The organism is Collinsella sp. CLA-ER-H7 (assembly GCF_040092345.1).
GTDB lineage: Bacteria > Actinomycetota > Coriobacteriia > Coriobacteriales > Coriobacteriaceae > Collinsella.
In genome coordinates, this window is the sequence record NZ_JBBNLT010000003.1 from 1 (window position 1) to 57671 (window position 57671).

Below are 57671 nucleotides of genomic sequence, written 5' to 3' on the forward strand. Positions count from 1 at the left end.
CCGTTCGATTCATATGGTTTTAGTATAGGAAAAGGAATTTCTCGGGGCCGCCTCTCGGCGGCCTTGCGAAAAACAAATCCAAGTTAGACCATTTCAAATGGTTCGATGTCTGCCCGGATGCGACACATCTGGTGTGTCCATCCTCGCAGTATCCGGTTCTCAAGGTGCACGCCCCGCGGCTGATCCGGTTCGACCGGGCCGCGCGGCAAGGAGATATATTGCCAGACCGGAGGGGCGCCGTGGGCGGGAATCGCGCACTCCATATTTTGTTCACAAATGAATAGGCCCCTCAGTCGCATCACTGAGGTTAAAACTGAAGCATTGGCTTCTGATATTGGCGATGACCAGCTGTTTTATGAGTATTGAGACATCGGTCATCTCTGGAGCGCTACTTTACTCCAAAGGCATCAGCCATTTGTTTCCCATCGGTAAAAGGCAGGTTTTGTTCGCCAAGCGTTCTTATATATAGACAGATACGGGTTCGAACCCATGAAAGGGCGACAAAAAAGACGGCCAACCGAAGTTGACCGTCTCGGCAATCTTTGGGTGGGCCGTCAGGGGTTCAGCCTGCTTCGCAGGCGGCCGCTGCGGCGCTTTCTCGCCTTGCGCGCTGCGCTGGCAAACGCTCACGCGTTTACTCAGCTCCGCGCCCCGACGGGTTTGAACCCATGTCGCGGCAACAAAAAAGCGACCAACCGGAGTCGATCGCTTTCTTTTCTATGGTGGGCCGTCAGGGGTTCGAACCCTGGACCTTGGGATTAAAAGTCCCCTGCTCTGCCAGCTGAGCTAACGGCCCGCGGGTGGCATTGTACCACGGTCTGGGACTATTCCCAACTCCATTGGCCGTTCTGGAAAATCACAACTTCACGTCCATCAGGCGTAATGCCCGTAATATCGATGTCGTCCGTGCCGATCATAAAATCGACGTGCGTGCTCGAGACGTTAACGCCATGCTCCAGGAGCTCCTCCTTGGACATGTCATACCCACCCTCGATGCATTCGGGGAAACCGACACCTAGCGCGAGATGGCAGCTAGCGTTCTCGTCATAGAGCGTATCGTAGAACAGAACACCACTTTCGCGGATCGGCGTGTTCTTGGAAATGAGCGCGACCTCTCCCAGGTGAGCAGCGCCCTCGTCAGTATCGATGATACTTGCGAGCGTTGCCTTGCCCACGCGGGCGTCGTAGTCCACCACGCGGCCGCCCTCGAACTTAATCCAAAAATCTTCGACCTTATTGCCGTGATGGATGAGCGGCATGGCCGAGTACACGATACCGTCGGCGCGCATGCGATCGGGCGAAGTGAAGACTTCCTCGGTGGGAATGTTGGGGAAGAAGGGGTGCCCATCGGGCGTCTTGCCCTTGCCGCCGGCCCACTCGTGACCTTTCGTCATGCCAATCGTCAGATCGGTTCCATTTGCCGCGTTGTAATGCAGGTAGTCGAAACGATTGTCGTTCAGGAAACGCAGGTTCTTTTCGAATGCGGCGTCATGGAGTTCCCAGTCGCTCTCTGGGTCCTGGCCATCGGCGCGCGCGGTGTGCAGAATCGCATTCCACAGCTTATAGATTGCAACCTCATCGGCGTCTCCCGGGAACACCTCGTGCGCCCAAGCCACGACCGGAGCGCCGGCGATGCACCACGGATTGATGTTGTAATCCAGTCCACGGCGGAAAACTTTGCACTGCGTATTCCTCGCCTTTGATGCCGCGGCCGGCTTGGCTGGATCGATGCCCTTGAGGGCCGCAGGATCCGCACCCTCGATAAAGACAAAGCAGGCACCATCCTGGGCCAAGGAATCCAGCTGCATGCGCTTCCACTCGGGCGTCTGCTCAAAATAGCTTTTCTCGACATGCTCGTACGTGAGCCTCGTCACGGCATCATCGGCCCAAATGACCGTCACGTGGCCGGCGCCGGCAGCATAGGCCTCCGCGACCACCACGCGCGCAAACGGCGCGCACTCGACCGGAGACTGAACGACGACCTCCTGGCCGGGCTTGACGTTTACGCCCTTGCGGACGACCAGACGCGCGTAGTTTTTAATCTTGGGCTCCAGGGCCTTCATGCCCTCCAGAGCCTCTTCGACCGTCAGGGCAGCTCGAATCATGTGCCACTCCATCTATCTATAGAACAGTAAAAAGGCGCGCCGCAAAAACGACGCGCCTTATATCTTAGCGATAAGTATGTATGCAAACGCTACTTCTTCTTGGAGTCCTTCTTGTCCTCCTCGGCAGCCGCGCGCTCAATAAGAGCGTTGAGCTTGTTCTCGGACATGCCCTCGGCCTGCGCGCGGTACATGTTGCGCAAGGGACGAATACGAGCGAAGTCATAGATAAAGTCGCCCAAAATGATGACGTAGGACAAAACAATGCCGACCATCTGGACAGGGCTGGACACCATGCCAGCGGGAGCGAAGTACAGCGAGGCCCAAATTGCCACGACGAGCACCATGCCAATGGCGAGCACAATCCACCAGATGCGACGGCGCTTGGTGTAGTCCTCGTCCTGCTTGAGGAGGATATTCGACACCGTATAGATGCGGTCCTCCTTGGCGCGCTGCTTAGCCTTGCGGGCGCGCTTCTCCTCTTTAGAGAGGCCCTCGAGGTTCTCGCCCTTCTCGAGCTCTTTGCGGCGTGCCTTAGACGAAGCCGGCACGACGCGAACGGAGCTCGCTGCTTGGCGGGCGGGCTTAGCAGATGCGGCAGACTTGCGCGCAACCCCGGTAACTTCGTGGGATTGCGTGCGCTTGTTCGTGGCGCTACGGGTACTCACTTATGCGTTCTCCTTCATGCTTGTGAACTGGGAGCCCGTGATGATCTGGAAGGCCTCGCGATAGCGCTCGGACGTGCCATCGATGACCTCGGCGGGCAGGTGCGGGGTCTCCCCCGTCATATCCCAGTTGGCCTTGAGCCAATTGCGGACGAATTGCTTGTCGTAGCTAGGCTGGATCTTGCCCTCCTCGTAGCTGGCAGCAGGCCAGAAACGGCTGGAGTCGGGCGTGAGGCACTCGTCGATCAGCGTGACCTTGCCATCAATAACACCAAACTCGAACTTGGTGTCGGCAATGATGATGCCACGGGTCGCGGCGTACTCGGCGGCAGCCTTGTAGATCTTGAGGGAAAGGTCGCGAATCTGCGTGGCGATGTCCTCGCCCACGATCTCGCAGCAACGCTCGAACGAGATGTTCTCGTCGTGGTCACCGATCTCGGCCTTCGTGGACGGCGTGAACAGCGGCTCAGGAAGCTTGGAAGCCTCGGTCAGGCCCTCAGGCAGCTGGATGCCGCAGACGGTGCCGTTCTCGTCGTAGGTCTTCTTGCCCGAACCGGTCAGATAGCCGCGGACGATGCACTCGATAGGAATCGTCTGGGCCTTCTTAACCAGCATGGCGCGGCCAGCGAGGTAGTCACGATACTCAGCAAACTCCTCGGGGAAATCCGCCGGGTCGATGGAAACGAGATGGTTGGGGACGATGTCGGCAAACTTATCGAACCAGAATGCCGAGATGCGATTGAGTACCTCTCCCTTAAACGGAATCTCGTCGGGAAGAATGAAGTCGAACGCAGAAATGCGGTCGGTGGCGACCATCAGCAGGTTTTCACCGGCATCGTAAATATCACGAACCTTGCCACGGGAATCCGGACGACGCTCCATCGTTGTCACGTGAGTCACTCCTTACCTAAATACGACAGAAATGCGGGTTCTTTCCCGCATGTTTTCGCAAACTCGGAGCGGCAGGGACGCGGCCCCTCCTTCACCGAATAGCGAAAAGCTAGTGCTCCATTGTAGTAGATGCCGCGTCTGCCGTGTGCTCGCGGGGCAGATGAATTGTAAAAGTCGTACCCTTTCCAAGCTCCGACTCCACGGATATGTAGCCATGGTGACGCTCGACGATCTGCTTGGTCACGGCGAGGCCAACGCCCAGGCCGCCAGCTTCGCGGGCGCGGCTGGCATCGGCGCGCCAAAATCGTCCGAAGATACGCGACAGATCGTCCTTGGCAATACCGATACCGGTATCAGAAACGGCAATGCTGACGTGCTTGCGGTCACTGAGCACCGACACCACGACCCAACCGCCCTCGGGGGTGTAGCGCATGGCGTTGCTCATGAGGTTGATAACACATTGCGTGATCATGTCGGGATCGGCCTCGACGACATCGTCGTGACCCTGGGTCTCGTCCGCAAAACGCAGGCGCAGATCGCGGTCGACAAACAGGCGCTCCTGGGCATTGACGATGGAACGCACGAAAGGAACCATGTCCACCGGCTCAAGGTTGAGCGGAGCCGCGCTGTTTTCCATGCGCGACAGGTCGAGCATCTGCTGCACCAGACGAGCCAAGCGACGCGTCTCGGAAGCAACGGTCTCCAAATGCTCATCGTCGGTGGGATACACGCCATCCTGCATGGCCTCGACCGTTGCGAGCATGGCCATAAGCGGCGTGCGAAGCTCGTGTGCAACGTCTGAGGTCAGGCGCTTCTCGTGTTTCATATCCTTCTCGAGCGAAGTGGCCATCTCATCGAAGGTCTCACCCAGCTGATCGATCTCGTCATCACCGCGCAGTCCCGTGCGAGCCGACAGGTCGCCGTCACGGATTTGCTTTGCGGTACTGGTGATGCGATGAATCGGCTTGGTGAGCATGCGCGACACGAGCGATCCGATAACGACCGAAATGCAGATTGCAACAACCGCGGCGAGGGCCATGGCGTTAAAGGTCTTCTCCCTAAACGCAGAGTCCGCCTTGGTGAGCAGAGCGTCGGAGCCGATGGCCCACAGCTTTACCTGACCGACATGCTCGCCGGAAGACGTTACAATCTCGACGTCAGCAACGCTATCGGAGTCGGTTGGAGCAGACGAAACCGGGCTATGCGATGCCCTCTTGCCGCTCGTGTCGTCGGTCGTAGCCTGGTTTTCGCGTACATCGGCGGTGGCGCTTGCCGAGGGCCAGGAATCGTCATAAACGATCACGCCCTTTTTATTGACGACCTGCATGCCCAGATCGTCGGAAACCAAACTCGACGTTGCGACCGTGCGCAGTTCTCCCGCGGTCCAAGAGCCGTTTTCCTCATATGAGGTTGCCAACTTCTCGGCAGCGGAATTTGCGATTTCGACGATATTGGAGCGTGTGTAATCCGAAAAGACCGTGCCCCACACAACAGAGACAACGCCCACCAGCACCAATACCGTCATGAGCGATGTCAGAGCAAAAGCAAGTGCCATGCGCGAGGGATAGCTCATCGTTGGCCGTGAATCGGAACGAGGCGTGTTCCAACTAGCCTTGGAACCCGCCTCGCTCTCCTGCTTGTGCTTTTGTCCGATTTCAAAGCGCGCAGGTGTCATATGTGATTTCCCTATTTCTCGTCCGACTTATCGGTCTTGGCCGGAGCCTCGAAGCGATAGCCGACACCATGGACGGTGTAGAGCCACTTGGGCTTCTTGGGATCATCGCCCAGCTTGGCGCGAAGATTCTTCACGTGGCTATCGATGGTGCGCTCATAGCCCTCAAAGTCATACCCGAGCACTTTCTCGACCAGCTCCATGCGGTTATACACACGGCCGGGATGGCGGGCAAGCGTGGTGAGCAGCTTGAACTCGGAAGCCGTCAGGTCGACTTCCTTGCCCTCGACCAAGATCTTGTGGCCCGAGATATCGATGACCAGATCGCCGAAGTCGAGTACCTCGACGGCGGGCTCGTCGGCCTGATGGGCACGGCGGAACAGAGCGCGAACGCGGGCGACGAGCTCGCGCGGCGAGAACGGCTTAATCAGATAGTCGTCGGCGCCGAGCTCAAGACCGATAATACGGTCCTCGATCTCACCCTTGGCAGTCAGCATGATGATGGGAACATCCGAGGTATCGCGAATGGTGCGGCAAACGCGCTCGCCGGGGATCTTGGGGAGCATAAGGTCGAGCACGACCAGGTCGAACTGATGCTTCTCGAACTCCTCGATCGCGGACTGGCCGTCGCCGACGCCCACAACCCAGTAGCCTTCGCGCTCGAGATAGGCAGCGACGGCGTCACGGATTGCCTTCTCATCCTCGACCAGCAGAATCTTTTTTGCATCTGAAGCCATAACACGGCCCCCCTGTCTCAATTAGCTAAGAACAAGCCCATTTTAACGCACCTGAGCCCGCCGGATGCCGCTATGACGCGGCAGCTCGGCGGGCGGTACTCACAATTACAACGCGTTTATTCCCCTGTTGGCGCCTTTTTAACCCCTCTAAGCTTAAAGAGAGAATAGGCGTGCAGTGACCGTCTCGGGTATACCCTGGCTGTTGCGTACCGTGGCGTACGTAAGAAATGAGTCCGACTTTCCCGCCGTAGCTGGATAATCGCCATACTCTAAAGCGCGGTCGGGCGACAGCAGCGAGCCATAGGTCTTGGCAGAGGTGTCGATCAGGAAATGCGACGCCTGTACCTTAACAAGGTATTTATTCTTCTTGCCAGCTGCACATGCGAGCGGCTCGCGGGACAGGAAGAGATACGGCCCTCCCTCATTACCGATATACGTGCCCATGTTGCCCAGGCTGCCCACGCCACTATAGGTCGCCTCGATAGAAAACACGAAGGTATCGCCCATGTATACGGCCTCGAAAGGCGAGACTGACGAGGGAAGAACTAGCTGGGCACGTTTGGTGTTGTTGCCGTCGGTCAGATCGATTGCCGTTATGCCGTAGTAGACGCCTTCGTCGTTGCGGACACGCGGCGAGATGGTCAAAATGCCGTCGCACGCGCGCGGGGCCGATGCAAAGCGGCCCGTCGATTTCCAAATTACCCCGGCCTTGGATTCATCAAGCGAGCGACGATAGCAAAACGAATCGCTACTCGTTTTATTGCCGCCTGCCGAAGGCATTTTATACCAGATGACCGATGACCCGAACGCCGTAAACAGGGGCGGATCATAGTCCTTGCCACCTCGATCGAGCTCAACCACGTCGCCAGAGAGCGAAGCGCCCGACAGATTTTGAGCGTAGAGCTTCCACGATGAATTGGCAAAGTTCATCTCAACCCACGCGAATACGCCGTCACCGGCACGGACATCGTAGAATGCATATCCCGTGCCCTCGATAGGATCCTCGATTAATGTGGTAAGCGAGCCATCGCCCAGGTTGAGCACACCGAGTGTGTTGGCGTGCAGTGCCGATGCGGGCGCCATCATCGCCGCGGCGTAATCGCCGTCGCAGTAGTACAGCAGCGTACCCAGAGGCAGCGTCCATGACGCCGCCGGCTCAAGATCGATGTCGACTGCCTCGTACTCATCCGTAATCGAGATGATTTTGGAATCATCCTTGATAACCTGCGGCTCGCCGGCGGCATCATCGCTGGTGCCCGTTTTTTTCGAGCATCCGGCAAGCACCGTGGCAGCGCCCGCGGCAGCCCCACCGAGTACAAAGCCGCGACGCGATATTCCGTTCTTGATGTGATCGGCGATACCCATTAGGCGATCTCGGTGCGAGCGGCCTCGATAGCGCGTGTAAGCTGGTCGGCGCAGGAGGTCTTTTTCATACCGCAGGTATTACCGGCGAGAACCTCGATTACGCGATCGGCAGGAGCGCCCTCGACCAGCTTGGAGATAGCCTTGAGATTGCCGTCGCAGCCGCCGGTAAACCCAACGCCCATCACCTTGTTGCCGTCATCGGAAAGATCAAGGTGAATATTGCGAGCACACACGCCCTGAGGCTTGTAATCAAACGAAATCATGCGATCCCCTCTCAGAATGTTATTCGAGACGACTATTATCCCCGTCTTTCCCTAAATGCAACGAGGCGCTTTGCCGGCAACACACATTACCAGCAAAGCGCCCTAAAAAGCTAACGTTATGCCCGAACCTACTCGAAGCTCAGCTGCTCCAGGCGATCGAAGACCGTGTCGATACGGGTGAGGAAGTCCCACGGATCAAAGATCTCGTCGAGTTTCTCCTGGCTGACGGTGCAGCGCGGATCGGCCTCGAGACGCTCCTTAAAGGTAGGGCCGGAGACACAATCCTGTACCTCGTGCCAGGTTGCCATGGCGTTCTCCTGCACAATGGCGTACGCGTCCTCGCGGGTGATGCCCGTGTCGACGAGGGCGAGCAGGACCTTGGAGGAGAAGATGAGGCCGCGTGTCTTGTTGAGGTTGGCCATCATGCGAGCGGGATACAGCTGCAGGCCGTCGATAACGCGGATGAGGCACTGGAACATGTGGTCGAGGGCGATGAAGCTGTCGGCCTGGGCGACGCGCTCGGCAGAGGAGTGCGAAATGTCACGCTCGTGCCACAGGGCGACGTTGTCGAAGGCAACCTGCGCGTTGGCCTTCACGACGCGCGACAGGCCGCAGACCTTCTCCATGGTGATGGGGTTGCGCTTGTGCGGCATGGCGGAGCTGCCCTTTTGACCCTTACGGAACGGTTCCTCGGCCTCGAGTGTATCGGTCTTCTGCAGATTGCGAACCTCGGTAGCGATGCGCTCACAGGTGGCCGCGGTGGTGGCAAGAACGCCGGCGAGGTAGGCGTGATGATCGCGGCTAATAACCTGCGTGGACAGCGGGTCGTGAACCAGGCCCAGGTGCTCGCAGACATATTCCTCGACAAACGGCTCGATGGAGCTGTACGTGCCGACAGCGCCCGAGATGGCACCAAAGGCAACGTTCTTGCGGGCATCCTCAAGACGGTCCAGATCGCGCTTGAGCTCCCAGGCCCAAGAGCCAAACTTCATGCCGAAGGTCATCGGCTCGGCATGGATGCCATGAGTACGGCCGGCGCAGAGCGTGTTGCGCTCCTCAAAGGCGCGACGCTTGCAGATCTCGCCGAGTTTTTTGACGTCCTCGATGATCAGGTCGCAGGCCTGGGTGAGCTGGTAGCACAGGGCCGTGTCGCCCAGATCGGAGCTGGTCATGCCATAGTGAACCCAGCGGCTGGGCTTGGGGTCGCCCTCGGGAACATCGGCATCGATGTACTCCTTCATGTTGGTCAGGAAGGCAATGACGTCGTGGCGCGTGACTTCCTCGATCTCATCGACCTTCGCCTTCTCAAAGTTGGCATGGTCGCGGATCCACTGGGCCTCGTCTTTGGAAATACCGATCTTGCCGAGCTCCGCCTGGGCCTCGCAGGCCAGAACCTCGATCTCCTGCCAAATGGCGTACTTGTTCTCGAGGGAGAAGATGTGTCCCATCTCCGGGCGGGTATAGCGATCGATCATAGCGGCTCCTTTTTGGTTATTGGCACGTTGGTCGTAACCCAACCATTGTACCGTGCGCAGGTGCAAGTATGGGCAGTAGGCATTAACCTAACATTTTGGAATTGGAGCGAGCAACGGGACGTCCGCGCATTTGCTTCGCAAATCCGCACCGGCTGCGGTCGGCAGACCCGGTCCGTGCACACGCACGGGCACAGCGGGTTGGACCCGACGTTCCCGAGGTCCCCCGTACTCGATGGAGCGGGCAACGGGACATCCGCGTATTTGCTTCGCAAATACGCACCGGCTTCAGGCGCCTGTCGGCGCCTTCGCCTGCTCGCTACAAACGCTTCGCGTTTGCTTAACGCTCGCACCCTGGCGGGTTCGAGTCCCGGCGCTTGGTAGTAAAAAGCACGGCAACGTAACGCTGCCGTGCTTGTGCTTTTTACTGGAGCGGGCAACGGGACTCGAACCCGCGAGTGTCAGCTTGGGAAGCTGATGCCTTACCACTTGGCGATGCCCGCATATGTGGGGGATAGTATAACGCGGTTGTCTTGTTCGATACAAGGGTGGCGATGCTTGTTTTAGCTGTGGAGATTCGTTTGAAAATCGCGTCAATTGTGGAGACGAGGACCTTTGTCTTTCTTTTCTTACCATCTTCTACCTGCACTTTTATCTGATTGTTGTATTTGAGCTCGATTTGTCAGAAATCGGGCAAGCTTTTGGTCAGGCTCCGGTACTTACCCGCATGAGCCTCGGGGGTAGCCTCATCCTACGCGTCGCAACCTCCCCATGCGGCGCACGAGGGATAAGGAGCAGCCATGTCCAACGCACCCACGCACTCTGTCCACAGCGCAATCGCAACAGGTCCGCTGCTCCTGCTCCTCTTCCTGCTTTTCGGCTGCCTGACACCGGGAGCCGCATTTGCCGTCGATGGCTACGATCAGCTCGGCTTCCGCACTATTAGCGATGATTGTGGGCCCTTCTTCATCGGCAAGTATGAAGCTCAAGACGCCTCGGTTGCCTACTGCATGAACCAGGAGCGCCCCGGCCCCACCAAGCCGGGCGGCCCATGGCTCAACTTTGATCAAGGCTGGGTGTGGCTCGACGACGAGTTCGCGGCAATCGTTTGTCACGGATATCCTACCGCCACGTCGTTTGGCGGTTACCATCTTTCACCCGATCGCGCCCGCGCCGCGACCCAGCTTGCCGTATGGATGCTCAACGGCACTACCCATGTCGACGGTACTTACTCTTACACGACCGCTCAGGGCAAAACCAAGAGTGGGCACTTTACCACTGACAATGAAGTCGTGGCGGCGGCGCGGTGGCTCCACGACAGCGCAAAATCAGGAAGCATCAAAGCCGCTCCGCACCGCGCGCGACGCTATCTAGGAGCCGTATCGGGCGGCAGCAAACGTCAGGACATGCTCTATGTACTGCCGGCGGTCTCTGCTTCCTTCAAAAAACAGTCTGCAAACGCCGCCATTACCAGCGGAAACAATACTTATCAGTTTGACGGGGCAACATTCGATATTTTTGAGAGCGCCAGCGGCGCGCATGTCGGCACCATCCAGATGGACAGCAACGGTCGGGCGCAAGCAACACTTCTGCCCAACACGGCATACTACCTAGTTGAAACGAAGGCACCGGCCGGCTATGTCCCCCGTCGTGATCACATCGCCTTTACCACGGGGAATGACGGTGGACAGGTCGCCATTGATGAACAGCCCGGCACCATCAACCTGCGTATCGTAAAACTCGATGCCGCGACGAATGCCGGCCCCCAGGTGGGATCTTCACTCGCAGGAGCAGAGTTCACGTGTGTGTCGCAATCAACCCCTGGATGGGCGCAAATCCTCACGACCGACGAAAGCGGTCGGGCTACCCTCGTCGATGTCCCCTTAGGAACCTTTACCATCTACGAATCAAAAGCCCCCGAGGGCTACCTGCCATCCAACGACAGCTGGACCTATACCGTTGGAGCCGACCAGCTCGGCGATTCAGGCGTAGTCGAGATCGAATCTCGCATTTCCGATATCCCCATTGCGTTTGACCTTGAGATTTCCAAATTCAAGGATTACGGCAATAGCGACCAATCCGGCCTGGAGCAACCGGCGGGTGGTGTTGTCTTTGAGGTTGTCAGCAACAGTTCTCAGCAGGTTGTTGGCACACTGACCACAAACATCTATGGCTTTGCCTCCACCAAAGATCAGCCCGAAGCATGGTTCGGCACAGGCAAGCGACCCGCCGGTGTCCACGGAGCTGTCCCATACGACCGTGCCGGCTACACGATTCGCGAGGTTCCGGAAACCGTCCCCGAGGGTTTTAAGCGTGCAGGGGAATGGACCGTCGGGGCCAATCAGATTTCCAACGGCGCCGAGCTTCAATATATCGTGGACAACCACGCGCTGTCGACGCATCTCCAGATTGTAAAACGCGATGCCCAAACAGGCGCTTCTGTTCCACTAGCCGGATTCACCTTCCAACTCCTAGACAGCAATCACGAACCTGTCTCACAAACTTGCTGGTATCCAGCACATAACGTAATGGACACCTTTACGACTGACGCGACCGGGACCGTCACACTGCCCGAATCGCTCGTGCCGGGCACCTATTATGCACGCGAGACCTCGGCCAAAGAGCCCTATCTTGTCGGCAAAGAGATCGAGGTAAACATACCCGCTGACATGAACCTAACGCCCGTTGCAATCGCCTCGTATTATGACCACGCCGCGACGGGAAGCATCAGGATCGTTAAAACCGATGCCGTAGACGGCAGCAGCCTCGCGGGCGCCGTCTTTGAGATCCGTGCCTCGGGTGATATCGTGCGCCCCGACGGTAGCATTGCCGCGCTCGACGGTGAGACTGTCGCTGCCGTCACGACGGATGAAACTGGAGAAGCACGCGCGGACGACCTCCCGCTGGGATCTGGCACCGCACGCTACGAGGTTGTCGAGACTCAAGCGCCGGCAGGCTTCTTACTCGATCGGACATCCCATATTGTCGACCTTACTTATGCCGACCAGAAAACACCCGTTGTAGAAGCGCGGCTTAACGTATCCGACGATTACACCAAGGTAGATATCTCCAAGGTCGATGCAAGCGGCGAGCAGGAAGTGGAAGGCGCACAGCTCACCTTATATGGTCCCGATAAAACCGAAATAGACTCCTGGACCTCATCCGACAAGCCGCACCGCGTCGAACATCTTGTACCCGGCACCTACTCGTTGCGCGAAATGATGTCTCCGCGGACCTATGACCTTGCCGAGGAGATAACGTTTGAAATAAAGGATACGGGAGAAGTGCAACCCGTCGCGATGAAGGATGCGCCCATCGAGATCAAGGGACAGGTCGACAAGTGTCAGGAACTTGTCCAACCTATCGAAAAGGGCCTGTTGGCTAACGGCGATGGTAAAAACCGCGCCACGACGCAAACCAATAGTGATGGGCTTTTCTCCTATACCATCGATGCTCGAAACGATTCCGCTACTTGGGTTGATGAGTTTACGATTACCGATGATCTTGAGTGCGCCAAAGACGGCACAGCGAGATTCATCTCAATCGAAACCCCCGTCGCCATCGGCGACCTCAATGGTCTGTGCAACGTATGGTATCGCACGACGCCGTTGGACTCGACAGACGTCGATGAGCCGGCAAACGCGACACTTGACGATGGGCACGAAAACCCTTGGCTTGAGTCCGACGAAGTAAGGGAGAGTCTGGGTGAGGATTGCCGCCTCGTCGATTACGACGGCTGGCACCTCTGGAAGGCGGATGTCTCGACCACGGAATCCACCACACTCGAGGCGAAAGAACTCGACCTTGCGTCCAATACCGTCGTAACGGGCATTCGAATTGAATACGGTGCGGTAGCCGCCAACTTTACGACTCGAAGCGATGCGGATTCTTGGACCCGCGATGATCTCAAAGATGAGCACGACGACCTTGACGATGCCAAAGCAATCCTTGGTGCAGACGCTCGGGGCGCAGTCGTACATATGCAGGCAACGTCGGCTTATACGCCCCAAACCGCACTCACCAACAGCGCGCGCGTCGATCTTTGCCGCAACGGTGGCGGCGATAAACTTGAGTCACATGACGAGGACAGCGTCATTCAACGCTGTACCCTACCGCAGGACCTACCGGCAACAGGATCAGTTCCCATCGCCGCTTGCATCACCGCGCTCCTGACCTCGGGTGCCGCAGCCCTATGGTTCGCTCGCCTTAGGTCGATCCCAAAGAACCGCTAGCACGATGAAAAAGCGGGCGAGCCAGTCCCCCGGCTCGCCCGCTTTCAATCATTTAAATCGCCGTATCTACTCTGCAGACGAAGATCCACCATCAACGATTGCCTGCTCGGACTCAGGAATCCCATCGGCACCCGTGCTCTGTTCTTGCTCCACCTCTTCGCTGATTGCGGAGGCGGGGGTCGAGCCCTTCGCACCCACGATGTAGGCAGCCCCAAATCCTAACGCAATGGCAATCAAGGTCAAAATCACGTAGACAGGCCAATGGCGCTTAATATACGAAAACACGTTGACTCCTTAGAGCTCCGTCTACGAACGGCGGATAACCTCGGTCACGACCTCGGATACCGTAGCAATGTTCGTCGGGTTGACATTGTGGGGCAGGTCGTCCTCGGTACGAGCGCAAGCCAGACGCGTGCCGTCCACGCCGGCGATGGTGAGGGCTCGGCGGCTCGCCTCGAGCGCGGCATAGGCATCGGTCTTGGCATAGGGCATCTCGAGCGCGCCACAATCGACATGGAACGACTTGCAGACCTTGCTGACCAGGTTCATGATGCGGCGATCGCCCTTGAGCAGTTGTTGTTCGCCCTCGACCGTCACAACCGAAAGCCTACCGGCGCCGACGGATTCAAGATTGATAAAGAATACGCCGCGGAGCTTATCGCGATGCGAAGCCAAGAAGGCCTTCATGCCGGCGCCATCACAATCCGAGGCACCCGTTGCCACAAACCAGATATCGTGACCGAGCAGCTCATCATCGCCCATAGAGGCGACAGCCGAGAGCATATCTTCGGAAGAAGCGCCATCGGAAGACGTAGCGCCGCCCTTCCAGCCATCGTTATCGTCCTCGAAGTTATCCCACGAACCGATACCGCGACCGGATTTCTTGGCATCGTAATCGTCTTCGACGCCCAGCCAGTCACTCATGCTGTCCTGCTCGTTTTTCTTTTTACGACCGAACAGGCCACCCAGGCCGCGCTTACGAGACTTGGGTGCCGCCGGGGCGGGAGCCGAAATGGTCTCGATCGGCTGCGCGCCCGACGCAACGGGCATAGGAGGCGCAACGGGTGCCGATGTGGCTTCGGGACCTTGGGCGGTAGCAAAGGGGTCGTTGACCTGGGCAGAGGGATCGGGAAGGTCGAACAGCGACGTGCGAGACGCAACGTTTGCCTGCTTCATAGACGGCAGCGACGGATCGGGGACCGAAGCCAGCGGAGACGAGGAAGGTGCAGGCGACGGTGCCGACGCTGGATCGGGAACATTCATCTGCGGACGCGGCGATGCCTGGGAGGAAATCTGGGCCATAAGGGAATCGACCGTTTCGTCCTGGGTGGGAGCGACATTGGCAACCGTGGCACCGGAACCACTCGGGGTCGGCATGGTGAAAATCTGCGTGGAATAAGGCCTCGACTCATCCGTCTCGGGAGTCTCGGAAACCGCAGGCACTTCCTCCTGCTCGGCCTCGGTCGAATCATCTTGCTCGGCTGCCGCGTATTGCTCTTCGTCAGAGTTGGCCTCGACGGGCTCGTCCTCGGTGGCATCTTGGATTTCGGCAGCATCAATAGGCTCGTCATCGTCCACCGCGTCGCCCTGTTCATCGGAAGCAGGAAGGGGCTCGGCAATCGCGGTGCCTTGCTTTTCAAACGTTATCGTGGAATCGAACTTCGCGGCATCAAACGACATGGTGCTATCGACGTGCTGCTGAGCCTCGAAAGACGTCGTCGCCTCAACAACATCCGCGGACGTCGGTTGCTGGGCCTCGAAAGACGTTGTAGCTTCGGCGGCGTCGACGGGCACGGACTGCATAGCCTCGTTCTGCTCGAACTCTTGCGCCGCGAGCTCACGTGCCGCCTCGGCTGCCTGCTGCTGAGCGATAGCCTCCTGCTCGGCAGCCTCGCGTGCGGCAGCGCGCTTCTCCTCGAAATCGTCGACAAATTTCTTGCCCTTTGCAAGCGCACCCTTAAAGAAGTTGGAAGCGCTGGCGCCAATCGACGAGAACGCGGATGCAATATCGGCATGGGGCGTTGCCGCGGGAATCTCGGCCGAGAAATCAGTATCGCTCTCGTAAGACACGCGCCTCGGCTGTTCAACGTAATCGTCGTCAGACTCGTCCGCAACGTCTTGCGCCGGCGCGGCGGGAGCCAAAATGTCCAGTCCTGCCGCAGGATCGATCGCGGACACCGCCTCGGACTCGGCAACGGCAGCGGTAACCGCGGCAGACTCATCATCCACGGTGACAGCGGGCGCAGGTGCAGTCACGACGGGGGCAGGCTCGGGCTCAAACGTCGGCTCCTCGCCCTCCTCGTAATCGAGCGTGCAGGACTCGGGAAGCATTCCGAGCGCACGGATGGCATCCGAACCAAAGCGGATGTTGCCGGCGGCATTGCGATAGAGCTTGGGCTCGGGCTCGGCCGCGACAGGCTCCTCCACCGGCTCGGCAGCGGAAACCTCGTCATTGAACTCTTCAGCCTGGACAGCCTGATTCTGATCCTCGGGCACGATGGCGCCGATCAGCGTCTCGTCGGCAGACGCACCCTCAAAGCCCTCGATCTGCTCGTCGAAAGCCTCACCCTGTTCGGGCTCGGTCTGAGTGTCGGGAGCAATCGGCTGACCGAACTCGTCCTCGGCGTAGGTAGGCTCTTCGTACTCGATGGTGTTGCCGTAGTCGTTTTGCTGCTGGGCCGCGGCATATTCCGCCGCTGCACGCGCCATTTCCTCGGCACGGCGCTTTTGCTCCCCAAAATAGGTATCGAACGGAACATCGTCGGGAAACTCGTTTTCGCCCTGGAAGGGAGCAACGTTGTCCATAACGCCGAGCATAGCGGCGACAGAAGACTTGTTGCACACCGCGCCGGACGTATAGGGAAGAATGTGGCGGTTAGAGATGATGTTTGCCGCGTTGGCGAGCGCAACGAGGGAAGCGAGGATCGCGACAATCCACAGCAGAACCTTGAGCGCGCCGGGGAGCGGCAGGATGCGCAGGATGGCAACGGCAGCGGGGGCAACCGTGGCAACGGGCAACAGCTTGGCGATGAGCGCACGATACGAAGCATAGGGCTCGCGGGCGAGCAGCTCAGCACGGGGAGAGTCGTAGTGTGCGACAACGACCACCGGGCGGTTGCGCGGGGACGCGAGCGGGCCCGAGGCCTTGTGGTAGGCGATGACATTTTGGCTCAAGCCCGTCTTGCCCAGGCGCGAAACCACGGGATGCCCTGTGCGCTCGAGCACGTAGAGCACGGCACCGACAATGGCCAGCAAGGTGCCGACCAAGCCGATACCGCCGCCGATGCCCATCAGCAGGGCGCCGGCAAACGCAAGAATACCGGTAACGGCAAATGCCAACCTACTGGGCGCCGGGGCATTGAACTCCTGAACCTCGGGGTCAAAGCCGTGGTTGCGGAAGATCTGAGCGATATCCTCGGCAGCCAAGCGCTCTTCTTCGCTGCATGCCGGCGTAATGCCGGTGTTCTGCAGCAGGTGGTTAATATAGTTCTGGGTGTTCGCCATGTGCGCTCCACATCCATAATCCGACAAATAGGCCCAATGCATGCACATTAGAACCGTATATAGTCGAAAGTATACCCCGAGCGAGCGCAAACGACCGAATTCGGGCCATCTTAACGCCCCGAGCGGACAAGGATATAGCCTAATCTCCATATCGGACTAAAATCATGGCAGCAAACCACCTTCTCATGCGAGGACTCTATGACGGCAAGCGACACGACCGAGACAATTAAAAAGGGAAATTCGGAGCCCAGTTTCGATAAAACGGCTCAGCGCATCCTCAATCTTTTCTTTGTGCTCAATAGCTCCCCCGAACCGCTGACGACCGAGCAGATCGTCTTGGATTCTGACCTGGGATATGGCTCGGGCAATATCGACTCGGATAAGCGCAAGTTTCGACGCGATCGTGACAAACTGCTCGAACGCGGCATCTTAATCAAGGAGGTTCGCCCCACCGGCGCGCAGGAGACCGAGGAAAGCTCGTGGACAATCGACCGCGAGCACACGTTTGCGGCAGGCGGCCTCATTACCGCAGACGACGCCGATATCCTGCTCAACGCCATCGACCAGACACTAGCGGCCGGCTCATCCACTTTTGCCGCACCGCTTGCCGATATTCGCTCCAAGATTGCCTATCTCACCGGCAGGACGACGGTAGACGAGGCGCCGATCAGCCGCTCTCCCACCGTCGATGCGGTTTGGAGCGCCTTTGCCGAGCGATGCGCGCTGCGATTTTTATATCAGAACGGACGCGGTGAGCAGAAAGAACGTACCGTCTGCGTCTACGGCATGTTCGAGCGCGAGGGCGTGGCGTACTTCTGCGGCCTCGACAACGTCACCGGCGACATCAGGACATTCCGCTGCGACCGTATCGTTCGCGCTTGGCGTCCTTCGAAGGCCTACGTCATCCCCGCGGACTTCAATCTCAACGACTATCTGTTCTTTGAATTCGATTTTGCCGACCGGCCGCCCGTTGCAGCCACGTTCTCGTTCGCCCCTCAGACGCAGATCGATATGATCAACGGCCTCACGCGCGGGCGAGGTGAGCTCGCACACACCGATGTGGGATGGGCCTGGACCGTTGACGTGCGCGATCTTGAAGCCGCCGCCTCATTTTGCATGGCCCACGCCATGGACGGCATGAGGCCCATGGCCCCCAAATCGCTCAAGCAGGCGTGGAACCACCTCATCGAAAGGACGGTGCACGAGTATGCCCGTGCGTAAACTCACCAGCGAGCAGAGACTCTCGCGCGCCATCGACATCATGGAGGCCCTCTACGCCGCCGGCGAGAGCGGCATGACACGAACCGAGATTTGCAGTCGCTTTGACATCACAGGGGTATCGCTCGACGAGATTCTCGAGATCGTCTCGACGCTCGCGGACCGAGAATCGGGCGCGCGCATCATCTGCGAATACCGCGGCGAGCGTGTGGTCCTCACCGGTGACGCCGGGCGTGTGCTACCGCTGCGCTTGAGTGCCGCCGAGGGCGCTGTGCTCAACCATGAACTTGAATCGTTGGGGATCGAGCCGCATACGGCAGCTCGGATTCGACATGCCCTTCTACCCGAAGAGCTCGGCTATAACCAGCGCGTCTTTGACACCGTCAACCACGGGTCGCACTGGCAGCAGCTGAGCTGCGCCATTCAGGACGGCGTTCGCTGCCGCATCTCGTATCGCTCGATGGACGATGCACGGCCACGTGAGCGTCTGGTCGACCCCTTGCGCATTACGGCAAACGGCGACCAAACATACCTGATTGCCTGGGACATCGCAGTCGATGAGCAGCGCACCTATCGCATGGATAAAATCGAGGGACTCGCCTTGACGGAAGACTCCGTCGTGCCTCACGCATCGGACGTCGCATCCCTCCACGATTCCCTTGCCCGGACGCAGCGTAGTGCAAAGCTCTTGATGCCATTCGATATGGCGGAGCATCTGGACTGGGCCGGCATCACCCTAATCGAGCGCAGCGGAGCAGACATGGCAACGGTAACCGTGCATTACGGCTCCGAGCGTTGGCTACTGAGCCAGATAATTGCAGCGGGCGGAGCCATCCACATCTTGGATGACCCCGCCCTGTCAAAGCGTCTGTGCGATATGGCAAAAACCCTCGTCTGTCCGCTTTAGCGCCGCCGCTCGTGGCGTGCGCGCCACAGTTGCAGATAGTGCCCGATCTGCGCCGATTCGATGCGCTGGTAGGAGCTCGTGGGCAGCGACGTTAAGAACTTCTTTCCGTAGCCCTTCGTCACCAGGCGCGGGTCGGCCAGAATCAGCACGCCGCAATCGGTCGACGAGCGGATAAGGCGGCCGGCCGCCTGCTTGACCTCGAGCACCGCCTCGGGCAGCGAATAGCGCGCCCAAGCGCGGTCTTCGCGCAGGTTGCGCTCGCACGAGAGCGGGTCCGTGGGGCTCGAGAACGGCAGCTTGGGAATGATGACGCAGCGCAGCGTCTCGCCGCTGGCGTCGAATCCCTCCCAAAAGGCCTTAAGAGCAAAAAGCGACGAGGTCGGCTCGTTGATAAACCGGTCGCGCAGGCGACGAGGAGATGAGTTGCGCTGCTGGCAGTTGAGCTCCAGGCCCGCACGGGCCATCTTGGGCTCAACGCGGGCGTACAGGTCTTCCATGTCGCGCCGATTGGTGAACAGTGTGAGCACCGATCCGCCCATGGCAAGATGGGCGTCGACCAGCACGCGCTCGAGCGCCGTAAGATAGCTCTCACGATCGCGCGGATCGGGAATATCGCCCGCAACGACTACAGCCATGTTCGAATCGAAGTCGTAGCTCGAGTCCAAGTGCAACGATGAGGATGTTGAAGCACCGATGCGATCGAGGCCGACCGCGTGGTTAAAGTGTTCAAAGCTTTTGGACACCGTCATGGTCGCCGAGGCAAAGATAGCCGTGTGAACCTCGGGCAGCCACTCCGTTGCCAAGGCCTCGCCAATGTCGATGCGCTCTGCGGTCATTGACTCTCCGCCGGCGCGCAACCTGCGATTGACCTGCAGCGAATACACGTAGTGTTCATCGGTGCCATCAATGATGAGTTTGAGGTTCTCGGCCAGCTCGTGTAGGCGGCGCGAGATATCACCCAGGTCGACAACAACCTCGGGCTTGTCGGCGGCGACGGCTTGCACCAGCGCGTCGACGCTCTTGTCAGCTTGTTCCAATGCGTCGATGGCAGTGTAGGCCGACGGTAAGAAATCATGCCAGTCGTCAGATTCGCGCAGCTCGGGGCCAATCCATAGATTGGCATTGTCATAACCCCCACGGGCACGGCGGCCGAGCTCGCGAACGCCATCGAACACGTCGGCGATTGCCATGCTCGCGCGCGCAACCGTCGACGTCGCCTTGGCAGTAAGGCCCAGATAGAGCGTAGAGCCCTCGGAGGTTGCCAAATCACGGGAAACCTGGCTTAGCGCGCCGGTGCTCGAGCCACCCAGGCGCTCAAACAGAACGCGTGATTCGTCCGCCGACACCACGCGCGCCCACTGACGGCGCGCCTCGCGCTCGATAGAATGGGCCTCGTCGATTACCCAATGACGAATCGGAGGCAAAATCCTGCCCTCGGCCGCAACATTGCGGAACAGCAGGGAATGGTTGGTGACCACCACATCGGCATGCGCCGCACGACGGCGAGCGCCGTGGACCAAACATTTATCAGGGAAAAACGGGCAGAGGCGACGAGCACACTCGCGCGAGGCCGTCGTAAAGTCGGGGCGGTTGACGCTGCGCCACCGAATGCCAAGTGAGTCGAGGTCGCCATCGGCTGATTGGCAAACGTACGCCATAATGACCGCGACCGCCGTGAGCGTGTCCGCCGGATCGCGCTTGGTGGTAATCTCGACCTGGCCGCGGCTCATGCGCTCAAGTTTGCGCAGGCACGGATAGTGGTCATACCCCTTGAGAGCGCAAAATGACAGACCACCTTCCAGTTGCTCGGCAAGTTTTGGCAGCTCATGGTACATGAGCTGGTCGGCAAGATTGTTCGATTTGGTCGCAATACCAACCGTGATGCTGTTACGGCGTGCTGCCTCGGCAAAAGGCACCAGATAGGCCATCGATTTGCCGACGCCTGTGCCCGCCTCAATTACACGATGAGTGCCCGTGACCAGCGCATCGCGGACCTCGAGCGCCATCGCGATCTGCTCATCACGCGGCTCGTAAGTGGGATACATGCGATTGACCAGGCCACCCGGCGCATAGTCTGCCTCAATCTCCTCACGACTCGGCATCTTGAGGACCGGTAGTTCGTCGGCGTCCACCCGATCGTCGGCGCGATCGGCCTTGAGAACGTCAGCACGAGCGGCGCTGAGAGAGAAGATAGAACCAGGGTTCTGCCCTGCCAAGAACGAGAAGATAGGACGATAGGACCAAGGCACGTCCTGATGCATGTCGGCTAGGCGCGCCATGAGGCCCTGGGGCAAGTCGGTGAGCGCCACGAGCAACACGCGCCATACGCCGCACAGGGCGTCGACGTCGGCATTGGCACGGTGTGATACCGAGTCACAGCCAAACAGATCGGCCATAAAAGACAGCTTGTGCGAGGCCAGGCGCGGAAGCGCGATGCGCGACAGCGCCAGCGAATCGATCCAAATATCGCTCACGTTGACGCCGCCTTTGACCGACTCGATAAACGAGCGGTCGAACGTGGCGTTATGTGCGATCACCGGGCAACCACCGACAAAATCGGCGAGAGCGGCGACGGCCTCAACGGCCGACGGGGCATCTGCCACATCGGCATTTGTAATGCTCGTGAGCTCGGCAATCTCGGCGGGAATCAGCTGCTTGGGATGCACGAAGGTATCGAAACGGCCGACGATCTCGCGGCCCGAAAGACGGGCCGCCGAGATCTCGATCAGTTCATTGTCCTGCACCGAAAGACCTGTGGTCTCGGTATCGAGGACAATCACATCTTCCTCGATGAGGCCGAAGGACTGCGTTTTGGCGCGTTCGGCAAGCGTGGCATAGGAGTCGATGACAAACTGCGGCGTTCCTGACGAAACCGCGTCCTCGATTAGCATGCAATGCCCGCTCGACGAAGACCCATACGGATCAGGCTGTCACAGACCTGCGGGAACGTCATGTCGTCGGTATGGCGGATCTCATCCGGATACAGCGACGTATCGGTCATGCCGGGAATGGTATTGGTCTCGAGGATAACGGGGCCGTCCTCGCTCACGATAAAATCGCTGCGCGAGATGCCCAGGCAACCGAGCGCCTTGTGAGCGGCACAGGCAAGCTCCTGGGCACGAGCGTAGTTCTCGGGTGAAATCTGCGCCGGAATGCGATGGATGTCCGTAGGGTCGACATATTTCACGTCCAGATCGTAGAACTCGCAGTCCTCGGGCTTACGAATCTCGACAATCGGCAGGGCGCGCACGTCATCTTCACCGTATACACCGACGGTGATCTCGGTACCCTCGATGCACTTCTCGACCAGCACTTTGTCGCCGTACTCAAACGCCTTGGCGATTGCCGCGGGCAGCTCGGAGGGCTCATGGACCAGGGAAATGCCATAGCTGGAACCGTTGACGGCCGGCTTCACAAAGCAGCGCTCGCCACAAACCTCGACGATATGATCGATATCGACTTCATCGCCCACCTCGAGCGCAAGGCCGGGGGCAATGGGAATGCCCGCCTTGGCGTACAGGAGCTTAGAGACCTCCTTGTCGGCACCGCAGGCGCTGGCAAGCACGCCCGAGGCCGTGTAGGGGATACCCAGGGTCTCCATGGCGCCCTGCATGGCGCCATCCTCGCCGCCGGCACCGTGCATGGCGATAAACGCCACGTCAAAGCCGCCGGTCGCCATGGTTACCATAAAATCATCAGCGGCCGTGTCGAGCAGCTCCACCGAAGTATAGCCGGCCTCCTTCAAGGCAACCACGACGTTCTTTCCCGAATTGAGCGAGATCTCGCGCTCAGCGGAATGACCGCCCGCCAAGACCGCTACGTGCATGTTCTCTAGGCTTTTACCCGGCATGGGCAGACTCCTCCTCTATAATTTCTGCAGCTGATACCATATTGTAGCGATACCCTCTACGTTTCCCCAAAATCGAAAGGCTTCCATGAATCCCAGGACTAAATCTCAGGACATTCGCGACTTGAGCCAAAACGATATTCGCGAGCTCGTGGCCGAACTTGGCCAACCCGCCTTCCGCGCGAAGCAGCTCATCGAATGGGTCTTCGAGAAGAACGTTTGTTCGTTTGACGATATGACCAACCTTCCCAAGGCTTTCCGCGAGCAGCTTAAAGAGGCTTTTGCCTTTGACACGCCGACTGAACTAACCAAGCAGGTTTCCAAAGATGGCTCTCGCAAGTATCTGCTCGAGTACCACGACGGCGTTTCCGTCGAGACTGTCGGTATGCCCCGTCGTAACAAGCTTTCCGTCTGCGTTTCCACCCAGGCTGGCTGTGGCATGGGCTGCGCCTTTTGCGCTACCGGTCTCAACGGCCTCAAGCGCTCTCTGACCGCTCAAGAGATCGTCGACCAGGTACTTCATGTATCCAACGACTTTGGCGAGCGCGTCACGAGCGTTGTCTTCATGGGCCAGGGCGAGCCGTTTGTCAACTACGACGAGGTTCTCAAGGCGTTGCGAATCCTCAACGACCCCGATGGCATCGGTATCGGTGCTCGTCACCTCACCGTCTCTACCAGCGGCGTTATTCCCGGTATTCGCAAATTTGCCGACATCCCTGAACAGTTCACGCTTGCCGTTTCCCTGCATTCCGCCATCCAGTCGACACGCAATAAGCTTATGCCCGGTGTTAAGAAGTACACGCTACTTCGCCTTCACGAGGCGCTTCAACTCTACACCGAGAAGACTGGCCGCCGCCCGACCTATGAGTATGCCATGATCGAAGGCGTCAACGATACGAATCCCGAGATGCAGGCGCTCTGCGACTTCTGCGAGGGAACGCTGTGCCACGTTAACCTCATTCAGCTTAACGACATCGAGGGTAGCCCGCTCAAGCCGTCACCGATTCATAAGGTTGAGGATCTTCAGCGTCGTCTTGAGTCCCGTGGCATCGAGACCACGATTCGTAACTCCCGTGGTAACGATATTGACGCCGCTTGCGGACAGCTGAAGCAGCGCTTCAAAGTTCAGAAGAACGCATAGGGGAGTCGCATCCCAAAACGTTTCATGTGAAACATCGAACGACCCCGGTTACAGAATATGCAACCGGGGTCGTTTTATTTATTAACCTTAATTTTGAATCAGCTGCTACCTGTCCCATTTTTTACGGCCAAAATAAGGGGTCCTTGTCTCGTGAATCAGACAAGGACCCCTCAAAATATGCTAAGTAATTGTTAGGTACCTAATAGCCTACATTTTCCCATTGGTTGGTAACCCAACCTTGATTAATCTTGGGATTCTTCGTTACCTGAACCGTACGCATGGCAACATCTTCTGTCATAACATCCATTTTCTTCTTGTATGTATCGACAATATCTTGCGCACTACGAAGCAAACGACCTCGAAGTTCATCGTCTGTCGCGATCTTATAGCCAGCAAAGGCACCAGCGGCGACAGTCGTCGCCAATGCAATCGCAGTTAAAATCCTATTCCTCATCTTGGCCTCCTTGATCAAACTGAATCATTTCGCCAAGAATACGAGAGAGCTCTTCCTCGTCTTTAAACTCAATCTCAATCTTATTCTTTCCACGCGAGCTCTTCACACGCACGTTGGTATTAAAAACCTGACGAAGCACGCGGGCAGCTTTTTTAAAAGACTGAGGCGTTGCAGGCCTCGGCGTCTTAGGTGTCTCTCCGGCAGAAAACAACGGAGCAAGATTTTCTGTCGCTCTTACGGAAAGGCCCTCTGCAATAACCTTCTCTGCAAGTCGAATTCGAGCGTCCTCATAGGGAACTGCAAGAATCGCACGTGCATGACCAGCAGTAAGTTTGCCCTCAAAAATCATCTGCTGAACAACTTCAGGGAGATCGAGAAGGCGCAGCGAGTTTGTAATTGCAGAGCGTGACTTGCTGACCGCCTTCGACAATGCCTCCTGGGTCATACCGCTGGCATCGATAAGCTGGCGATAGCCCTTAGCCTCTTCGACGGGATTCAGATCAGAACGCTGAAGGTTTTCGATCAGAGCAAGAGCCAGCATCTCTTCATCATTAACATCTTTAATGATGACAGGCAGCTCCTCAAGACCAGCAAGCTTTGACGCTTGGTAACGACGCTCACCAGCGATGATCTCATAGCCGTTTCCATGCTTGCGTACCAAAAGCGGCTGCAAGACGCCATGTTCTTGGATTGATTCGCTCAACTCACGAAGTTCAGTTTCGTTAAAGTGAATTCGCGGCTGATTAGGGTTGGGAACGATATCCTCAATAGGTAGTTTTGTTTCAGATGCGGCATTCGAAGCCGATGCAGCCGAACCACCGGTCTCATACTCGGCCTCTGAGACCAAAGCATTGAGTCCACGTCCCAATCCGCCACGTTTCTTTACACTAGGCACGCTTGATCACCTCTTTTGCAAGGTTCATATATGCTTTTGCACCCTTATTTTGAGGTGCATAGGTAATTACCGGTTCTCCAAAAGACGGAGCTTCAGAGATTTTAACCGTACGGGGGATCAACGTCTTAAACGCCTTATCACCAAAGTACGATTGAACCTCCTCAACAACCTGATTCGATAGAGAAGTACGCGAGTCATACATGGTCATAAGCACACCGTAGGTGTCTAAGCCCTTGTTCAGACGAGATTTGACCATCTTCATTGACTCAAGCAGCTTCGTAACGCCCTCGAGTGCGTAATACTCGCACTGGATCGGAATCAAAACGCTGTCTGCTGCGGTCAAAGCGTTGATAGTAAGCAGGCCGAGCGAAGGAGGGCAGTCAATGAAAATAAAATCGAACTCGTCCTGAATCGGCTCAAGCAAATCTTTGAGACGGGTTTCACGAGCAATTGCGCTTACGAGTTCAATTTCCGCGCCTGCAAGCTGAATTGTAGCCGGAATTACGAATACCTTTTTGCAATTTGTATCAAGAACAAGCGATTCTGCCGGCACATCATTCAACAATGCATCATAGATGCAGTGATCAAGGTCTTCTTTTTCAATTCCGAATCCACTGGTGCTGTTTCCCTGCGGATCAAAATCGACAATCAGTGTCTTACGACCCTGCTCACCCAGTGCTGCTGCAAGGTTTACAGCCGTCGTTGACTTACCGACGCCGCCTTTTTGATTGATGATTGCGATGATACGCGTGTCTTTTGCGCTCTTAGAACGCTTAACGTCGCGAAATCCCACGGTCCCTCCTGGTGTGTATTAAAGCTGTCAAACGGAGGATGTTTCACGTGAAACATTCCGAATCGATAGCAACCGCCATGTTTCACGTGAAACACTGCAAGTTGTTAGTATCCATTATGTTTCACGTGAAACATCTAGGCAAGCGGATTCTTCTTTGCCACGCCATTTGCACGAGGCAATGAAACGGATGCTGAATGACTCTTCTTAAGAACAATGAACTCCCTGTGACCCAAGCCTTCAGGCAAATCAATTGCGTCATTCAGAAGCAAAGTGAAGCCGCAAATCTTAGCTGCTGACATGCCGGAAGCAAGCTCCTCATCCGAAGGATTGCCCTTGGTGATAACAAATAGCCCTCCATCCTTCAGGTACGGAGCCGCATACTCAACAAGAATCGGTAGAGGGGCCAGTGCGCGGGCGGTTACAACGGAGAACTGCTTCTTATGGCTTCGAGCATATTCTTCAAGACGATCATGAACCGCATGAGCATGTTTCAATCCAAGAGCATGGACAAAGGAATTAACCGCATCAACCTTCTTGCCAACAGAGTCAATATAAGTAGCTTTACGATGCGTGGTTATGGTTAATGGAATACCAGGGAAGCCCGCACCTGTTCCCATATCGAGCAAAGCTCCCTCAGGAGCCTTATTGATATAGGGGAGCAAAACAAGTGAGTCGAGGATATGAAGTACGGCAGCATCTTCTACGTTAAGAATACGGGTGAGATTGGTTGTCTTATTTGTTTCTAGAACCAAATCCAAATGCTGAATACATTTCCTCAGCTCAATATCAGTTACGCTCAAGGAATATTCTTTGCAATAGGAAGTTAGGCGACTCAACATCTCGTCAGCCTGCTGATCGGTAAGTACTAACAACGAAAGCTCCTTTCTGACAAAAATCAGCGTATCGAGAACTTTTGACAAAAAAAGGGGACGTGGAAACCACGTCCCCCTAGCATAAGCTCGAGTAGATTATCGAGCAACAATCACCACATGGCGATCAGGGTCAGAACCCTCAGAATGAGTATCGACTGCATCGTTGCCACGAAGTGCAATGTGAACCAGTCGGCGCTCGTAGGCATTCATGGGCGGAAGCGAAACACTCTTATGAGTGCGGATGGCACGCTCGGCAGCAGACTGAGCCATGGAGGCGACCTTATCCTGACGGCGACTCTTGTATCCCTCGACGTCCACTACAACCGGATACCTAAAACCAAGCTTGCGGCTCACCAGCAAAGAGAACATAACCTGAAGAGCATCAAGAGTGCGACCATGACGGCCAATGAGAACAGCAAGGTCGGGAGCCGTTATATCCAAAATCAGCTCACCCTCGTCGCCCTCATACTCATCGATAGGAGAGTTGGCGGCATCGAAGTGCGAAAGGATGGGACGCAGGATGGAAATCGCAACATCGGCAATGGTGTCGAGCTCCTCATCGGTCAGCTCTTCACCAGCCTTGTAGCGCTGTGCAATCTCGGGATAATCGCCCGCGACCTGCGGGGCAACCTCCTCAAGCATATCCTCGATGATCTCTTCAGACATAACGTACTCCAAAAGTTAGGTACCTAAATAAGATTGATATCCCACTACTTCTTCTTGTGCGGGCGCGGCTTCTTCTCGCGACGAGTGACCTCAACCTGCAGCGGAGCGTTCTTAAGACGCTCCTCCTCATCGGCCTTCGCCTTGTCGATGACCTTCTGCGTCACAAAAATCTGCTGGATAACCTGCCAAGCAGACGAGACGTCGTAGTACAGCAGAACACCAACGGGAAAGCTCCAGCCCATCCAAAGCATCATGACCGTCATGACAACGGCCATCATACGCATGCTCTGAGCCTGCTGGCCGGTCTGGTTGCGCGACATATAGAGCTGCGGAATCAGGGTCAGGACGGCAAACAGGATCAGGCAAACCAGCGCAGGCAGTGCAACCATAAAGCCATCGGCAAAGGAAGCGCTCGGCGTGGTGGTCAGGTCGGGCAGGATGTTGAAGAACGAGAACGTGCCGTCGTTAAAGTACTGCGGCAGGTTGCGCAGCAATGTAAACAGGGCGAACAGGATAGGCATCTGAATCAGCAGCGGCAGACAGCCAGCCATGGGGTTGAACTTGTTCTCGCTGTAGAACTTCTGCATCTCCTCGGCCTGACGCTGGGGATCGTCGGCATAGCGCTCCTGGATCTCGAGCATCTTGGGCTGCAGCACCTGCATGCGAGCCGTCGACTTGGTCGACTTGAGCATAAGCGGCGTCAGCAGCAGACGGATGATGACCACCAGAATGATGATGGACAGGCCCCAGTCGACCGCAAAGGTCTGGATGAGCTTGAGCAGCTCGAAAAGGATGTTAACGATCCAATCCCACATGTAAGTTTTCCTCCGATAGCGAGTGCCCGCTAGGGCACAGGGTCATAACCGCCGACGTGCAGGGGATTGCAGCGAGCGATGCGCCTCACGGCAAGCCAGCAGCCTCTCAAAACACCGTGCTTCTCAATCGCCTGGATGGCGTATTGCGAGCACGTTGGGTAATAAATGCAGGCGTCAGGCAATAAGGGCGAAATAACCTGTTGATATATGCGAATAGGAGCGATGGCAACACGTCGCAAAACGTGATTGCTCATCGCTCCTCCCCGGCAACGCCGGCGCGCTTCATAAGCGAACGCAACGCCTTGTCCATCTCCTGCGGCGAGGAAACCCTCGTCTTGGGAGTTGCAAACAAGATGATGTCATAACCCGCAACGGGAAATCCGCAGCTGCGGGCGGCCTCGCGCATCACACGCTTAGATCGGTTGCGCACGACGGCACAACCGAGTCGCTTAGCACCAACGAAGGCGACCCTTCCGGAGTCGCCTTCGCCAACCGATTCACATATGGTCATTCGAATCAGAGGGTGATTGAAACGACGCCCCTGACTGAACACATGCTCGAAATCTTGCCGAGACTTAATAGTCTTCATGCGAGATGTGTGTATCGCTGCTAGACAGTGAGACGCTTGCGGCCCTTGGCGCGACGACGGGCGAGCACGGCACGACCACCCTTAGTGGCCATACGGGCACGGAAGCCATGGGTCTTGGCACGCTTACGCTTATTAGGCTGATACGTACGCTTCATCTTAAGTTCCTCCTGCTGCATTTCGAGTGTCCGCGGGAGCGCGGACGCAGATATAGACACGTGAGCTTGAAGATTGTAGGGAAATCAATGTTCAAATGTCAAGAAATCAAAGGTAAAAGGTCGCGCAGTTCACACGGTTCCCCCATAAGCCGAGTTCGATTTAGCGGTGCATGGCAACTTTTCACGATATTTCATCGAGTTTTCAACAGGTCATGTTGGCAATGTTGAGAACTTTTCGCCCGTTTTCCAGAGTTTTCAACAGGTTTTGAAAAGTTGTCGAAAGATGAGAAACATTGCACAGTGAGCTACTATTTGTTCGAAACCTTTTGGAAGATTGCGAGCGGCATGTCTGACGACTTTTACACCATGGTCGATTCCGGAGACCCGGCACCCGATAACGAGCACATCACCGGCGTGCGCGAAGAGCGTGCGGAAGGCGAGCAGACGACCACGCAGGCGCCAAAAGCCATGTACGCCGCGCGCATCGCCGTCTATGACGACATGCTGTCGACACCGCGTGTGATCGTCATTGATCCGCAAGATGTCCGCACGTATTTGGAAGAGACTACCAACACCGTCTACCAGTGCATGAAAGAACAAGGTGGCCATATCTCACTCATGGTCATCCGCGAGATTGTCGAAAACTTTATCCACGCACACTTTGCCGAGCCCATCATCTCGATTCTGGACGGCGGAGACACCATCCGCTTTGCTGATCAAGGACCCGGCATCGACGACAAGGAACGCGCTTTCGACTTTGGCGTTACCAGCGCAAACAGCAAGATGAAGCGCTATATCCGTGGAACCGGAGCAGGGTTTCCCATGGTGCAGGAGTATTTGGAAAACGCCGGCGGTGCCGTATCCATCGAGGACAACATGGGTAGCGGTACCGTGGTTACGGTAAGCCTGGACCCTAAACGCGTGCAGGAAATCGAGCGCGCCGGTGGACGAGGTGCTGCCGTGCGGCCCGAGACGGAGCAGCCCACATATCCCCTGCCGGGAGCTTTTGCGCAGCAGCCCATGGCAACGCAGCAGATGCAGCCCCCCGTGGGGCAGATACAGCAGCCCGGAATGCTTCCTACACAAGAGCCCCAGGCGACATCGATGTCGATGCCGCCAAACATGCCAGAGGCCATGCCGCTGGCGGATCAGGATGCAGCAGCAATGCAGCAGGCGACGGGGGCACCGGGTGGCCAGCAAATGGGCTATCAGCCGTACCAACAGGGATATCCATATCAGCAGATGCCGCCACTGGGGTATGGCCAGCAGTTCCCGCAGCAGTACCAGCAGGGATATCAGCAGCCGTACCAGCAGATGCCGCAGCAGCAGTACAACCCTTGGGCCCAGCAGATGCCTCCGCAGCCTTACCAACAGTGGCCTCAAAGTTTTCAACAGCAAATGCCGCCGATGCAGAGTTCTCAACAACCAGCAGCTCAAATGATGTATCCTAATGCAGCAAATCAGTATGCGCAGCCACAACCGGACGTGTTCGTAAGCGATCGCGGCAACGCCGCGCTGGGCTATCTAGCGCAAAATCAAGCGTGCGGTGCAACCGATCTGGCGAGGGCGTTTGGAAACTCGGCCCCCACTTGGTCACGCACGCTCAATGACTTGGCGCAGGCCGGCTTGGTCATCAAGCATGGCCAGAAATACCATCTGACCGAACTCGGCGCCGCTCGCGTGCGAGCTCAGAGCTAAAGAACGGGAGAGACAGTGGACGAGGAAGCAAGCATCATCCTGGGGGATGCCATCGCCTTTTGCCAGCGCGACGGCCAAGATGCACGCCTCATCAACATGCTGGGGCAATCGCGCGCCATAAGCCTGACCGAAGATACGCTCACGATCGAGGCCCCCTCGCGCTTTGCCATCGCGCAGCTCAAAAAGCATCAGCCGACTATTGAGGCTTATCTGGAAGAAATCGCCTTTGCACCGATTGCTCTCGACATCGTGGCGCCGCAAGGCGCCGCAACGGAATCCGCTGCCGCGACGGCGCCCGCCACGGCTCCCGCTGCTTCCCCGACGGTACCAGCCTCCGCAAGCGACGTGCCGACAATCGAGCACCAGCACAGCGATGTTTCCCGTGAAACCATGGCGCCGTTGCCGACCGCGGTAGCGACGTCAACGAACGCACCCGTCACGCACATGCCCATCGCTCACGACGCAGCGGCGGGCGCGGATTCGGGCATTGCAATCAAGAACACGCTCTCGGCCGACGATTTTCGTCGCATGATGAACCAGATGAAGGGCGGAGCGCCGACTAAATCCACGCAAGCTGCGACCCCCGCTTCACCCATGCCAGCACCGACCGTGCCGGCCGAGCAGAATACGGATGGAGCCCCGCTCGCCGCGAACTCAAAATTTACCTTTGAGAACTTTGTCTACGGCCCCGAGAACAGCCATGCCTATCGCTCGGCACTCAAGTTTGCCGCCCTCGCGGACGAGCGCGGCACATGCACATCACTGTTTATCTACGGCAAATCGGGCCTGGGCAAGACGCACCTGCTGCTTGCCATCAAAAACGAGCTCGCCGAGAAGTCACCCGAGATCAAGGTCAAGTATGCCAACTCCCAGGCATATCTGGACGACCTGATGACCGAGTTCGACCGCCAAAAGAAGAGCAACGCCCCCATCATGCAGGCGTACCACGGCGTGGACGTGCTCATCATCGATGACATCCAAAACATCATCGGCAAGCGCGCAAGCGTGGACTACTTTTTCCAGCTCATGGACGAGTTCATCCGCAACAACAAGAAGGTCGTCATCGCGGCAGACCGCGCCCCCAAGGACCTGAGCATGGACGAGCGTCTGACCAGCCGCTTCAACGCCGGAATGCTCTGCCTGGTCGCAGAGCCCAGCTACGAGATGAAATACAAGATCTTGCAGCGCTATTACGAGAACACTATCGTCGCCGCTCCCGAGGCAGGCGACGACTCGCTGCTGGCGGCCTATGGGGGCGACGGCGGGCACCTGACCGACGAGCACTTTAAACACATGGCCGAGGTCTCGGGCACCAACATCCGCGAACTCGAGAGCTTTTGCGAGCGCTGCGCCGGCGAGGCGGGCGACCGCGAACGCGAGGGCGGGGAGCTCACCTTTGACGATATCGATGCCATCGCCAGCCAGTACTTCGACACATCGGCCAAAAAGATCAACGTCCAGACGGTTCAGTCCGTCATCGAAGAGCAGTACGGCGTAACGCACGAGGAGCTCATCGGCCCGCGTCGCAACGCCAATATCGCCAAAGCACGCCATATCGCTATCTACCTGGCCATCGAGATGTGCGAGATGACGACCACGGCGGTGGGCGCCGAATTTGGCAACCGCAACCACTCGACCGTCAGCACGAGCTACAAAAAGGTCCAGAAGATGATCCAGGAAGACCGCACCGTCACCGAAGACCTTAAGTCGCTGCGCGATAAAATTACACTGCGCTCGTAGGAAAATAGAGACACCTGTTGAAAACTTGTCGAAACCACGGGCATAAGGTGTTTAAAACCCAACCCGCGGTGATGAAAAGTTTTGCGCAGGTTTTGAACGTGGAAAACCACCCCCGTTGCACACAGGTTGCTGTCGATTCTCTTTCTGGGTCTGACCTGCGTCTTTGGGAGTAATCAACAGTTTCGTCAGTGCTATTACTATTATTAAGATATTTATATCTATAGAAAGGTATTAAAAGATGAAGTTCACCGTCAGCCAGAGCTCGCTTACACAAGCCATCGGCGTCGTTATGAAGGGCGTCGCTTCGGCATCCACCCTTCCCATCCTGTCGGGCGTGCTCGTCAAGGCGCAAGACGGCATCTTGGAATTCCAGACCTCTAACTACACCATCTCGATCCGTCATCGCATCGCGGCGCATGTCGAAGAAGAGGGCGAGATGGTTATCCCTTGTAAGATGCTCTCCAATATCACCAAGACCCTCCCCGATGCCCCGGTCACCTTTGAGCTGTCCGAGCGCCAGGTGCTGATTGGTTGCGAGAAGAGCTCTTTCCGACTGAACACGCTTGATGCTAATGACTTCCCCGAGTTTCCGGCCTATGCCATCGAGAGCGCCGTGGAACTGCCGACCGATATCTTGTCCGAAATGGTCGGCCGCGTGTGGCGCGTCACCTCGACCGACAAGGCCCGCCCCATCCTGGGTGGCGTGCACATGAAGGTCGAGAACAACACCGTGCGCCTGGTGGCGACCGATTCCTTCCGTTTGGCCGTGTGCGATACGCAGGTTGAGACCTCGACCCTCGAGGGTTCCTTTGAGCTCAACGTTCCGGCCGACGCCTTTAACGACGCGCTGAACATCATGGCCAGCCAGGCGACCATCATGATCGGGGCTACCGACACCCAGGTCGTCTTTGAGGCCGGCAACACCACCTACGTGTCGCGCCGCATCGAGGGCGTGTACCCCAACTACAAGCAGCTCATCCCCGATTCGTGCGTGACGAGCGTCAAGATCGACGTCGCCGCCTTTAACGCCGCCCTCAAGCGCGTGGCCGTTATCGCGAGCGCCAACCCCGCCGTCAAGTTCGAGATCGATGTCGAGAACGGGCAGATGGGCCTGTCCTCCATTTCCAATGACCAGGACCTTGCGCAGGAGACGATCGATGTCGAGGCCGAGGGCGAGTCGGGCACCATCGCCTTCAACTACCACTACATCTTCGGCTGCCTCAATGCCCTATCCAAGGAGAAGGAGATCACGCTGGAGCTCAAGAGCTACTCGCAGGCGGGCATCTTCAAGTCCTACGACAAGATCAACTACCTGTACCTGGTCATGCCGGTCCGCATCTAGCGTTGCGCCATGACCATGTTCGCCCGCGATCTTTCCGTCGCGCACTACCGCAGCTTCGATAGCTATCGCCTTGCCCTAGACGACGGCGTGACGATACTTGCGGGACCCAACGCGGCGGGAAAGACCAATCTCATAGAGGCGCTGCAGCTGCTGACGAGCGGCGCCTCGTTTAGGCATCCGACCGCAGCCGAGCTCGTTCATGACGGCGTGGGCTCGTGCAGGGTCGAGCTGAGGCTCGAGGGCGACGGCCGCGTGCTTGATATGGGATTGAGCGCGGAGGACGGTAAGCGCTCGTTTAGCCGCAACGGCAAGAGATGCTCTGCCGCCGGTGTGCGCGGGGTTCTGCCGAGCGTGCTGTTTTGCCCCGACCATCTGGACATGGTTAAGCGGGGCGCCAGTGTGCGCCGCGCCGCCCTCGATGACTTTGGCATGCAACTGAGCGCACGCTATGCCGATCTTGCGAGCGCCTATGGGCGCTGCGTGACCCAGCGCAACGCCTTGCTCAAGGAGACCTGGTGCTGCCGTGAGATGCTCGGCGCGTGGAACGATTCGATTGCCCGCGCGGGCGCGGCTCTGCTCGTGCACCGGTTGGCCCTGCTCGACCGGCTGGCGGGCCATGTGCGTACTGCCTACGGGCAAGTGGCGTCCGGTGAAGCCGCCAACGTGTCCTATGCGTCCACGCTGGGGGATTTGCCCCAGGTCGAGGATCGCGAAGAGCTGAAGGGCTGGGCGTACGAGCGCATGCTGGCTGCCCTTGATGGGCACGCCGACGAGGAAATTCGCCGCGGCGTGACGCTGGTGGGACCGCATCGCGACGAGATTGAATTTACCGTTGCGGGTCGCTCCGCCCGTTCATTTGCCAGCCAAGGACAGCAGCGAACGTTGGTACTGTCCTGGAAGGTGGCCGAGGTGGCCGTGGCTCGCGATGTCCTGGGCACCGCCCCGCTGCTGCTTTTGGACGACGTGATGAGCGAGCTCGACGGCGAGCGTCGCGGTGCTTTCCTGCGGCTGATCGGCGATGATATCCAGACGGTCATAACCACGACCAACCTGGGGTACTTTACCGATGACCTGCTTGATCGAGCCAAGGTGGTGAGCATGGGTGAGACGTGCTAATTACGAGCGCGAGAGCGAAACGGTCGCCTTCAGTGGCTTTTTGAACGCAGAGCGCCAGCGCATCCTGGCGGCTGCGACCCCTGAGCGCCGTGCGCAGATGGAGGCCGCCGAGGAGTCGCGCGCGGTCTATCGCGCGTGGAACGCGGTGTGCTCGGGCACGCGCGAGGGGCGGCATGTGACGGGCCTGCGCTACCTGCCCGAGTCCAATGAGCTGCTGGTATATCTCGACTCGCCCTCGTGGACGCAGGAAATGACGTTGTTGCGCGAGATCATCCGCGCGCGCATGGAGCGCGCCGGTGCGCATGTGGACGGCCTGGTGTTCAAAACCACCGCGCCCGGTCACACGCCGCCCGCCGCCAAGGAGCGCCTTCGCCCAGCGACGACCGAGCGCCCGCCGGCCCCACACGCCGACCTCAGCGATGCCGAGCGCACCGAGATTGAGCGCCAAGTGGCGCCCATCGAAGACCAAAAACTGCGCGAGGCCCTCGAGAACGCCATGAGAGCCAGTGCCGAGTGGGCCAAGGGCGTGCAAAGCAAAAAAGAGCCTTAAATCGCATCTGGTGGCCTTGTAGAGCCAAATACCCTCGTTCCCGAGGGTATTTTTTTACGATAAACTAGTAAGGCTGTACACATTTTCTTGACTGAAGGAGGACGTGTGGCAAACGAAAACGATTACGATGGCGGCGAGATTAAGATTCTCGAAGGTCTCGAGGCCGTTCGTAAGCGCCCGGGCATGTATATCGGCTCGACGAGCGCCAGCGGTCTGCATCACCTGGTGTGGGAGATCGTTGACAACTCCGTCGACGAGGCCATGGCCGGTTTCTGCACCGAGATCCAGGTGACGGTCCACGCCGACAACTCCATCACGGTCGTCGACAACGGGCGCGGCATCCCCGTCGATGAGCACCCTGTTAAAAAGATCCCGACGCTCGAGGTCGTCATGACGATCTTGCACGCCGGTGGTAAGTTCGATAACTCGGCCTATAAGGTCTCGGGCGGCCTGCACGGCGTGGGCATCTCCGTCGTCAACGCACTGTCCAAGCGCGTGGTCGTTCAGGTTCGTCGCGATGGCAACACCTACGAGATGGAGTTCTCGCGCGGCAAGACCGTCAAGAAGATGGAGGTCGTGGGCACCTCGGATTCGACGGGCACCACCGTCACCTTCTGGCCCGACGACGAGATCTTCGAGACCTGCATCTACGATTTCGATACGCTGCACAACCGTCTGCAGGAGACGGCGTTCCTCAATAAGAACCTCAAGATCGTGTTGACCGACGAACGCGAGGCAACTCCCCACGTGGAGGAGTTCTGCTACGAGGGCGGCATCATCGACTTCGTCAAGTTCCTCAACGGGGGCAAGGATGTCCCCGAGGCCTTTAAGGAGCCCATCTACATCGAGGGCAAGTCGGACCCGGACGCGCCTGTGGCCAAGATGGGCGAGGTCGAGGTTTCCCTGCAGTGGAATAGCGGCTACGGCGAGAACGTCATGTCGTTTGCCAACGACATCTACACCCCCGAAGGCGGCATGCACCTTGAGGGCTTCCGTACCGCGCTCACCCGCGTGATCAACGATTACGCGCGCAAGCAGAACCTGCTCAAGGAAAAAGACGCCAACCTGACCGGCGACGATGTGCGCGAGGGCCTTTCGGCCGTTATCTCGGTCAAGCTGCCCGATCCGCAGTTTGAGGGCCAGACCAAGGCAAAGCTCGGCAGCTCCTATATGCGAGCGCTCACGCTCAAGATTGTGACCGACGGCCTTGTCGATTACCTCGAGGAGCATCCCAAGCCCGCTCGCGAGATCGTCAAGAAGGCGCAACAGGCCTGCAAGGCGCGCAATGCCGCCCGCAAGGCGCGCGAGGCGACCCGCCGCAAGAGCCTGCTCGAGACGGCGTCCCTGCCCGGTAAGCTCGCTGACTGCTCGGTGCGCGATGCCGAGCTGACCGAGCTCTTCATCGTAGAGGGCGACTCGGCAGGCGGTTCGGCCAAGGACGGCCGTCGCCGAGACATCCAGGCGATTCTGCCCCTGCGCGGCAAGATTTTGAACGTCGAACGCGTTGGTGACCATCGCGCGTTCTCGAGTGACACCATTCAGTCGCTGATTACCGCGATCGGCTGCGGCGTCACGACGAGTGCCGGCGACGGCGGCGACTTCGATATCACCAAGGCGCGCTACCACAAGATCATCATCATGACCGATGCAGACGTCGACGGTGCGCATATCCGCATCCTGCTGCTGACGTTCTTCTACAAGTACATGCGTCCGCTGATCGATGCCGGTTACGTCTATGTTGCCTGCCCGCCCATCTTTGGCATTAAGGTGCGCAACAAGATCCACTACGTGTATCCCAACGGCCGCCAGCCCGAAGACGAGATCCTGCGCGACACCATCCAGAGTCTGGGCCTGAACCCCGACGATAACGACGAGGACGGCAAGGCCAAGGACGGCAAGATTACCAAAAAGCGCAAGGGCTATACCGTCCAGCGCTACAAGGGCCTGGGCGAGATGGACCCCAAGCAGCTTGCCTCGACGACGATGGACCCAAAGACCCGCATTCTGCAGCGTGTGTCGATCGAGGACGCCGTGGTGGCGGACCGCGCCGTGCGCGAGCTGATGGGTTCCGAGGTCGGCTATCGCCGCGAGTACATTGAAAAACATGCGCATGACGCGCGTTTCCTTGACGCTTAAGAGGAGGTAACGTGGCAGACGATATCAACAATAACGAGGGTATGGGCGAGGCCGGCGATGCCGGTATGCCCGATGATCTGAAGCGCCTGCTTGCCCGTGCTGAGCAGGGCGAGGACGGCGACCCGGACGCCTATAACCCCGATGCCGATGATGATGAGGAAGAAGACGACGCCGAGCTCGAGGAGAGCTTTGGCGAAGTCGACCGTGGCGCCTCGGCCGGCGAGGATATCAACGGCGGCCAGCTCCAGATTTCGGAGTTTGGCCGCGAGATGAAGCAGTCGTTCATCGAGTATTCGATGTCGGTTATCACGGCGCGTGCCCTGCCGGACGTGCGCGACGGCTTAAAGCCGGTGCACCGCCGCATCCTGTACGCGATGAACGAGAGCGGCATCTACCCCAACCGCCCACATAAGAAGTCGGCCTGGACGGTCGGCGAAGTTATCGGTAAGTACCACCCGCATGGCGACTCCGCGGTCTATGAGGCCATGGTCCGCCTGGCGCAGTGGTTCTCCATGCGCACGCCGCTCATCGACGGTCACGGCAACTTCGGCAACATCGACGGCGACGGCGCCGCTGCCATGCGTTACACCGAGAGCCGCCTGGCAAAGCCCGCCATGGAACTGTTGCGTGACTTGCAGAAGGATACCGTCGACTGGCAGCCCAACTACGACGAATCGCTCGCCGAGCCCGTGGCGCTGCCTGCGCGCTTCCCCAACCTGCTGGTCAACGGCAGCCAAGGCATCGCCGTCGGCATGGCCACCAACATCGCTCCGCATAACCTCACCGAGGCGATCGAGGCCACCTGCTACCTGATCGACAACCCCGACGCCACCGTCGACGAGCTCATGCAGATCATGCCCGGTCCGGACTTCCCCACCGGCGCCATCATCATGGGCAGCGCTGGCATTAAGCAGAGCTACGAGACCGGCCGCGGCTCCATTACCGTGCGTGCCAAGGCACATGTGGAGTCCACCAAGACCGGCCGCAGCCGCCTGGTCTTTACTGAGATTCCCTACATGGTCAACAAGGGCACCCTGCAGGAGAAGATCGCCCAGCTCGTCAACGACAAGCGCATCGAGGGCATCTCGGATATGCGCGATGAGTCCAACCAGAAGGGCATCCGTCTGGTCATCGAGCTCAAGAAGGGCGTCATTCCGCAGGTCGTGCTCAACAACCTGTATAAGTACACCTCGCTGCAGACGACCTTTGGCGCCAACAACCTGGCGCTCGTCAACGGCGTTCCCAAATGCCTGAGCCTGCGCGAGATGCTGCAGCACTACATCGATCACCAGGTCGACGTCGTCACCCGCCGTACCCGCTTCGACCTTAAGAAGGCCCAGGCGCGTGCCCATATCCTCGAGGGCTACCTGATGGCCCTTGACCATATCGACGAGGTCATTAGCATCATCCGCTCCTCGCAGACCGACTCCGAGGCCAGCAGCCGCCTGATCGAGCGCTTTGGTTTTACGCCCGAGCAGACCACGGCCATCCTCGAGATGAAGCTGCGCCGCCTGACCGGCCTGGAGCGCGACAAGATTCAGGAAGAGCTGGACGGCTTGCGCCGCGCCATCGCCTACTACGAGGACCTACTGGCGCATGAGGAGAAGATCCTGGGCGTCATCAAGGAAGAGATGCGCGAGATCTCCAAGAAGTTCGGCGACAAGCGCCGCACCGAGATCAGCCAGGTTGAGAAGGACCTGGATGTCGAGGACCTCATCGCCGACGAGGATATGGTCGTGACCATCACCCATACCGGCTACGTTAAGCGTATCCCGGTGGCTGCCTACCGTGCCCAGAAGCGCGGTGGCAAGGGCGTGTCGGGCGTCAACCTCAAAGAGGATGACGTCATCGACGAGATGTTCATCGCGTCCACGCATGAGTACGTGCTGTTCTTCTCGAGCAAGGGCAAGGTCTATCGCCTGAAGGTGCACGAGCTGCCGGTGGGTACGCGCCAGGCGCGCGGTACCGCGATCGTCAACCTGCTGCCCTTTGAGGAGGGCGAGAAGATCGCGAGCGTCATCAGTTGCCGCGAGTTCCCGGCCGACGAGTACCTGATGTTTGCCACCAAGAGTGGCATGGTCAAGAAGACCGTGATGAGCGCATATGACCGTAGCCGCCGTGATGGCCTGATCGCTATCAACCTGCGTGACGATGACGCGCTGCTGAACGTACGCCGCGTGCGCGAGGGTGACAAGATTATCCTGGCCACCACTGCGGGCAAGGCGATCATGTTCTCCGAGGAGCAGGTGCGCGCCACCGGCCGCGATACCAGCGGCGTTCGCGGTATCGGTATGAAGGACGGCGTGAGCGTTCTGGGCATGGAGGTCACTAACGGCAACGGTGATCTGTTCGTCATCACCGAGCGCGGCTACGGCAAGCGCACGCCGGTCGCGGACTACCCAGAGCAGAATCGCGGCGGCCAGGGCGTCTACACCATCCAAATGACCGAGCGTAAGGGTAACCTCGCGGCCATGAAGACGGTGGGCCCGCAGCACGAGCTGTTCATCGTGACGGAGGGCGCGACGGTCATTCGCGTCAAGACCGACGAGATCAGCCAGACCGGCCGCGCCACCCAGGGCGTCAAGATGATGACCGTCGACGACAACGACCGCGTATGCGCTGTCGCCCGCATGACGGCAGCCAAGGAAAAGCCCGAAGGCGAAGCCACAGAAAACGGCTCTGCTTCCGAAGAAACCCCTGTCGATCTAGGCGACGGCAACGACATGCCAGAAGATCTCCTAGACGAGTAAGAGGCCCTAACTGGTAGAAAATATCAGACCCCATATATCGGCGGTCGGCGCACTGCGCGCCGACCGCTTTTTTGAAAACCTTGGGACTCGTGTTCGCCCCGGTCGCACGGCGGCATGTGAAGTCGATCGCGAGTTCCGCACGAGCCTGAGAGCACTTAATGTGCTCTCTGTGCGAGTCAGGACTGTCCGAGCAGGCGACTTCACATGCCGCCGTGCGACCGGGGCGAACACCCTTCAAAGATTTTCAAAAAAAGTTGTTGACGCGCGCGTAACGACTCGTCTAATATATCCCTTGCGCGATGGACCTGTAGCTCAGTTGGTTAGAGCGTCCGGCTGATAACCGGGAGGTCACAAGTTCGAATCTTGTCAGGTCCACCACTTTCTTTCGCAATAAACACCCCAGCGAGAGCCGAGTCGCCGCTGGGGTGTTTATTACTGTCTCCGTGGGGGTTTAGCTCAGCTGGGAGAGCGCGGGCTTTGCAAGCCTGAGGTCAGGGGTTCGATCCCCCTAACCTCCACCATGATGGACCTGTAGCTCAGTTGGTTAGAGCGTCCGGCTGATAACCGGGAGGTCACAAGTTCGAATCTTGTCAGGTCCACCATCAAAACTGTGAAGAGCCCTGGGGCGTTGCCTCGGGGCTTTTTTCTTGTCTGCGATAAATCTCATTTTGGTTTTGTGTGCTGTGCGAAAGATTGGGTAGTATAGCTATTCAATGCGGCGACCTTGCCGCGTGTTAACCGCTACGTACCGGAGGTGTTCCATGGTTCGTGTCGACATAGAGACCATCGTCATGGCCGCCGGTCCCGTGCCATCGCTTATCGTGCTTCGCGAGCGCTGCAGCAAATCGGACTCGCCCGCGCCACTGCGTTCCCTTTCCATTCAAACTGGTTCGTTTGAAGCCGCTGCCATCAGCCGCGGCATCGATAGCGGCCGCGCCGAGCGCCCGATTACCCATGACCTGTTGCTCGATACTGTTGGCGCCCTGGGTGCCAAGCTCGAACGCATCGAAATCGTTCGCGCCGAGCCGCCCGTGTTTTACGCGACGGTTGTCGTGTTGGCCGATGGCAACGAGCATAAGATCGATGCGCGTCCCAGTGATGCCATTGCCCTTGCCGTGCGCAGCAATGCCCCCATGTTTGTGGAGGACGACATCATGAATCGCCTGGGCACCGTTTCTGCCCATGCCGAGGAAGTTGACGACGAGCGGGAGTTCGAGAAGTTCGACGAGTTCGTCCATACGCTCTCCCCTGATGATTTCTAAATGTTCGACAAACACGCGACGGAGTGCGCTCTCATGAGCGCCGGAGTTTCTGCCGAGGCGGCTGCGATCGCCCGCGAGGCCCAGATGCGCTCGGAGGCTTCTGAGGCGGCTCGCATTGCCTATGTGACGCAGGCCCGCACACTTCGCGAGCGCCGCGGCTCGTTTATCAAGATGGTTGTCGTCTCCGCCCTTGTCGCGGCAATCTGCTCGCGCCTTCGTGGTACAGTTGGTGCGCTTGGGTTTTCGATCTCTACGGGCCTCGTGATCTGGGGCATGGTCGATGCGGTCATGCTGACCAGTCAGATCAAGGTGCTCGACAAGCGCGCGATGGATATGATGCGCGCCCGCGACGCTGCCGCCAGGATCGCCGCCGAGGCACAAGAACTGTAACGACGCCAGACTCGATGGGAAGGTCTAAAGATGGCACAGGATATGCAGGACGCCGGTAACGTCTCCGCCGAGCTCGACGCCATGGTGTGCGATCTGATCGGCGCGTTCTTGGACGACCTTGCCGCCGGTGAAAACCCTGGCGTGGTCGTGGCAATTGAGGACGCCGCTTCCAACCGTTATCTGGCGGCGCTCGATGAGGATGGCGAAGAGGCGTGCCTCGAGGCGGCCACCAACTTTATCTCCGAGCACAAGATGGGTCTTAAGGACGAGGGCCTGGGCCGTATCGCCCGCTATGCCATCGGCTACACCGGCTGCGTCGAGATTGACGGCGGCTATCACGATGCTCTGCTCGTGAGCTTCTTCGAAACCACACTCGAGAGCGGTTTTTCGGCATATGTGCTGTATGAGGGCATGGGCGCCGGCGATGGTTTTATGTGGAGCGACCCTGAACCTGCAGGTGAGGAAACCCCTCTCATCTAAAATCGCTAAAATAAACGAGTTTTCGGTAAAAGGCTCAATATTCCCGCTGAGCGTTGCATTGCTGGGCGGGTCGCATACGCGTGCCGGTTGTATATAGATAGAAGATAGGGGAACTACATGCGCGTAGACAATCTGAGGAACATCGCCATCATCGCTCACGTCGACCACGGCAAGACGACGATGGTCGACAAGCTCCTGCGTGCCACGGACGCCTTCCGTGCCAACCAGCAGGTCGAGGACCGCGTCCTGGATTCTAACGACCAGGAGCGTGAGCGCGGCATTACGATTCTCGCCAAGAACATCTCTATCGAGTACAAGGACGTCAAGATCAACGTCATCGACACCCCGGGCCACGCCGACTTTGGCGGCGAGGTCGAGCGCGTGCTGCGTATGGCTGACGGCGCCCTGCTGCTGGTTGACGCTTTTGAGGGCCCCATGCCCCAGACCCGCTTCGTGCTGCGTCACGCTATCGACACCGGCCTTAAGATCATGATCGTCATCAACAAGATCGACCGTCCGGGTGCTAACCCCGAGAAGGCCTACAACGACTGCCTCGACCTTATGGCCGACCTGGGCGCCACCGACGACCAGCTTGAGTTCGCCATGGAGCACGTGGTCTACGCCAGCGCCATGAATGGCTTTGCCCGCCTTGACCCCAACGACGGCAACATGGACATGTATCCGCTGCTCGATATGATCATCGACGACATGCCCGCGCCCGAGGTTGACGAGAACGCCCCGCTGGCCATGCAGTGCGTGACCATCGACCACTCCAACTTCGTTGGCCGTATCGGCATCGGTCGCGTGTACTCCGGCACCATCCACCAGGGCGACCAGATCCTGGTTGTCAAGAATGACGGTTCCAGCGCCACCGCTACCGTCAAACAGCTCTTTACCTTCGACTACCTGGGCCGCACCGAGTGCCAGGAAGTCGGCGCCGGTGACATCGCCGCCGTCGTGGGCATCGATCGCACCGATATCGGCGATGTCTACACCGACCCCGAGAACCCCGTCGAGCTCGAGCCCATCGAGATCGACCCGCCGACCCTGTCCATCGTCTTTGAGGCTTCGACCTCTCCGCTCGTCGGTCGCGACGGCGACATCGTGGGCGCCCGTCAGCTCAAGGAACGCCTGTTCAACGAGGCCGAGAACAACGTGACCATGAAGATCGAGGAGCTCGAGGACAAGAGCGGCGTCGAGGTCTCGGGCCGCGGCATTCTGCACCTGTCCGTTCTGATGGAGTCCATGCGCCGCGAGGGCTTTGAGTTCCAGGTCGGCCGTCCCCGCGTTCTGTTTAAGAAGGACGAGAACGGCAACAAGATGGAGCCTGTCGAGCAGGCCGTCGTTGAGTGCCCGGACGAGTACTCAGGCAAGGTCGTTGAGGTCTTCGGCACCTCCGGCGGCATCATGACGAGCATGGATACCTCGGGCATCGTGACGCACCTCGAGTTTAAGATCCCGACCCGCGGCATCATGGGTCTTAAGAACCGCATCATGAACGTCACCCACGGCGAGGGCGTGTTCTACCACACCTTCCTGGAGTACGGTCCCTACGCCGGCGAGATCGGCAACCGTCAGAACGGCGCCATGATCTCCATGACCACCGAGAAGGCCGTTGCCTACGCTCTGGGCACGCTGCAGGAGCGCGGCCAGCTGTTTGTTGAGCCGGGTACCGAGTGCTATGAGGGCATGATCGTGGGCGAGCGCAGCAAGGCTGGCGACATGGTCGTCAACATCGCCCGTACCAAGAACCTGGGCAACCAGCGTTCCTCGACCTCCGATATCTCCGTCCAGCTGGTGCCGCCCCGCACCTTCTCGCTGGAGGAAGCGCTGGAGTACATCGCCGACGACGAGCTGGTCGAGATTACTCCCAAGAACATCCGCCTGCGCAAGCGTCTGCTCAATGCTACCGACCGCAAAAAGGCCGCCGTCCGCGCCGGTCAGGTCAACAAATAAGCGCTGGGCTTTATAGCGTCTAACAAGAAAGGGCGTCGACCGCAATGGTCGGCGCCCTTTTTGTGCACAGGGACTGAGCTGGTCTGCACCACCACAAAGGTGCCTGGCCCCTTTATGGTGGTTGGCGGCTAAGCGGTGGGGAGTCCTGGCGTGTTAGCTGGCTGCTGCGGTTTGAGGTGGGCGTTGCGCCAGATGATTTGGATGATGTAGCCGAGTGTAAAGACGAGGGCCACGCCGCTGATGAAGTCGCCTACGAGGGGAAGCCCCGTGAGGGCGCCTGCGATCACGCCGCCCACAGCCGCCATGGCGTAGCGGTTCTGGCTGTTTCCGACCATGCGCGCGATCGCGCACCCCGCAAAGGCGCTCGACACCAGTGCGATACCAATAACACCGCACAAGAGGGCTCCGGCAAGCGACAGACCAGCGATAGAGATAATCAGCAGTAGGACGGCGGGGACGATAGCAATCGTGCTCAGAAGACCGCTCACCCACAGGGGCATGGGGCGCTGGTGGAGCATGCCGGCGGCGCTGGCAGTCGCGCGCGGAAAGACGAGCTCGAGCAGCAGAGCGACAAAGCAGGTCGAGAGTGCCGCGGCGACGGTACCGCCGATGACATCGTTAACGGTGGAAGTATCCTCGTTCTCGGTGCGGTCGATCTTGAGCGCGCCGACCTCGGCTCCCGCGGCACGCTCGGGGTCCTCGGAGACGTGCGCGTTCACGGTGCCGGTGATGTGGGCGTTCTTGCCCAGGATGAGCTTGTCGGCCCAAACCTCGACATCGCCCTCGACGGTGCCATCGATGGTCACCGTGTTGCCCGCAAGCGCTGCCGACTTGGTAAAGCCGCGCAGGGCAACCGTCTCGCCTATCGCGTAAAAACAGTTGGCGGTGCTGTCGGCGTTGAGCACAACGTGCTGACCGACGACCGTGACGCTGCCATCAACCGTGGTCTTGGCGATATCGATAGTGCGCGCCGCAAGACGAACGGCGCCGCCCACCGTGCAGTCGCGAATTGAGAGGGTATCGCCCGCAGCGATGATATCGTGGTCGATGGAAGCATCGTCCAAGTTGAGGGCCTGACCGGCCCAGTACAGGTCACCCTCGACGCCGGACGGATTGGCGTCATTGTCGGTCGCAAGTACGTTGCCTGCGGTGTCCGTGCCGGCGAACGACGCCGTGGGAAGCGCAGTGATCGCCAGTGCGATGAGCGCGAATGCCATAAGCAGGCAGCGACGCATTTTGTGTGACGTCGTCGCCGCGGTTTGATTGAAAGTCATGGTTGATCCTTTTGTTAGGTGTTCGGCATATATCTAACAGGGTACCCAACGCGTGGGCACTCTAAAAGAACCTCTCGGTTGCATTTCGAAGGGTCTTGCCGTGCTGTCTACTTTTTACGGTGCAAGAAGCGTGCGATGTCTTCTTCGGTGGGGCTTTTGATGTCAAAGCGCAGCGAGAGCCAGCGCAGACCCATGGTCACGACAACGCATACGACCAGCGCGGCGACATTGCTCATGATGCCGCTCATAACGAGACACACGTAGCTTGTCGATCCGGCGATGGCGGCGATGGCATAAAAGTTAGTACGTTGGAAAATGCCCGGAACCACGCCCATAAAGCCGTCGCGCAACATGCCGCCGCCCACCGCGGTGAAAAAGCCCATCATGATGCACACCGCCGGCGCAAAGCCGTAGACCAGCGCCTTGTCTGCTCCAGTGGCGGCGTAGATGCCGACCGAGATGATGTCGAGCAGGGGAATGAGTTTTTCGGGTTTGTCAACGATTGCCGGGAAAATATAGATGATGGCCGCCGTGGCAATGGAAAGCGGGAGTGCCATCGGCTGGTTGAGGATGTAGACGTTGCCCACCTGCAGCGTCATGTCGCGCAAGAGACCTCCGCCCAGACCGCAGACCACCGCGAGCGCGACCGCGCCCACCAGGTCAAGCTTGTGCTCGCGCGCGACCAACACGCCCGAGATTGAAGCCGCGACGACGGCGAACATTTCGAGCCAAAACGGGATGGCGACCATGGCATCCGTGGCGTGTGAGGTAACGGTCATAGCGGCGACGAGGGGCAAGATGGGGTCCTTTGGGTTGCTGGTTTAGACAATGCCCGTACATAGTACATGGTTGGCGGGCCTGGCGACCCTATTGCTCGGTAAACGGTCGGGACTGGATGCGGGCGTAGGCACCAAACGTGTACATCAGCCTCCAAAGATGTCAAAAAATGTCGGTTTTGGAGGGTGACGTACATGTTTGGGGGTCTGGGTTGATGTTGAACGCGATGGGGGCGTGGCTGAATAGGAGGGATGTCCAAATTTTGAGCGGAGCTCAAAATTTATCCGGTCGGCTTGCGCCGACCGCGCTGCGCTAAAAACGCGCCACGGGCGCGTTTTCTTTACGCTCCGCGCCCTGGCGGGTTCGAATCCCTCCTCCGCCGTATTTGCTTGTAAGGGACTCAAAAGAAAAAAAGCTCCCGTTGTTGGGAGCTTTCTCAATCTAAATGGCGGAGGAGGAGGGATTCGAACCCTCGTGACCTTATACAGGCCAAACGGTTTTCGAGACCGCCGCATTCAACCACTCTGCCACCCCTCCGCGTGGGGTAAAAACAAAGCAGGCTCGAAGGCCTGCTTTGGAATTAACTGGCGGAGAGTCAGGGATTTGAACCCTGGAGACGCTTTTGACGCCTACACGATTTCCAATCGTGCTCCTTCGGCCACTCGGACAACTCTCCGTTAAATGCGAAAGTCAGTATACACGAGGAATCGCAAAGTGCAAACAGAAAAGTTGGCATTTTTTAAAACGCTTTGCCGCGCTTGGCGTTGCAGTGGGTTTGAGGTGCCAAAAAACGGCTTCCGACCAGCGTGGTTGATCAACTCAATTGTTCAAAAGGGGTATTTATAAGCGATTTGGCAATGAATTTAAAAATCTTTGGGTGGTGCTGTGGGCCACTGGTATGCATTTTGTGACCACAACCATGCGCCCGTTGACCTGCGACTTGGCTCAGCTTGTCCTCACGGCACCGTATCTTGTCCACAGATCCGTCAAGCTTTTGGTCAGCATTTGGTTGGAATGCGCATGAAACGTCGTGCGAGTATGGGCATATGTGGAGGTCATGAGGTTGTAGCTGCATATTCTTGCAGCCTAGGAGGTTGAAAGATATTATTACCAAGTCTTTTCCTGCTTCAGGCGCACCTTCACGACCTGAAGCCACATTTGCCCAGAGGAGGTGACAATATGAAGGCTTATGAACTGCTGTTCTTTGTTGACCCGTCGCTCGACCCCGAGACTCGTCTCGCTGTTATGAAGCGTATCGATACCACGATCGCTGAGGGCGCTGGCAAGGTCGACTCCGTTGACGAGTGGGGCAAGCGCAAGCTCGCCTACGAGATCAACGACCTCACCGATGGTGACTACACCCTCATCAACTTCCACGCAGATCCTACCCAGATCGCCGAGCTTGATCGCGTCCTGCGCATCACCGACGCTGTGGTCCGCCACATGATCGTCCGTCGCGACGACCAGGAGTAAGACTGTCGTTTTGGACTGGGCTTGTGCCCCAAGAGGAAGTAGTGAGTTATGAGCATCAATCGAGTGAACATCACCGGTAACCTCACCCGCGATCCCGAGCTGCGCGCCACAGCCGGCGGAACCCAGGTTCTGTCCTTTGGCGTCGCCGTGAACGATCGTCGCCGCAACGCGCAGACTGGCGAGTGGGAGGACTATCCCAACTTTGTCGACTGCACCATGTTCGGCACCCGCGCCGAGGCCGTGAGCCGTTTCCTGGCAAAAGGAAACAAGGTCGCGATCGAGGGCAAGCTGCGCTACAGCTCTTGGGAGCGCGACGGCCAGCGCCGGAGCAAACTTGAGGTCATCGTCGATGAGATCGAGTTTATGAGCTCCCGTGGTGGCCAGGGTGGCTACGACCAGGGCGGTTACGCCCCCGCAGCTCCCGCGCCTGCAGCACGTCCTGCCGCGCCGGTGGCTACGCCGCCCGCGGTCGACGTCTACGATGAGGACATCCCGTTCTAAGGGTTGTTCACCTATTTTTGAGTGAGAGGCGGCTTCGGTTCGCCGAAGTTGCCAAATGAAAGGTATTTTGACATGGCTAATGATTTTTCTGCACGTCAGCCGCGTCGTAAGTACTGCCAGTTCTGCAAGGAGAATACTGAGTTCATCGACTATAAGGACACTCAGCTTCTCCGTAAGTACATGACCGACCGTGGCAAGATCAAGCCCCGTCGCGTCACTGGCGCTTGCACGCAGCATCAGCATGACATCGCCAACGCCATCAAGCGCGCCCGCGAGATGGCTCTCCTGCCGTACACCGTCCCCGTGGTTTCCTCTCGTGGCAACCGCGACCGCGGCTAAGAAGGGAGACGCATCATGAAGGTTATTCTTCTCGATGAGATCAAGGGCAAGGGCGGCGAGGGTGACGTCGTAGAGGTCGCTCAGGGTTACGCTGAGAACTTCCTGTTCCCCAAGAAGCTCGCTGTTGCCGCCACCAAGGGCAACCTCAAGCAGCTTGACGAGCGTCGCAACAACATCGCCAAGCGCGAGGCCGTCCGTCTGGCTACCGCCAACGAGACCAAGGCTGCCTTCGAGGGCAAGACGGTCACCGTTGACGTCAAGGTCGGCGACGAGGGCATCCTCTTTGGCTCCGTTACCGCCGCTATGATCGCTGATGCCATCAAGGCTCAGCTCGGTATGGACATCGACCGCAAGCGCGTCGAGCTCGGTAAGCCCATCAAGGTTGCCGGTGCCCACACCGTTGCCATCTCGCTGTACCGCGAGATCAAGGCCGAGGTTGTCGTTCTCGTCGGCGTTACCGCCGAGGAGCTCGCTGCCGAGGCTGAGGTCGAGGAGGCCGCTGAGGTCGCCGAGGCCGAGACCGCCGAGGTCGAGACTGAGGCTGCTGCCGAGTAGCATTTGCTGCAACGCAACAATCTTGTTCTAAGAAGGGCGCTCTGGGAAACCAGGGCGCCCTTTTGTTTTTTGCGCTGAGTGAGTGTCATGGTGAACGTTGCGTCGAAGTCCTATATACAGGACCGTTCATCCGTTTGGTTCGGTGATGATTGGCCGCGCGCGGCGCGTTTTGGGACCGTGGCTGATACTATGGATGCTTGCAAGCGATATGAATGAGGATGCTCATGGCATATGACGATAGGGAGATCGGGCTGACGGTCGAGGACCGCGGCTCAAAGTTGGGTCTTCCCCAAAACCAAGATGCAGAGGCCAATGTACTGGCCGCTATGCTGCTATCGCCCGAGGTGGTCGAAGAGGCCCAGGTCGAGCTGCAGCCCGATGACTTCTACCGGCCCATTCATAAGACCATCTATACTGCGATGGTCGATATGTACAACAGCCGCATTCCCATCGACTCCATCTCGCTGATCGATTACCTGCGCAGCATCAACAAGCTCGATACCGTGGGCGGCGAGGCGTACATTTTGGAGTTGATGGGTCAGACCCTGTCGCTCGTCAACTGGCAGCACCATGCCGCCATCGTTCGCCGCGACTCGATGCTGCGCGAGCTGATCGGCGCCACTAACGAGATCAACGCGCTGGCATATAACGCCCCCACCGACACCAAAGAGGTTGTCGAGCTGGCCGAGAGCAAGCTGCTCAAGGTTACGGCGCGCGAGGTCAAGTCGAGCTACAAGACGTTGACCGAGTTTATGGTCGAGGCCTATAACGAGGCCGAGGAAGTGTGCCAGGCCGGTGGCCAGGCTGCGGGCGTGCCCACGGGCTTTCCGTCACTCGACCGCATGCTCATGGGTTTTCGCGAGGGCCAGCTCATCATCATCGGCGCCCGTCCTGCTGTAGGTAAGACGTCGTTCGCTCTGAACCTGGCGCTCAACGCTGCCGCTGCTGGTTATACCGTCGGCTTCTTCTCGCTGGAGATGTCGGGCAAGGAAATTGCCCAGCGTCTGATTTGCGCCTACGCCATGATCTCGATCAGTGACTTCCGCATGGGCCGCATTAGCCCCGAGCAGTGGGCCAATATCAACGAGGCCACGCAGACCTTGTCCAAGCTCGATATTCTGATTGACGATACGCCCGGCACCACAGTGACCGAGATTCGCGCCAAGAGCCGCCGTATGCTCCATAACAAGGAGAAGGCAATCATCATTTTGGACTACCTGCAGCTGGTGAGTCCTCCGCCGGGACGCCGCTCCGAGAGCCGTACCGTCGAGGTCTCGGAGATGTCGCGTGGTTTGAAGATCATGGCCAAGGAGCTCAAGATCCCGCTCATCGCGCTGTCACAGCTCTCGCGTCAGGTCGAATCCCGTACCGGCAAGCGCCCACAGCTTTCCGACCTTCGTGAATCGGGCTCCATCGAACAGGACGCCGATATCGTTATGTTCTTGGACCGCTCCGCCGACGAGGCCGAAGCCTCGCGCGACGATCGACCCGACGAGGGCGTTACGCGTATCGTCGTGGCCAAGAACCGTTCGGGCCCGATCGGCGACGTCGACCTGATGTTCCTGCCGGCATCCACCAAGTTCTATGAGCTTGATGGGGTACATGCCGAGGAGTAGGACAGGCGCCCGTTGCACGGGTATACTGGGAATGTTTTGTGCTTCTGCGTGCCGGCGTGGCGCGCAGACAGTCCATGAATGTAAGGAGTAAACATGCCGTCAACCGTTTTGGTCGGTGCCCAGTGGGGCGATGAGGGCAAGGGTAAGATTTGCGACCTGGTCGCCGGCGACTTCGATGCCGTCGTGCGCTACTCGGGCGGCAACAACGCCGGTCACACCATCGTCGTCAACGGCAAGAAGTACGGCCTGCACCAGGTGCCCTCCGGCATCATGTATTCCGACCACGTGTCGGTGATCGGTAACGGCTGCGTCGTCAACCCCAAGGTTGTCCTTGAGGAGATCGATATGTTCGAGGCCGACGGCATCACCACCAAGAACCTCAAGATTAGCGGCAACGCGCATGTCATCATGCCGTACCACATCGATCTGGATGGCGCCTTTGAGCAGAAGCTCGGCAAGAAGAACATCGGTACCACCAAGCGCGGTATCGGTCCGTGCTATCAGGACAAGATGGCCCGCATTGGTCTGCGCATGCAGGACATGCTGGACGAGACGCTGTTCCGCGACAAGCTGGAGACCGCTCTCGCCCGCGTGAACCCCGAGCTCGAGCTCATCTACAACCTGCCCACCTACACCGTGGACCAGATTTGCGACGAGTACCTGCCGATGGCCGAGCGCCTGCGTCCCTACATCACCGAGACGAGCCTGCTGCTCAACAACATGATTGATGAGGGCAAGGACCTGCTGTTTGAGGGCGCCCAGGCGACGCTGCTCGACATCGACCACGGCACCTATCCGTACGTGACGTCTTCCAACTGCACCGCCGGCGGCGCCATCACCGGTTCCGGCGTGGGCATGAAGAACGTCGACCGCGTGCTGGGCGTCATGAAGGCCTACATCACCCGCGTCGGTTCGGGCCCCATGCCCACCGAGCTTTCCTATGAGTCCGAGGCCGGCCACACGCTGACCGAGGAGGGCTATGAGTACGGCGTGACCACCGGTCGCCGTCGTCGTTGCGGCTGGTTTGACGGCCCTATCGCCAACTATGCCTCGCGCGTCAACGGCCTCACCGACATCGCCGTGACTAAGCTCGACGTGCTTTCGGTCTTCGACACCATCAAAGTGTGCGTGGCCTACGACGTCGATGGCGAGCGTTACACCAGCGTGCCCGAACATCAGGTGCGCTTTGAGCATGCCAAGCCCATCTACGAGGAGCTCCCTGGCTGGAAGTGCGACATCACCGGTTGCCGCAGCTTTGAGGAGCTGCCGCAGGAGGCTCAGGACTACGTGGCGTTTATCGAAGATCTGGCACACACCCGCGTGACGTTCATTGGCGTTGGCGCTGGTCGCGAGCAGATCATCAACCGATTCTGGAAGTAATCGGGACTATTTGGTTATTGCGATATACCCCTTTGCAGCCCGGACGGGCGGCCGAGGGGTATATTTGCTTGCAAAGGGCTCGCGCGGAGCGAGCCGTTCATCCATAGAGGAGGCACCCTTGAAGGCGGACACTCAAACCATCGACATCCTGTTGTTGGGCAGCGGCGGCCGTGAGCATGCTTTGGCAGCTAAGCTCGCAGCATCACCGCGCGCCGGCAAGCTCTACATTGCGCCGGGTAACGGCGGCACCGCGAGCTGCGGCGAGAACGTTGTTCTCGACGACTGCGATCCTGCGGCCGTGGCGGCGTTTGCGCAGAGCCACGGATGCGGACTCGTGGTAATTGGCCCCGAGGCTCCGCTCGTGGCGGGCGTGGCCGACGCCGTGCGCGCGGCGGGTATTCCCTGCTTTGGCCCGGGTGCCGAGGGCGCCCAGATGGAGGGCTCCAAGCTGTTCTCCAAGCAGCTCATGGAGCGTGCGGGCATTCCGACGGCAGCCTACGGCTCGTTTACCGACGAGGCTTCGGCTCTCGCCTACGTACGCGAGCAAGGCGCTCCGCTGGTCGTCAAGGCTGACGGCCTTGCCGCGGGCAAGGGCGTTATCGTGGCGACCGAACTTGAGCAGGCCGAGGAAGCCGTGCGCGAGTGCTTTGGCGGCACCTTTGGCGATGCCGGCAACACCGTGGTTATCGAGGAGATGCTCGTTGGCCCTGAGTGCTCGCTGCTGGCCTTTACCGACGGCAAGACCGTGCGCCCCATGGCCACCTCGCAGGACCACAAGCGCGCGCTCGAGGGCGACAAGGGCCCCAACACCGGCGGCATGGGCGTCTACAGCCCGGTGCCCATCGTGACTGACGAGGAGCACGCCACCATGGTGGCGGTCATGGAGCAGACCGTGGCCGAGCTTGCTGCCGAGGGCATCGACTACCGCGGCTGCCTGTACGGCGGCTTTATGCTCACGCCTGCCGGCCCCAAGGTGCTGGAGTTCAATGCCCGCTTTGGCGACCCCGAGACGCAGGTTGTGCTTCCGCGCCTTAAGAACGACCTGGTCGAGGTCATGCTGGCTTGTGCCAACTGCGAGCTCGATCAGATTGAACTCGATTGGCGTGACGAGTGGGCCGTGGCCGTTGTCCTGACGAGCGCGGGCTATCCCGGCAGCTACGAGAAGGGCAAGGTCATCACCGGTATCGCCGATGCCGAGGCCATGGAGAACGTGACCGTGTACCACGCGGGCACTGCCATGGTGGACGGTCAGCTCGTGACCAATGGTGGCCGCGTGCTTGCCGTGACCGCTCTGGGCGACACGTTCGAGAGCGCTCGCAACCTTGCCTACGAGGCCTGCGAGAAGATTGATTTTGAGGGCAAGACCCTGCGTCACGACATCGGCCTGCGCGCGCTGCGCGGCCGCGACGCCTGGGATGCCTAAAATCCGAGAGGAATGAGACGGATGGACGAGAAGAACGAAGAGCTCGTGGACGCGCAGATCGTCGAAGAGGACAGCCGCGTGTATGGGCACGCCGAGGGCGAGCCTGGTGGCGAGGTCGCTGACGAGCCGGCGCTGGTGCTGGGCGATGACGACCCGCACGATGCCGAGCTGCACGAGAAGATTCTTTCGGAGGAGTGCGCCTGGAAGGGCAAGATCCTCGACGTCCACCGTCTTGAGGTTGAGCTGCCCAACGGTCGCCGCAGCGCCCGCGATATCGTTCGCCATCCGGGTGCGGCGGCTGTTGTGGCACTGACCGAGAGCGGCAAGATCGTACTGGTGCGTCAGTACCGCACCGCCATCGACCGCGTGACGGTCGAGATTCCCGCCGGCAAGCTCGATCCAGGCGAGGACCCGCTCGATTGCGCCAAGCGCGAACTGCATGAGGAGACGGGCTTTAGGGCTGGTCGCATTCGCTTTTTGACGTCGATTGTCACGTCCTGCGGCTTCTGTGACGAGATCATTCACATCTACCTGGCCACCAAGCTCGAGTTCGATGCACCCAACCCCGATGATGACGAGTTTGTCAACGTGGACCTGGTGCCGCTGCACGAGCTGATTGACGCCGTGCTCGACGGCAAGATCGAAGACGCCAAGACCGTCGTGGGCGCCTTGGCCTGCGATAGCATCGCGCACCGCCTTGGGGGCACGGAGCTCTAGGTTACGCGGTTTTACCAAACCGCGTAACGAGTCGACGCTGCAAACGCCCCTAAGCGGCAATCTGCCTTTCAATCGTCGCTCGCGTACCGAAGTACGCGTCGCTCCTCTTTCAAGGCACCTTGCTCGCTTAGGGACGTTTTCGCTGACGTTGCTAGAACATCGGCGTTATGTTTGTTGGGACGCTTTGTTTTCAGCCCGACCGGCTCAACCGGATTTATCACGCTATTTATTTCTCTTCGAGGACTGCATGTTTAAGAGGTTTCTTTCGTATTACGAGCCCCAGATGGGGCTTTTTGTTGCTGATACTGTTTGTGCTCTGGTGCTTGCTGCCATTGACCTGGCGTTCCCCATTATCCTGCGCAATTTGACCGGTGGGCTGTTTACTCAGAGTCAGGCTGCCATTATGCAGGCGCTCGGCATGATCGCGGTGGGCTTGGTGCTGATGTATGCCGTCCGCTGCGCCTGCCGCTATTTTGTGAGCTATTGGGGTCACGTGATGGGCGCGCGTATGGAGTCCAAGATGCGCGAGGACCTGTTTGACCAGTACGAGCGCTTTAGCTTTGCGTACTTCGACCGCAACAGCTCGGGCGACATGATGAGCCGCGTGGTCAACGACCTGTTCGATATCTGCGAGGCGGCGCATCACGTACCCGAGTGGATCATCATCTGCGGTATCGAGATTATCGGCTCGTTTGTGATCCTCTTTACCATCGCTCCGGTGCTGGCGCTTGCCATGGCCGTGGTGACGGCGGCGTTTGCGGTCGTCATGTTTTGGCAGAACATGCGCATGCGCGAGGTCTTTAGCGACAACCGCAAGAAGATCAGCGGCATTAATGCACAGCTGCAGGATTCTCTGGCGGGCATGCGCGTGGTCAAGAGCTTTGCCAACGAGGAGACCGAGCGTGCCAAGTTCCGTGCCTCTAACGACCGCTACCTTTTGTCCAAGGAGAACATGTATCACGCCATGGGCGTCTATACCGCGACGTATGGCCTGCTCTCGGGTGTGCTCTATGTGATCGTAGTGCTGCTGGGCGGATGGCTGGTCGCCCAGGGACAGCTACAGGCGGTCGATATGGCGACCTTCGCACTCTATATTTCGCTGTTCTGCACGCCGCTTGAGACGCTCGTCAATTCGGCCGAAACGTATCAGAAGGCTATCGCCGGCTTTAAGCGTATGGACGAGGTGCTCTCGACGGCGCCGGATATCCAGGACAAGCCGGGCGCTACGGATCTGCAGGTGACTGCCGGCGCCGTGGAGTATCACGACGTGTGCTTTAACTACGAGGATGTTGAGCTGGGCGAGGGCGATGCCGACGAGCGTCCTGTTATCGACCACATGGACCTGTCTATCAAGCCCGGGCAGACCATCGCGTTGGTTGGCCCCTCGGGTGGCGGCAAGTCCACGACCTGTTCGCTGCTGCCGCGCTTTTATGACGTGGCTACCGGATCCATTAGCATCGACGGTCAGGACGTGCGCGATGTGACGCAGCAGAGCCTGCGCCGCGCCATCGGCCTGGTGCAGCAGGATGTCTATCTGTTTGACGGTACGATTGGCGAGAACATCGCCTACGGCAAGCCGGGCGCTACGGCAGAAGAGATCGCCGAGGCCGCCCGTCGCGCCAACATCGATGCCTTTATCGAGTCGCTTCCGCAGGGCTACGACACCGTGGTGGGCGAGCGCGGCAGCCGTCTTTCGGGCGGACAGAAGCAGCGCGTTGCCATCGCGCGCGTGTTTCTCAAGAACCCCAAGATCCTGATTTTGGACGAGGCGACGAGTGCTTTGGATAACGAGAGCGAGGAGGCGGTGCAGGAGTCACTCGAAGAGCTGGCACGCGGCCGCACCACGATTATTATCGCCCACCGTCTTTCGACCATTAAGCATGCCGATGAGATTGCGACCGTTGAGCATGGTCGCGTTGTGGAGCGTGGCACGCACGAGGAGCTTCTCGCCCGTGGCGGCACCTATGCCCGTTACTATCGAATGCAGTTCGAAGGTGCGCGTGCGCACGAGCTCGACTGATTGATATGACAGGAAGTTTATGGCTGACAAGAACCCTTTGACTCCGGAAGAAGTGACGGAGTTATTCTCCGAAATCGATGCATCCGGCGTCTTGGATCCCACGCTCGCCAAAAAGCGTACCGAGCGCATGCGTGAGAAGGAGGCTGCGGCCAAGCGCGGTGACAAAGCGGCGCTAGCGCAGCTGCGCAGTGAGGACCGCGCGAGCCAGGCAAAACATATCGACCCGCTGTCCGAGGACGATCCTTCGGGCTCGCAGGTGAGCCATACCATTACGAAGACCGCGATGGCCGTGGTCATCGGTATTTTGGTGCTGATCGTGGGCATGCAGATCGGCTACGGCGTGATGCGCCGTCTGAATACCGCCAACCTGTCCGAGAGCGTTTCGGTCGATACCGTCTCGACCGCGCTCAAGGGTGGACTTGAATGGGGCAACGGCTTTACGCAGTTCCCGCTCGACTTTACCGTCGATGAAGCCGATGAACGCACGGGCACGGTCGAGGTGACGGTGTTGGACACGTCTTCTGCCAACGAGCTCGAGCTGTTGTCCAACGGGCAGATTCAGGCCGCGGCGCTTGCGACCAACGCGTTGCTCAACGACAAGATCGACCGCGTGGTGTATAACGTTCACGCCTATATCGACGAGGATAGCAACATTCAGCACGATTCCTTCTTTGGCATGTTCCCCGCGCGCGGCCACCAGAGCGCCATTTTGACGTTCGTGTGGACCAAGAGCTCATCCAACGCCACGAGTATCGACTGGAAGATGCGCATCGTGAGTATGGATGACACCATCGCCGAGCGCATTCAGAAGCAGGTGAACTCGGTGTCGTCGTTGATTGAGGACCCGGTGGTGAGCCAGACCAAGATTGACGAGGAAAAGGCCGAGCGCGATCTGGAGCATCGTCTGCATGGCCGCGAGAT

48 protein-coding genes and 7 tRNA genes (1 of these 55 running past the window's edge) are annotated in these 57671 nt (G+C 58.6%); 28 read left to right on the forward strand and 27 right to left on the reverse strand.

Annotated elements, in window-relative coordinates:
* Positions 1 to 720: 720 nt before the first annotated feature.
* The 10 genes from AAAX75_RS02385 to AAAX75_RS02430 all read right to left on the reverse strand — a co-directional run bounded on the left by AAAX75_RS02385 (position 721) and on the right by AAAX75_RS02430 (position 9670).
* A tRNA-Lys gene (locus tag AAAX75_RS02385) sits at positions 721 to 796 on the reverse strand.
* Between the two features lie 28 nt (positions 797 to 824).
* A complete protein-coding gene (locus AAAX75_RS02390; protein WP_161155894.1) occupies positions 825 to 2105 on the reverse strand; it encodes an aminopeptidase in 1281 nt (426 codons plus the stop codon).
* An 89-nt stretch (positions 2106 to 2194) separates the two neighbouring features.
* Complete coding sequence (locus tag AAAX75_RS02395) at positions 2195 to 2770, reverse strand: hypothetical protein (protein ID WP_022093792.1); 576 nt, start codon at positions 2768 to 2770, stop codon at positions 2195 to 2197.
* Positions 2771 to 3649: a phosphoribosylaminoimidazolesuccinocarboxamide synthase gene (locus AAAX75_RS02400; RefSeq protein ID WP_035136481.1), complete on the reverse strand. Its 879-nt coding sequence runs from the start codon at positions 3647 to 3649 to the stop codon at positions 2771 to 2773.
* Positions 3650 to 3767: 118 nt separating this feature from the next.
* Positions 3768 to 5333 carry a HAMP domain-containing sensor histidine kinase gene (locus AAAX75_RS02405; protein ID WP_346979438.1) on the reverse strand — a complete coding sequence of 522 codons (1566 nt, stop codon included), beginning with the start codon at positions 5331 to 5333 and terminating at the stop codon, positions 3768 to 3770.
* An 11-nt stretch (positions 5334 to 5344) separates the two neighbouring features.
* Positions 5345 to 6067: a response regulator transcription factor gene (locus tag AAAX75_RS02410; protein WP_006236208.1), complete on the reverse strand. Its 723-nt coding sequence runs from the start codon at positions 6065 to 6067 to the stop codon at positions 5345 to 5347.
* 153 nt (positions 6068 to 6220) lie between these two features.
* Positions 6221 to 7432, reverse strand: a complete 1212-nt coding sequence (locus AAAX75_RS02415) for a hypothetical protein (RefSeq protein WP_346979437.1) — start codon at positions 7430 to 7432, stop codon at positions 6221 to 6223.
* Positions 7432 to 7695, reverse strand: coding sequence for a TIGR03905 family TSCPD domain-containing protein (locus AAAX75_RS02420; protein WP_349090977.1), 264 nt, complete (start codon positions 7693 to 7695; stop codon positions 7432 to 7434). Before AAAX75_RS02420 ends, AAAX75_RS02415 begins: the two co-directional genes overlap by 1 nt.
* Before the next feature lie 128 nt (positions 7696 to 7823).
* Positions 7824 to 9170, reverse strand: coding sequence for an adenylosuccinate lyase (purB, locus tag AAAX75_RS02425; RefSeq protein WP_022093797.1), 1347 nt, complete (start codon positions 9168 to 9170; stop codon positions 7824 to 7826).
* A gap of 425 nt (positions 9171 to 9595) precedes the next feature.
* Positions 9596 to 9670 (reverse strand) — tRNA-Gly (locus tag AAAX75_RS02430).
* Positions 9671 to 9967: 297 nt separating this feature from the next.
* Here AAAX75_RS02430 and AAAX75_RS02435 point away from each other — a divergent pair.
* On the forward strand, positions 9968 to 13399 hold the full coding sequence (locus AAAX75_RS02435) for a SpaA isopeptide-forming pilin-related protein (protein ID WP_349090978.1): 3432 nt from the start codon (positions 9968 to 9970) through the stop codon (positions 13397 to 13399).
* A gap of 66 nt (positions 13400 to 13465) precedes the next feature.
* Here the strand turns inward: AAAX75_RS02435 and AAAX75_RS02440 are convergent, their stop codons facing one another.
* Complete coding sequence (locus AAAX75_RS02440; RefSeq protein WP_022094153.1) at positions 13466 to 13684, reverse strand: hypothetical protein; 219 nt, start codon at positions 13682 to 13684, stop codon at positions 13466 to 13468.
* Positions 13685 to 13705: 21 nt separating this feature from the next.
* A complete protein-coding gene (locus AAAX75_RS02445) occupies positions 13706 to 16903 on the reverse strand; it encodes a hypothetical protein (RefSeq protein WP_349090979.1) in 3198 nt (1065 codons plus the stop codon).
* A gap of 198 nt (positions 16904 to 17101) precedes the next feature.
* Here AAAX75_RS02445 and AAAX75_RS02450 point away from each other — a divergent pair, with 198 nt between their 5' ends.
* Both AAAX75_RS02450 and AAAX75_RS02455 read left to right on the forward strand, forming a co-directional pair.
* Positions 17102 to 18124 carry a WYL domain-containing protein gene (locus AAAX75_RS02450; protein ID WP_349090980.1) on the forward strand — a complete coding sequence of 341 codons (1023 nt, stop codon included), beginning with the start codon at positions 17102 to 17104 and terminating at the stop codon, positions 18122 to 18124.
* Positions 18111 to 19028, forward strand: coding sequence for a WYL domain-containing protein (locus AAAX75_RS02455; RefSeq protein ID WP_260699576.1), 918 nt, complete (start codon positions 18111 to 18113; stop codon positions 19026 to 19028). The genes AAAX75_RS02450 and AAAX75_RS02455 overlap by 14 nt, the downstream gene beginning before the upstream one ends.
* Here the strand turns inward: AAAX75_RS02455 and AAAX75_RS02460 are convergent.
* Both AAAX75_RS02460 and AAAX75_RS02465 read right to left on the reverse strand, forming a co-directional pair.
* Positions 19025 to 21919, reverse strand: a complete 2895-nt coding sequence (locus AAAX75_RS02460; RefSeq protein ID WP_349090982.1) for a helicase C-terminal domain-containing protein — start codon at positions 21917 to 21919, stop codon at positions 19025 to 19027. The two genes, AAAX75_RS02455 and AAAX75_RS02460, sit on opposite strands and share 4 nt — an antisense overlap.
* A complete protein-coding gene (locus AAAX75_RS02465) occupies positions 21913 to 22878 on the reverse strand; it encodes a D-alanine--D-alanine ligase (RefSeq protein ID WP_035136496.1) in 966 nt (321 codons plus the stop codon). The genes AAAX75_RS02460 and AAAX75_RS02465 overlap by 7 nt, the downstream gene beginning before the upstream one ends.
* An 85-nt stretch (positions 22879 to 22963) precedes the next feature.
* Here AAAX75_RS02465 and rlmN point away from each other — a divergent pair, with 85 nt between their 5' ends.
* Positions 22964 to 24016 (forward strand): 23S rRNA (adenine(2503)-C(2))-methyltransferase RlmN, encoded by a 1053-nt coding sequence (rlmN, locus tag AAAX75_RS02470; protein WP_349090983.1) that lies wholly within the window; start codon positions 22964 to 22966, stop codon positions 24014 to 24016.
* A gap of 199 nt (positions 24017 to 24215) precedes the next feature.
* Here rlmN and AAAX75_RS02475 read toward each other — a convergent pair whose 3' ends face one another.
* From AAAX75_RS02475 to rpmH, 9 genes are all read right to left on the reverse strand, one after another.
* Positions 24216 to 24470, reverse strand: coding sequence for a hypothetical protein (locus tag AAAX75_RS02475; protein WP_349090984.1), 255 nt, complete (start codon positions 24468 to 24470; stop codon positions 24216 to 24218).
* Positions 24460 to 25365 (reverse strand): ParB/RepB/Spo0J family partition protein, encoded by a 906-nt coding sequence (locus AAAX75_RS02480; RefSeq protein ID WP_349090985.1) that lies wholly within the window; start codon positions 25363 to 25365, stop codon positions 24460 to 24462. The genes AAAX75_RS02475 and AAAX75_RS02480 overlap by 11 nt, the downstream gene beginning before the upstream one ends.
* Positions 25358 to 26158: a ParA family protein gene (locus AAAX75_RS02485; RefSeq protein ID WP_022093800.1), complete on the reverse strand. Its 801-nt coding sequence runs from the start codon at positions 26156 to 26158 to the stop codon at positions 25358 to 25360. The genes AAAX75_RS02480 and AAAX75_RS02485 overlap by 8 nt, the downstream gene beginning before the upstream one ends.
* Positions 26159 to 26292: 134 nt before the next feature.
* A complete protein-coding gene (gene rsmG / locus AAAX75_RS02490) occupies positions 26293 to 27030 on the reverse strand; it encodes a 16S rRNA (guanine(527)-N(7))-methyltransferase RsmG (protein ID WP_349090986.1) in 738 nt (245 codons plus the stop codon).
* A gap of 96 nt (positions 27031 to 27126) precedes the next feature.
* Positions 27127 to 27696, reverse strand: a complete 570-nt coding sequence (locus tag AAAX75_RS02495; protein WP_349090987.1) for a R3H domain-containing nucleic acid-binding protein — start codon at positions 27694 to 27696, stop codon at positions 27127 to 27129.
* 44 nt (positions 27697 to 27740) lie between these two features.
* The gene (locus AAAX75_RS02500) at positions 27741 to 28511 is read right to left on the reverse strand and encodes a YidC/Oxa1 family membrane protein insertase (protein ID WP_349090988.1); all 771 of its coding nucleotides are present in this window, start codon (positions 28509 to 28511) and stop codon (positions 27741 to 27743) included.
* Positions 28512 to 28540: 29 nt separating this feature from the next.
* Positions 28541 to 28765, reverse strand: a complete 225-nt coding sequence (gene yidD, locus AAAX75_RS02505) for a membrane protein insertion efficiency factor YidD (protein ID WP_082222962.1) — start codon at positions 28763 to 28765, stop codon at positions 28541 to 28543.
* On the reverse strand, positions 28762 to 29100 hold the full coding sequence (rnpA, locus tag AAAX75_RS02510) for a ribonuclease P protein component (protein ID WP_006236191.1): 339 nt from the start codon (positions 29098 to 29100) through the stop codon (positions 28762 to 28764). The genes yidD and rnpA overlap by 4 nt, the downstream gene beginning before the upstream one ends.
* Positions 29101 to 29120: 20 nt before the next feature.
* Complete coding sequence (gene rpmH, locus AAAX75_RS02515) at positions 29121 to 29255, reverse strand: 50S ribosomal protein L34 (RefSeq protein ID WP_019127408.1); 135 nt, start codon at positions 29253 to 29255, stop codon at positions 29121 to 29123.
* 300 nt (positions 29256 to 29555) lie between these two features.
* Between rpmH and AAAX75_RS02520 the strand changes: the two genes are divergently transcribed.
* The 14 genes from AAAX75_RS02520 to typA all read left to right on the forward strand — a co-directional run bounded on the left by AAAX75_RS02520 (position 29556) and on the right by typA (position 44675).
* A complete protein-coding gene (locus AAAX75_RS02520; RefSeq protein ID WP_349090989.1) occupies positions 29556 to 30953 on the forward strand; it encodes an ATP-binding protein in 1398 nt (465 codons plus the stop codon).
* Positions 30954 to 30968: 15 nt separating this feature from the next.
* On the forward strand, positions 30969 to 32693 hold the full coding sequence (locus tag AAAX75_RS02525; RefSeq protein ID WP_349090990.1) for a DnaA/Hda family protein: 1725 nt from the start codon (positions 30969 to 30971) through the stop codon (positions 32691 to 32693).
* A gap of 238 nt (positions 32694 to 32931) precedes the next feature.
* Positions 32932 to 34035: a DNA polymerase III subunit beta gene (dnaN, locus tag AAAX75_RS02530; protein WP_022094338.1), complete on the forward strand. Its 1104-nt coding sequence runs from the start codon at positions 32932 to 32934 to the stop codon at positions 34033 to 34035.
* A gap of 9 nt (positions 34036 to 34044) precedes the next feature.
* Positions 34045 to 35151: a DNA replication and repair protein RecF gene (gene recF / locus AAAX75_RS02535; RefSeq protein ID WP_349090991.1), complete on the forward strand. Its 1107-nt coding sequence runs from the start codon at positions 34045 to 34047 to the stop codon at positions 35149 to 35151.
* Entirely contained in the window at positions 35138 to 35701 is a 564-nt protein-coding gene (locus AAAX75_RS02540) for a DciA family protein (RefSeq protein WP_338404382.1), read from the forward strand. Before recF ends, AAAX75_RS02540 begins: the two co-directional genes overlap by 14 nt.
* A gap of 105 nt (positions 35702 to 35806) precedes the next feature.
* On the forward strand, positions 35807 to 37837 hold the full coding sequence (gyrB, locus tag AAAX75_RS02545; protein WP_349090992.1) for a DNA topoisomerase (ATP-hydrolyzing) subunit B: 2031 nt from the start codon (positions 35807 to 35809) through the stop codon (positions 37835 to 37837).
* Positions 37838 to 37878: 41 nt separating this feature from the next.
* Entirely contained in the window at positions 37879 to 40587 is a 2709-nt protein-coding gene (gene gyrA, locus AAAX75_RS02550; RefSeq protein ID WP_349091082.1) for a DNA gyrase subunit A, read from the forward strand.
* A 301-nt stretch (positions 40588 to 40888) separates the two neighbouring features.
* Positions 40889 to 40965: transfer RNA gene (locus AAAX75_RS02555), tRNA-Ile, on the forward strand.
* A gap of 67 nt (positions 40966 to 41032) precedes the next feature.
* Positions 41033 to 41108: transfer RNA gene (locus AAAX75_RS02560), tRNA-Ala, on the forward strand.
* Positions 41109 to 41112: 4 nt separating this feature from the next.
* Positions 41113 to 41189, forward strand: a tRNA-Ile gene (locus tag AAAX75_RS02565).
* Positions 41190 to 41348: 159 nt separating this feature from the next.
* Positions 41349 to 41849, forward strand: coding sequence for a bifunctional nuclease family protein (locus AAAX75_RS02570; protein WP_138374279.1), 501 nt, complete (start codon positions 41349 to 41351; stop codon positions 41847 to 41849).
* A 33-nt stretch (positions 41850 to 41882) separates the two neighbouring features.
* Positions 41883 to 42239 carry a hypothetical protein gene (locus AAAX75_RS02575; protein ID WP_349090993.1) on the forward strand — a complete coding sequence of 119 codons (357 nt, stop codon included), beginning with the start codon at positions 41883 to 41885 and terminating at the stop codon, positions 42237 to 42239.
* Positions 42240 to 42269: 30 nt separating this feature from the next.
* Positions 42270 to 42719, forward strand: coding sequence for a hypothetical protein (locus AAAX75_RS02580; protein WP_089572580.1), 450 nt, complete (start codon positions 42270 to 42272; stop codon positions 42717 to 42719).
* 117 nt (positions 42720 to 42836) lie between these two features.
* On the forward strand, positions 42837 to 44675 hold the full coding sequence (typA, locus tag AAAX75_RS02585; protein ID WP_006235837.1) for a translational GTPase TypA: 1839 nt from the start codon (positions 42837 to 42839) through the stop codon (positions 44673 to 44675).
* A gap of 128 nt (positions 44676 to 44803) precedes the next feature.
* Here the strand turns inward: typA and AAAX75_RS02590 are convergent, their stop codons facing one another.
* From AAAX75_RS02590 to AAAX75_RS02605, 4 genes are all read right to left on the reverse strand, one after another.
* A complete protein-coding gene (locus tag AAAX75_RS02590; RefSeq protein ID WP_349090994.1) occupies positions 44804 to 45949 on the reverse strand; it encodes a polymer-forming cytoskeletal protein in 1146 nt (381 codons plus the stop codon).
* A 107-nt stretch (positions 45950 to 46056) separates the two neighbouring features.
* Entirely contained in the window at positions 46057 to 46746 is a 690-nt protein-coding gene (locus AAAX75_RS02595; RefSeq protein ID WP_349090995.1) for a TRIC cation channel family protein, read from the reverse strand.
* A gap of 426 nt (positions 46747 to 47172) precedes the next feature.
* A tRNA-Ser gene (locus AAAX75_RS02600) sits at positions 47173 to 47263 on the reverse strand.
* 48 nt (positions 47264 to 47311) lie between these two features.
* Positions 47312 to 47402, reverse strand: a tRNA-Ser gene (locus AAAX75_RS02605).
* A 503-nt stretch (positions 47403 to 47905) separates the two neighbouring features.
* Here AAAX75_RS02605 and rpsF point away from each other — a divergent pair.
* The 10 genes from rpsF to AAAX75_RS02655 all read left to right on the forward strand — a co-directional run.
* Positions 47906 to 48199: a 30S ribosomal protein S6 gene (gene rpsF / locus AAAX75_RS02610; protein ID WP_006235831.1), complete on the forward strand. Its 294-nt coding sequence runs from the start codon at positions 47906 to 47908 to the stop codon at positions 48197 to 48199.
* 48 nt (positions 48200 to 48247) lie between these two features.
* Positions 48248 to 48700 carry a single-stranded DNA-binding protein gene (gene ssb / locus AAAX75_RS02615; protein ID WP_006235830.1) on the forward strand — a complete coding sequence of 151 codons (453 nt, stop codon included), beginning with the start codon at positions 48248 to 48250 and terminating at the stop codon, positions 48698 to 48700.
* 72 nt (positions 48701 to 48772) lie between these two features.
* A complete protein-coding gene (rpsR, locus tag AAAX75_RS02620; protein WP_006235829.1) occupies positions 48773 to 49039 on the forward strand; it encodes a 30S ribosomal protein S18 in 267 nt (88 codons plus the stop codon).
* A gap of 15 nt (positions 49040 to 49054) precedes the next feature.
* Complete coding sequence (gene rplI / locus AAAX75_RS02625; RefSeq protein WP_022094073.1) at positions 49055 to 49594, forward strand: 50S ribosomal protein L9; 540 nt, start codon at positions 49055 to 49057, stop codon at positions 49592 to 49594.
* Between the two features lie 218 nt (positions 49595 to 49812).
* Positions 49813 to 51210, forward strand: a complete 1398-nt coding sequence (gene dnaB, locus AAAX75_RS02630) for a replicative DNA helicase (protein ID WP_349091083.1) — start codon at positions 49813 to 49815, stop codon at positions 51208 to 51210.
* 93 nt (positions 51211 to 51303) lie between these two features.
* A complete protein-coding gene (locus AAAX75_RS02635; RefSeq protein ID WP_349090996.1) occupies positions 51304 to 52590 on the forward strand; it encodes an adenylosuccinate synthase in 1287 nt (428 codons plus the stop codon).
* Between the two features lie 118 nt (positions 52591 to 52708).
* A complete protein-coding gene (gene purD, locus AAAX75_RS02640; protein WP_349090997.1) occupies positions 52709 to 54013 on the forward strand; it encodes a phosphoribosylamine--glycine ligase in 1305 nt (434 codons plus the stop codon).
* Positions 54014 to 54034: 21 nt separating this feature from the next.
* Complete coding sequence (locus AAAX75_RS02645) at positions 54035 to 54730, forward strand: NUDIX hydrolase (protein ID WP_195568396.1); 696 nt, start codon at positions 54035 to 54037, stop codon at positions 54728 to 54730.
* Between the two features lie 247 nt (positions 54731 to 54977).
* The gene (locus AAAX75_RS02650; RefSeq protein WP_349090998.1) at positions 54978 to 56750 is read left to right on the forward strand and encodes an ABC transporter ATP-binding protein; all 1773 of its coding nucleotides are present in this window, start codon (positions 54978 to 54980) and stop codon (positions 56748 to 56750) included.
* Between the two features lie 19 nt (positions 56751 to 56769).
* Positions 56770 to 57671, forward strand: the 5' portion of a protein-coding gene (locus AAAX75_RS02655; RefSeq protein ID WP_349074444.1) for a hypothetical protein. The gene runs 61 nt beyond the window's last position; only the first 902 of its 963 coding nucleotides appear in the window; the start codon lies at positions 56770 to 56772; its stop codon lies off the right edge, out of view.

Excerpts from the sequence above, each read along its gene's own strand:
- AAAX75_RS02475 (WP_349090984.1), bottom strand. The coding sequence starts at position 24,470 with ATGAGGAATAGGATTTTAACTGCGATTGCATTGGCGACGACTGTCGCC.
- ssb (WP_006235830.1), top strand. The coding sequence starts at position 48,248 with ATGAGCATCAATCGAGTGAACATCACCGGTAACCTCACCCGCGATCCC.
- dnaN (WP_022094338.1), top strand. The coding sequence starts at position 32,932 with ATGAAGTTCACCGTCAGCCAGAGCTCGCTTACACAAGCCATCGGCGTC.
- AAAX75_RS02500 (WP_349090988.1), bottom strand. The coding sequence starts at position 28,511 with ATGTGGGATTGGATCGTTAACATCCTTTTCGAGCTGCTCAAGCTCATC.
- dnaB (WP_349091083.1), top strand. The coding sequence starts at position 49,813 with ATGCTCATGGCATATGACGATAGGGAGATCGGGCTGACGGTCGAGGAC.
- AAAX75_RS02415 (WP_346979437.1), bottom strand. The coding sequence starts at position 7,432 with ATGGGTATCGCCGATCACATCAAGAACGGAATATCGCGTCGCGGCTTT.
- rpsR (WP_006235829.1), top strand. The coding sequence starts at position 48,773 with ATGGCTAATGATTTTTCTGCACGTCAGCCGCGTCGTAAGTACTGCCAG.
- AAAX75_RS02445 (WP_349090979.1), bottom strand. The coding sequence starts at position 16,903 with ATGGCGAACACCCAGAACTATATTAACCACCTGCTGCAGAACACCGGC.
- AAAX75_RS02580 (WP_089572580.1), top strand. The coding sequence starts at position 42,270 with ATGGCACAGGATATGCAGGACGCCGGTAACGTCTCCGCCGAGCTCGAC.
- AAAX75_RS02390 (WP_161155894.1), bottom strand. The coding sequence starts at position 2,105 with ATGATTCGAGCTGCCCTGACGGTCGAAGAGGCTCTGGAGGGCATGAAG.
- AAAX75_RS02465 (WP_035136496.1), bottom strand. The coding sequence starts at position 22,878 with ATGCCGGGTAAAAGCCTAGAGAACATGCACGTAGCGGTCTTGGCGGGC.
- recF (WP_349090991.1), top strand. The coding sequence starts at position 34,045 with ATGACCATGTTCGCCCGCGATCTTTCCGTCGCGCACTACCGCAGCTTC.
- gyrA (WP_349091082.1), top strand. The coding sequence starts at position 37,879 with ATGGGCGAGGCCGGCGATGCCGGTATGCCCGATGATCTGAAGCGCCTG.
- purB (WP_022093797.1), bottom strand. The coding sequence starts at position 9,170 with ATGATCGATCGCTATACCCGCCCGGAGATGGGACACATCTTCTCCCTC.
- AAAX75_RS02645 (WP_195568396.1), top strand. The coding sequence starts at position 54,035 with ATGGACGAGAAGAACGAAGAGCTCGTGGACGCGCAGATCGTCGAAGAG.
- AAAX75_RS02450 (WP_349090980.1), top strand. The coding sequence starts at position 17,102 with ATGACGGCAAGCGACACGACCGAGACAATTAAAAAGGGAAATTCGGAG.
- yidD (WP_082222962.1), bottom strand. The coding sequence starts at position 28,765 with ATGAGCAATCACGTTTTGCGACGTGTTGCCATCGCTCCTATTCGCATA.
- AAAX75_RS02435 (WP_349090978.1), top strand. The coding sequence starts at position 9,968 with ATGTCCAACGCACCCACGCACTCTGTCCACAGCGCAATCGCAACAGGT.
- AAAX75_RS02495 (WP_349090987.1), bottom strand. The coding sequence starts at position 27,696 with ATGTCTGAAGAGATCATCGAGGATATGCTTGAGGAGGTTGCCCCGCAG.
- AAAX75_RS02420 (WP_349090977.1), bottom strand. The coding sequence starts at position 7,695 with ATGATTTCGTTTGATTACAAGCCTCAGGGCGTGTGTGCTCGCAATATT.
- typA (WP_006235837.1), top strand. The coding sequence starts at position 42,837 with ATGCGCGTAGACAATCTGAGGAACATCGCCATCATCGCTCACGTCGAC.
- AAAX75_RS02575 (WP_349090993.1), top strand. The coding sequence starts at position 41,883 with ATGAGCGCCGGAGTTTCTGCCGAGGCGGCTGCGATCGCCCGCGAGGCC.
- AAAX75_RS02410 (WP_006236208.1), bottom strand. The coding sequence starts at position 6,067 with ATGGCTTCAGATGCAAAAAAGATTCTGCTGGTCGAGGATGAGAAGGCA.
- rlmN (WP_349090983.1), top strand. The coding sequence starts at position 22,964 with ATGAATCCCAGGACTAAATCTCAGGACATTCGCGACTTGAGCCAAAAC.
- AAAX75_RS02590 (WP_349090994.1), bottom strand. The coding sequence starts at position 45,949 with ATGACTTTCAATCAAACCGCGGCGACGACGTCACACAAAATGCGTCGC.
- rpsF (WP_006235831.1), top strand. The coding sequence starts at position 47,906 with ATGAAGGCTTATGAACTGCTGTTCTTTGTTGACCCGTCGCTCGACCCC.
- AAAX75_RS02650 (WP_349090998.1), top strand. The coding sequence starts at position 54,978 with ATGTTTAAGAGGTTTCTTTCGTATTACGAGCCCCAGATGGGGCTTTTT.
- AAAX75_RS02405 (WP_346979438.1), bottom strand. The coding sequence starts at position 5,333 with ATGACACCTGCGCGCTTTGAAATCGGACAAAAGCACAAGCAGGAGAGC.
- AAAX75_RS02460 (WP_349090982.1), bottom strand. The coding sequence starts at position 21,919 with ATGCTAATCGAGGACGCGGTTTCGTCAGGAACGCCGCAGTTTGTCATC.
- rnpA (WP_006236191.1), bottom strand. The coding sequence starts at position 29,100 with ATGAAGACTATTAAGTCTCGGCAAGATTTCGAGCATGTGTTCAGTCAG.
- rpmH (WP_019127408.1), bottom strand. The coding sequence starts at position 29,255 with ATGAAGCGTACGTATCAGCCTAATAAGCGTAAGCGTGCCAAGACCCAT.
- rplI (WP_022094073.1), top strand. The coding sequence starts at position 49,055 with ATGAAGGTTATTCTTCTCGATGAGATCAAGGGCAAGGGCGGCGAGGGT.
- AAAX75_RS02400 (WP_035136481.1), bottom strand. The coding sequence starts at position 3,649 with ATGGAGCGTCGTCCGGATTCCCGTGGCAAGGTTCGTGATATTTACGAT.
- AAAX75_RS02455 (WP_260699576.1), top strand. The coding sequence starts at position 18,111 with ATGCCCGTGCGTAAACTCACCAGCGAGCAGAGACTCTCGCGCGCCATC.
- AAAX75_RS02570 (WP_138374279.1), top strand. The coding sequence starts at position 41,349 with ATGGTTCGTGTCGACATAGAGACCATCGTCATGGCCGCCGGTCCCGTG.
- AAAX75_RS02635 (WP_349090996.1), top strand. The coding sequence starts at position 51,304 with ATGCCGTCAACCGTTTTGGTCGGTGCCCAGTGGGGCGATGAGGGCAAG.